Below are 57671 nucleotides of genomic sequence, written 5' to 3' on the forward strand. Positions count from 1 at the left end.
GACGACTTGCCGGTGCCGCGCGCGCCGGTCAGCAGCACGTTGTTGGCCGGCAGCTGGTTCACAAACTGGCGCGTGTTGGCGACGATGGCGTCCTTCTGGCGCTCGATATTCTTCAGGTCGTCCAGGTGGATCGGCGGCAGCTGGCGCACCGGCTGCAGGTAGCCGATATTGCCGAACAGGCTCTGGCGCTTGCGCCAGCGGAACGCTACCGCCTCCTGCCAGTCCGCATCGCTCAGTTGCGGCGGCAGCCATTGTTCGAGTCGGGCGAGGAAGTTGTCGAGGCGGGAGGTGAGGTCGGACATGGCGGCGTGACGGTGTCAGTAGTTGGGGAGAGGGGTGGATTTGCGGGGCATCGCGTATCCGGAAACGCCTGCCCTCTCCTCCGGCCCCTCTCCTGCATGCGGGAGAGGGGAGCAAACCCGGGGTGCTTAAGAGCGGTAGTCGGCGTTGATCGACACGTAATCGTGCGACAGGTCGCAGGTCCATACGGTGGCTTCGGCATTGCCGCGGCCGAGCGCAATGCGCACGGTGATCTCGGCCTGCTTCATCACGCGCTGGCCGTCTTCTTCGCGGTAGTCGGGGTTGCGGCCGCCGTTGCGGGCCACCCAGACATCGTCCAGCCACAGGTTGACGCGGCCGACATCGAGGTCATCGATGCCCGCATAGCCCACCGCGGCCAGGATGCGGCCCAGGTTGGGGTCCGACGCATAGAACGCGGTCTTGACCAGCGGCGAGTGCGCGACCGCGTAGGCGATCTGGCGGCACTCGGCAACGTCCTTGCCGCTTTCGACGCGGATGGTCATCAGCTTGGTCGCGCCTTCGCCGTCGCGCACGATCATCTGCGCCAGCTCCTGCGCCAGCGCGGTCACCGCGTCGCGCAGCGCCTCGAAGGCCGGGCCTTCGGCGCGGTCAACCACGGCACCGGACTTGCCGGTGGCGATCAGCACGAACGAGTCGTTGGTCGAGGTATCGCCGTCGATGGTGATGCTGTTGAACGAGTGGTCGGCGGCGTGCGACACCAGCGCCTGCAGCACCGGCTGGGCCACCGCGGCGTCCATGGCGATAAAGCCGAGCATGGTCGCCATGTTGGGGCGGATCATGCCGGCGCCCTTGCTGATGCCCGACAGCGTCACGGTCTTGCCGTCGATCTGCGCCGTGCGCGACGCGGCCTTGGGCTGCGTGTCGGTAGTCATGATCGACTCGGCGGCGGCCAGCCAGTTGTCGGCCTTGGCGTTGGCGATGGCGGCGGGCAGGCCGGCCACCAGGCGATCCACCGGCAGCGGTTCCAGGATCACGCCGGTCGAGAACGGCAGCACCTGCTCGGCGGCGATACCCAGTTGCGCGGCGAGTGCATCGCAGGTGGCGCGGGCATTGGCCAGGCCCGGCTCGCCGGTGCCGGCGTTGGCGTTGCCGGTGTTGACCACCAGCGCGCGGATGCCCTTGCCGGCAGCCAGGTGCTCACGGCACACCTGCACCGGTGCGGCGCAGAAGCGGTTGTTGGTGAAGACGCCAGCCACGGTGCTGCCCTCGGCCACGCGCACCACCAGCACGTCCTTGCGATTGGCCTTGCGGATGCCCGCCTCGGCCCAGCCGAGCTCCACGCCGGCGACGGATTTCAGGTTCTCTGCCTGGGGCAGCGGAAGATTGACGGGCATGTGGACTCCTCTATTCCTGCTTGCGCTTTCTGCTAGCGAATTGCTTGTCTCAGACAAACATGCCCGCGGAGGGCGGGCATGTCGTTTCCTATCGCGTCATTCCCCGAGCGGCGGGAACGACGTCATACCGGTGCGCGGCTCAGCTCAGCCTGCCGTGGCACTGCTTGAACTTCTTGCCCGAGCCGCACGGGCACGGATCGTTGCGGCCGACCTTGGGCATGCCCGCCAGCGCCAGTTCGGCAGCGGCCATGGCCGCGCCGGTGCGTGGCGACGGCACTTCCTCGACTGGCTCGCGCCCTTCGGCGAACTCGTCGTGCTTGTACTGCACGTTCTCCAGGTGCGACAGGCCTTCCTCGATCTGCTCAGAAGCTTGTTCCAGTTCTTCCGGCGACTGGATCTGCACGTTGAAGGTCACGCGCGTGACTTCGCTCTTGATCACGTCCAGCAGGCGCGCGAACAGTTCGAACGATTCGCGCTTGTATTCCTGCTTGGGATCCTTCTGCGCATAGCCGCGCAGGTGGATACCCTGGCGCAGGTGGTCCAGCGCCGCCAGGTGCTCGCGCCAGTGCGTGTCGATGCTCTGCAGCATGACCGAACGCTCGAAGCCGGCGAACGACTCGCGGCCGACCATCGCGACCTTGCTGTCGTAGCGCTCCTTGGCCGCCTGCATGATCAGGTTGAGCAGCTCTTCGTCCTCGATGCTCTGCGCGCCCTCGATAGTCTTCGCCAGCGGCACTTCCAGGCCCCAGTCTTCGCGCAGGCGCGTTTCCAGGCTGGCGATGTCCCACTGCTCTTCCATGGTGTCGGCCGGCACGTGGTCGCGGAACAGTTCCACCAGCACGCTCTGGCGCAGGTTGGCCACCATGTCGCCGACGTCCTGGGCTTCGAGCACGTCGTTGCGCAGCTTGTAGATTTCCTTGCGCTGGTCGTTGGCGACGTCGTCGTACTGCAGCAGTTGCTTGCGGATATCGAAGTTGCGGCCCTCGACCTTGCGCTGCGCCGATTCGATCGAGCGCGTGACGATGCCGGCTTCGATCGGCTCGCCCTCGGGCATCTTCAGGCGTTCCATGATGGCGCGCACGCGGTCGCCGGCGAAGATGCGCAGCAGCTGGTCGTCCAGCGACAGATAGAACCGCGACGAGCCCGGGTCGCCCTGGCGGCCGGCACGGCCTCGCAGCTGGTTGTCGATCCGGCGCGACTCATGGCGCTCGGTGCCGACGATATGCAGGCCGCCAGCGGCCTTGACCTGCTCGTGCAGTGAATGCCACTCGTCCTCGAGCTGCTTGATGCGCGCGGCCTTCTCGGCATCGGACAGGTTCGGATCCGCCTCGATAAAGCCCGACTGCTTCTCCACATTGCCGCCCAGCACGATATCGGTACCGCGACCGGCCATGTTGGTGGCGATGGTGATCATCTTGGGACGGCCCGCCTGCGCCACGATCTCGGCTTCGCGCGCGTGCTGCTTGGCGTTGAGCACCTGGTGCGGCAGCGTTTCCCGCTCGAGCAGGCCCGACAGGTATTCCGAGGTCTCGATCGAGGTGGTGCCGACCAGCACCGGCTGGCCACGCTCGTAGCAGTCGCGGATATCGCGCACCACGGCGTCGTAGCGCTCCTTGCCGGTCTTGTAGATCTGGTCCTGCTGGTCCTTGCGCTGGGCCGGGCGGTTGGTCGGGATCACCACCACTTCCAGGCCGTAGATCTCCTGGAATTCATACGCTTCAGTGTCGGCCGTGCCGGTCATGCCGGCCAGCTTGTTGTACATCCGGAAGTAGTTCTGGAAGGTAATGGTCGCCAGCGTCTGGTTTTCCTGCTGGACGGTGACGCCTTCCTTGGCTTCGACAGCCTGGTGCAGGCCGTCGGACCAGCGCCGTCCCGTCATCAGGCGGCCGGTGAATTCGTCGACGATCACGACTTCATCGTTCTGCACCACATAGTGCTGGTCGCGATGGAACAGGCTGTGCGCGCGCAGGGCGGCGTACAGGTGGTGCATCAGCGTGATGTTCTGCGGCGCGTACACCGACTCGCCTTCACCGATCAGGCCCTGCTGCGCCAGGATCTCTTCGGCCTTCTCGTGGCCGGCTTCGGTCAGGTAGACCTGGTGGCCCTTCTCGTCGACGTAGTAGTCGCCCGGCTTCTCGACGCCGGTGCCATCGGCCTTTTCCTCGCCGATCTGGCGCTCGAGCAGCTTGGGAATGCCGTTCATGCGCTGGTACAGGTCGGTCTGGTTCTCGGCCTGACCGGAGATGATCAGCGGCGTGCGGGCCTCGTCGATCAGGATCGAGTCCACTTCATCGACGATGGCGTAGTTCATTGGCCGCTGGACCCGCTGCGACGGGTCGTAGACCATGTTGTCGCGCAGGTAGTCGAAGCCGAACTCGTTGTTGGTGCCATAGGTGATGTCGGCGTTGTACGCGGCCTGCTTCTCGTCATGCGGCATCTGCGACAGGTTCACACCCACCGACAGGCCCAGGAAGTTGTACAGGCGGCCCATCCACTCAGCATCGCGCTGCGCCAGGTAGTCGTTGACGGTCACCACGTGCACGCCCTTGCCGGTGATGGCATTGAGGTACACGGCCAGCGTCGCGGTCAGCGTCTTGCCTTCGCCGGTGCGCATTTCGGCGATCTTGTTGTCGTTCAGCACCATGCCGCCGATCAGCTGCACGTCGAAGTGGCGCATCTTCATGACCCGCTTGCTCGCCTCGCGGCACACGGCGAAAGCCTCGGGCAGCAGCGCTTCGAGCGACTCGCCAGCGGCGTGGCGCTGCCGGAAGGTCTCGGTCATGCCGCGCAGCTCGTCGTCCGAGAGCTGCTCGTACTTCGGCTCCAGCGCATTGATCTGCACCACCGTGCGGAGATATTGTTTGATCAGCCGCTCGTTGCGGCTGCCGAAGACTTTCTTGAGAAGGCCGGTGATCATCGATTGCTTTCACCTGCGCGGAACCGGGTGGCACCCCAGGGATGCGGGCTGCTCCGGCGACCGGGCGAGGAATGGATAGATTGGCGCAAAACGCCGAGTTTATCATGTGCCGGGGTCACGGCCGGAACGCGCCGGGCCCCGTCCGGCAAGGGCGGGCAAGCCTGCCGAATGTCGACCACGCTTATCGCCCGCACGATTGCCCGCGCGCCCCACCAGCCGCAGTTTGGGGCGGCCGCCGCAGCTTCAATCCACAGTTGGGCAAGGCGGCCCCCGCGCCCCTTGCTAGAATGCATGCATGCGCCGCTTCACCCACCACGCCCTGCAGACCCCCGCCGCCAAGCCGCTCAACGACTGGCTGGCCAAGGCCGGCCCGGTTTCGACGCTGATGCAGACCGCGCGCCAGCTTTCGGTGCTGGAGGCCGAGGTGCTGGCGCTGCTGCCCGCCGGCATGCGCGACGGTTTGGCTGTGGCCGGGGTCAAGCGTGATGCAAGCGACCCCAACGCCCAGGTGCTGCTGTTGCTTGCCGCCCACGGCGCCGCCGCGGCCCGCGTGCGCCAGGTGGTACCCACGCTGCTCACGCGGCTGCAGCAGCGCGGCTCGCAGATCACCGCGATCCGGGTGCGGGTGCAGCCGGAGGTGTCGCGCCACGCGGACTGGGAGGTGGAGCCCGTGCAGCGCCAGCGCACCGGCGGCCGCATGACGCCCACGGGGCTCGCCAACCTGGACCAGCTGGCGCGCAGCCTGCCGGATTCGCCGCTGCGCGACGCGCTCAATACGCTGCTCGCCCACCATCGCCAGGCGCCGTCCCGGTAATTCGGAAAAAACAAGAAAGCCGACCCGAGGGTCGGCTTTTCGTTGTGCGGCCGGCAGGTTGCGTGACTCAGGCAAACGCTGGCTGTGCCTGCGGCAGGAAGGCCGCGGGAGCTTCCTCGACGCGGTCGAAGGTGACCAGCTCGTAGGCTTCCTGGTCGGCCAGCAGCGCGCGCAGCAGCTGGTTGTTCAGGCCGTGGCCCGACTTGTTTGCCACATAGGCGCCGATCAGCGGATGGCCCACCACATACAGGTCGCCGATCGCATCCAGGATCTTGTGGCGCACGAACTCGTCGCCGTAGCGCAGTTCCTCGTTGTTGAGCATGCGGTGCTCGTCCAGCACGATGGCGTTGTCCAGGCTGCCGCCACGGGCCAGGCCCATCTCGCGCAGCGCCTCCACCTCGTGGGCAAAGCCGAAGGTGCGGGCACGGGCGATTTCGCGCACGTAGCTGGTGTCGCCGAAGTCGATCTCGAAGGTCTGGCCGGTCTTATCGACCGCCGGGTGGCGGAAGTCGATGGTGAACGACAGCTTGAAGCCGAAATACGGCTCCAGGCGCGCGAGCTTGTCGCCCTCGCGCACTTCGACCGCCTTCTTCACGCGGATAAAGGTCTTCAGCGCGTTCTGCTCTTCGATGCCTGCCGACTGCAGCAGGAATACGAAGGACGCGGCGCTGCCGTCCATGATCGGGATTTCCTCGGCATCGACGTCGACATAGAGGTTGTCGATGCCCAGGCCCGCGCACGCCGACATCAGGTGCTCGACGGTCGAAACGCGCGCGCCATCCTTCTGCAGCACCGATGCCAGGCGCGTGTCGCCGATGGCCGATGCGGCCACGGGAATCTCGACGGCCTCGGGCAGGTCGACGCGGGTAAAGACGATGCCGGTATCGGCCGGCGCGGGACGCAGGGTCAGCGTGACCTTGCGACCCGAGTGCAGGCCGATGCCAACCGTCTTCACCAGGGATTTGATCGTGCGCTGTTTGAGCATGACAGCCTCAACTATTATAAAAATCTATCGGGCGGTTTTTTTGATTAAGGGATTTTACCACCACCTCAGGGGCGCTGCAGCCGGGTTTTGTTTCCGGCTGGTAACACTGCCTTAACAAGTTGCGCATTGTCCACGTTTACCCGGATGACTGTGTCAGCCGCGCAACGCTGCCAGCACAGCCTCGGCGCTGCTGACGCGGAATTCGCCGGGCGCCTCCACCTCGAGCCGGGTCACCACGCCATCGTCGATCACCATCGCGTAGCGTTTCGAGCGTAGACCCAGGCCACGGGCGCTCAGGTCCTGCTCCAGGCCGAGCGCGCGCGTCCATTCCGCACTGCCGTCTGCCATCATGCGCACCGTGCCGGCGACCTGTTGTTCGCGGCCCCACGCACCCATCACAAAAGCATCGTTGACCGACACGCACCAGACCTCGTCGATGCCGGCGTCGCGCAGCGCCGCGGCATGCTGCACATAGCCGGGCACATGCTTGGCCGAGCAGGTAGGGGTGAAAGCGCCGGGCAGGCCGAACACCACGATCTTGCGGCCGCGCACGAGGTCGGCCACCTTGAAAGCGTTGGGTCCCAGTACGCAACCTTCGCTTTCCGTTTCAATGAATTCCTGCAGCGTGGCGTCCGGGACGCGGGATCCGACAGTGATCATGGCTCGTGGTCTTCCTGGGTTTTCTGAAGAATAGGACGGATGGGCCGGATGCATGCGCACACCCTTGCGGCGGGGAACCTCAAGATCATAGGCGCCCTGGCAGCGATGCCAAAGCCGGATCACATCCGGTGACATTCGCCATGAATTCGATACAACTAGCGATACAGCTTGCTACAAAGACGTCCGCGCGACGCACCTTGTGGGTGCGCCGCGCGGACGTCGATACATCCCGACCGGGAAGGCGGGAAACCAGTCCGGGGAGGCGGCCAGCGGCACGCCTTGCCCGGCGACGGGATGTGGGTGAAGCTCGCGACCAGCAGGCGGCGCGGCGCCGCCGGCTGCCTGCCGGGTCACGTCAGTCCATGCTAGGCACGCGCGGATGGGGAGCGCACGTGCTTCGCGACAAGGCGACGCGATCCGTCAGGCGGCCGGTGGAAGCACCGATGCCGCGCCGGTCCGGGCTCAGTCTGCCTGCTTGCGCAGGAAGGCCGGGATGTCGTACGTATCCACACCCTTTTCCTGCAGCGCCGCCACGTGAGCCGACGCCGACTCGCGCGAGCTGCGCCACACCGCCGGCGTGTCCAGCCCGCTGTAGTCCGGCGAGTGGTGCGTGGCCGCGGCCGCGGTCATGCCGCTCATCATCTGTACCGGCATGTTGTCGGTACCGGTCTTGAGCAGCGTCATCGGCTGTTGCTTCTTGGCCGAGCGGCCCAGGCCCGTGGCGACCACGGTCACGCGCAGCGCATCGCTCATCGAATCGTCGTACACCGTACCGAAGATCACGGTCGCATCTTCCGCGGCATAGCTGCGGATGGTGTTCATGACTTCCTTGGTTTCCGACAGCTTCAGCGAACGGCTGGCGGTGATGTTGACCAGCACGCCGCGCGCGCCGGACAGGTCCACGCCTTCCAGCAGCGGGCTGGCCACGGCCTGTTCGGCCGCCAGGCGGGCGCGATCCACGCCCGACACGGTGGCCGTCCCCATCATGGCCTTGCCCTGCTCGCCCATCACCGTCTTCACGTCTTCGAAGTCGACGTTCACCAGGCCGTCAACATTGATGATCTCGGCAATGCCGGCCACCGCGTTGTGCAGCACGTCGTCGGCGCACTGGAAGCACGCGTCCATCTCGGCGTCGTCGCCCATCACTTCGAACAGCTTCTCGTTGAGCACAACGATCAGCGAATCGACCGACGATTCCAGCTCGCTCGAACCATGTTCGGCCACCTTGGCGCGGCGTGCGCCTTCGAACTCGAACGGCTTGCTGACCACCCCTACGGTCAGGATGCCCATTTCCTTGGCAACCTGCGCCACGATCGGCGCGGCACCGGTACCGGTACCGCCGCCCATGCCGGCAGTGATGAAGACCATGTGCGCGCCGCGCAGGGCGTCGGCGATCTGCTCCCGCGCCTGATCCGCGCAGTTGCGGCCGACTTCCGGCTTGGCGCCGGCGCCCAGACCCGTGTTGCCGAGTTGCAGCACGCGCGAAGCGCTCGAGCGCTTGAGCGCCTGAGCATCGGTGTTCATGCAGATGAATTCGACGCCTTGCACGCCGCGGCTGATCATGTGCTGCACGGCGTTACCGCCCGCACCGCCCACGCCAACCACCTTGATGATGGTGCCGTCCTGCACTTCCGTTTCGATCATGTCAAAGTCCATCACTGCCTCCGAGAAGAATCAGTCCCCAGACGATGCAGCCTCCCCGCCGCAACCCCTGGTTCCTGAACAAGAAACCATTAAAAAGAAAAGAACCAGAAACCTTCCGCTCAACGCGCCACGGCCTGTCCGGTAGACAAGACCACTGGCGCGCCGTTGCATCGACTGGCCGTCAATTTCCCTGATGCTTAGAAATTGCCGACAAACCATTCCTTCATGCGGGCCCACACCTGCTTGACCGACCCGCTCTGCACCGCGACCTTGCGTCCGCGCATGCGTTGCACGCGACCTTCCAGCAGCAGGCCCATCACCGTTGCATAGCGCGGGCTCTTCACTACCTCGTGCAGGTTGCCGCGGTACTCCGGCACGCCCACGCGCACGGGCTTGAGAAAGATGTCTTCGCCCAGCTCGACCATGCCCGGCATCATCGCGGTCCCACCGGTGATGACCACGCCGGACGACAACAGTTCTTCATAGCCGGACTCGCGCACCACCTGGTGCACCAGCGAGTACAGCTCTTCGATGCGCGGCTCGATCACCGCTGCCAGTGCCTGGCGGCTGAGCGTGCGCGTGCCGCGGTCGCCCACGCCGGGGACTTCGATCATGTCTTCCGGGTCGGCGATCGCCTGCTTGGCGATGCCGTACTGGATCTTGATGTCCTCGGCGTCGGGCGTCGGCGTGCGCAGCGCCATCGCAATATCGTTGGTGATCTGGTCGCCGGCGATGGGGATCACGGCCGTATGGCGGATCGCGCCTTCGCTGAAGATGGCGATGTCGGTGGTGCCGCCGCCGATGTCGACCAGCACCACGCCCAGTTCCTTCTCGTCCTCGGTCAGCACCGCCAGGCTCGAGGCCAGCGGCTGCAGGATCAGGTCGTGCACTTCCAGGCCACAGCGGCGCACGCACTTGACGATGTTCTGCGCGGCGCTCACCGCGCCGGTGACGATATGCACCTTCACTTCCAGGCGGATGCCGCTCATGCCGATGGGCTCGCGCACGTCCTCCTGGCCGTCGATGATGAATTCCTGCGTCAGGATGTGCAGGATCTGCTGGTCGGTCGGGATATTGACCGCCTTGGCGGTCTCGATCACGCGCGCCACGTCGGTCTGCGTGACCTCCTTGTCCTTGATCGCCACCATGCCGCTGGAGTTGAAGCTGCGGATATGGCTGCCTGCAATGCCGGTAAAGACCTCCGAAATCTTGCAGTCGGCCATCAGCTCGGCCTCTTCCAGCGCCTTCTGGATCGACTGCACGGTGGCCTCGATATTGACCACGACCCCTTTCTTCAGACCCTTGGACTCTGACTGGCCCATCCCGATCACCTCGTAGCTGCCGTCGGGGCGCAGTTCTGCCACCACCGCCGCCACCTTCGAGGTGCCGATGTCCAGACCAACCAACAGGTCCTTGTATTCCTTGCTCATCGGGTTTTCTCCGCGTTCTTACTCTTCAGTCGCGTCGGATTGTTGTTGGAAGTACCAGAAGCCGCTGCTGCCGCCTTCGCTTTCTCCGCTTTTTCCGCCCTGGCCGCCGCCGCAACCTGCGCGTCGGTCAGGAAGCGGGCATTGGCGGCACGGATGGCAAAGCCGTTGGGATAACGCAGGTCGGCGTAGTCGATCTGCTTGCCCCACTGCTCGGTGACCTGAGGCCATGCCGCCACGAAACGCCTGACCCGCTGCTCCATGGCCGCGCGCTCGTCTTCGTTCTGCTCGCGGCCAAGCTCAACCACCATGCCGTTGGACAGCTTTGCCCGCCAGGCGTAGCGGCCCGACAGCGCCACTGCCAGCGGCTCGGCCTTGAGCGGCCTGAACCACTGGCGCATGACCTCGAGCTTCTCGATCACGTCGCCTTCGCTGCCCGGCGGCCCGTCCAGCGCCAGCAGCTGTGCATCCTCTTCCGCCTCGGCGGTGTTGGCGACGAACACCTCGCCATAGGTATTGACCAGGCGCCCGCTTTCCGGCGAGCCCCAGGTGCCGAGCGCCTCGTGTTCCTCGACCTCGACCGCCAGGCCGTTGGGCCACTCGCGCCGCACGCTCGCGCGCCGCACCCAAGGCACCGACTCGAACGCCTGCCGCGCCGCGTTCAGGTCCAGCGTGAAGAAGTTGCCCGAGAGCTTGCCCAGCGCGCTGCCACGCACGCTGGGGGCGTTCACGTGGCGCAGCGCACCACCGTCCATCGGCGCGATCTCCACATGGGTGATGGCAAACACCGGTCGCTGCGCCAGCCACAGCAGGCCCGCCGCGAGCGCCATCAGCGCCACCACCGCGTACAGCGTGGAAGCGATCAGGTTGAGCAGGCGTGCGTTATGCCACATGGTCCGGGGCAGTCCTATCGGTTGCGGTGTTATTCGGGTTTCCAGTGCTCGTTCGGATGCAGGTCCAGTGCCGCGGCGGCCACCACCTGCAGCACGAAGTCCTCGTAGCTGATGCCGGCCGCGCGCGCCGCCATCGGCACCAGCGAATGGCCGGTCATCCCGGGCGAGGTATTCATCTCGAGCAGGAAAGGCTTGCCGTCGGCGCGCAGCATGACGTCGGCGCGCGCCCAGCCGCGGCAGCCCAGTACGCGGTAGGCCTGCACCGTCAGCGCCTGGACTTCCCGTTCGACCTCGGGATCCAGACCTGACGGACACAAGTATTGGGTATCGTCAGTAAAGTACTTATTTTGATAGTCGTAGTTGGCTTCGGGCGCGACGATGCGGATCACCGGCAGCGCTTCGGCGGTTTCGCCCTCGCCCACCAGCGGGCAGGTCAGCTCGGCGCCGTCGATGAAAACCTCGGCGATGACGTCGTTATCGAGCGCGGCCGCCTTCTCGAAAGCCGCGCGCATCTGGTCGGCGACGGTCACCTTGGTCAGGCCGATCGACGAGCCCTCGCGCGCCGGCTTGACGATCAGCGGCAGGCCCAGGTCGGCGGCCACGGCGTCAAAGTCGGTGTCCGCGTGCAGCATGGCAAAGCGCGGTGTGGCCAGGTCGTGGGTCATCCACAGGCGCTTGGTGGCCTGCTTGTCCATCGCCATGGCCGAGGCCAGCACGCCGCTGCCGGTATATGGCACGCCGAGCTGCTCGAGCAGGCCCTGCATGGTGCCGTCCTCGCCGTAGCGGCCGTGCAGCGCGATAAAGACGCGATCAAACTTGGCCGCGGCCAGTTCGGCCACACCCTGCAGGCCCGGGTCGAACGGGTGCGCATCGACGCCGCGCGAACGCAGCGCGGCCAGCACGCCGTTGCCCGACATCAGCGAGATCTCGCGCTCGGCCGAGCGGCCGCCCAGCAGCACGCCGACCTTGCCCAGCGACTTGGGATCGATAGTGGGATGGGCGACGAAGCTCATTGCTGGCCTCCCGCTTGCACCGATTGCTGGTGCGACACCAGTTGTCCCGGCACGGTCCCGATCGAGCCCGCGCCCATCGTCACGACCACATCGCCGGGCCGGACGGCATTCAGGATGGCCTGCGGCATTTCTTCCATCTGCTCCACGAAAACAGGTTCGACCTTGCCGGCCACGCGCAGCGCGCGGGTCAGCGCACGACCGTCGGCCGCCACGATCGGCGTCTCGCCGGCGGCGTAGACCTCGGACAGCAGCAGCGCATCGACAGTGCCCAGGACCTTGACGAAGTCCTCGAAACAATCCCGCGTACGGGTAAAGCGGTGCGGCTGGAACGCCAGCACCAGGCGGCGATCGGGGAACGCACCGCGCGCCGCGGCCAGCGTCGCGGCCATCTCCACCGGGTGGTGGCCGTAGTCGTCCACCAGCGTGAAGGTGCCGGCGCCGTCGGGCGTGGCGACCTCGCCGTAGCGCTGGAAGCGCCGGCCCACGCCGTGGAACTCGCGCAGCGCCTTGACGATGGCGGCGTCGGGCACTTCCAGCTCGGTGGCGATGGCGATCGCCGCCAGCGCGTTCTGCACGTTGTGCAGGCCGGGCAGGTTCAGCACGATCTCCAGCGGCGGCTCGGCATGGCCATTGAGCTGGCGCAGCACGGTGAAGTGCATCTGGCCGTCGACCGCGCGCGCCTCCACGGCACGGATCTGCGCGTCTTCGGCAAACCCGTAGCGCACCACCGGCTTGGACACGAACGGCAGGATCTCGCGCACGTTGGGATCGTCCACGCACAGCACGGCGATGCCGTAGAACGGCAGCCGCTGGGTGAATTCGATGAACGCCTGCTTGAGCCGGGCAAAGTCGTGCCCGTAGGTGTCCATATGGTCGGCATCGATATTGGTGATGACCTCGATGACCGGGAACAGGTTCAGGAACGACGCGTCGGACTCATCCGCCTCGGCCACGATGAAGTCGCCGGTGCCCAGGCGCGCATTAGCGCCGGCCGAGTTCAGGCGGCCGCCGATCACGAAGGTCGGATCGAGCCCGCCTTCGGCCAGCACCGATGCCACCAGGCTGGTGGTAGTGGTCTTGCCGTGCGTGCCGGCGATGGCCACGCCCTGCTTCAGGCGCATCAGTTCGGCCAGCATCACCGCGCGCGGCACCACCGGGATGCGCTTGCTTCGGGCAGCCAGCACTTCAGGGTTGTCGCCGCTGACCGCGGTCGATACCACCACGGCGTTTGCGCCGGTAACGTTGGCCGCGTCATGCCCGTGCATGACCGTGGCGCCCAGCGAGGCCAGGCGCCGCGTGGCGGCATTGCTGCCCACGTCCGAACCCGAGACCTTGTATCCCAGGTTCAGCAGGACCTCGGCGATGCCGCTCATGCCGGCCCCGCCGATGCCCACGAAGTGGATGTTCTTGACGATATGCTTCATTCGATTGCTGCTTAAATAGGCTTCAGTCCCTGGCCAGCTGACTGCAGATCTCGGCGACGCGCCGGGTTGCCTCAGGTTTGGCCAGTCCGCGCGCCAGGCGCGCCATGTCTTTCAGCTGCGGCCGGGTCAGGCTGGCGATGGTTTGCGCCAGCCCCTCGGCCGTCAGGTCTTTCTGCTGCACCAGCAGGGCCGCGCCCTGCTTCGACAAAAATTCCGCGTTGGTGGTCTGGTGGTCGTCCACCGCGTGCGGAAACGGCACGAACAGCGCCGCCACGCCCGCGGCGGCCACTTCCGACACCGTCATCGCGCCGGCGCGGCAGATCACCAGGTCCGCATCGGCATAGGCACGCGCCATGTCGTCGATAAACGGCAGGGTCTGCGCCGGCACCTGCGCGGCCGCGTAATTGGCGCGCAGCGTGTCGATCTGCTTCGCGCCCGCCTGGTGCGTGACCACCGGGCGCTCGCCCTCGGGCAGCAGCGCGACGGCCTTGGGTACCACCTCGTTCAGTGCCGCCGCGCCCAGGCTGCCGCCCACCACCAGGATGCGCAGCGGGCCGGGGCGCTGGTCGTAGCGCGCTTCCGGCGCATCGAGATGCGCCACTTCCTCGCGCACCGGGTTGCCGGTCCACTCGCCGCCGGGCAGCGTGTCCGGGAACGCGCACAGCACGCGGTCGGCCACCTTGGCCAGCACCTTGTTGGCCAGGCCGGCGATCGAGTTCTGCTCGTGCAGCACCAGCGGCCGCCCCAGCAGCGACGCCATCATGCCCGCCGGGAAGGTGATATAGCCGCCCATGCCCAGCACCACGCTCGGGCGCACCCGGCGCAGCGCGCCGATGCTTTGCCAGAACGCGCGCAGCAAGTTCAGCGGCAGCAGGAACTTGGTCACCAGGCCCTTGCCGCGCAGCCCGCCGAACTGGATGAACTCCATCGGGATGTCGTGCTTGGGCACCAGCGTGGCTTCCATGCCGGTGCGGTTGCCCAGCCAGACCACCTTCCAGCCTTGCTCGCGCAGCGCGTGCGCGACCGCCAGCCCCGGGAACACGTGTCCCCCGGTGCCGCCGGCCATCACGAGCAGGGTGCGCGGTGCGGTCATGCCCGGCCTCCGCGCGTCGGTACGCGATTGTGGCTGCGCGCGGCGCGCATGGCTTCACCCACACGCGGCATACCGGGCATCGAGGACTGACGCGTTGCCGTCATACCTTGCCTCCACGCATCAACACACGATTCTCGTAATCAATCCGCAGCAAGATCGCCAACGCCACGCAGTTCATCAAAATCCCCGAGCCGCCGTAGCTCACCAGCGGCAGCGTCAGCCCCTTGGTCGGCAGCAGGCCCAGGTTCACGCCCATATTGATAAAGGTCTGCCAGCCGATCCACACGCCGATGCCCTTGGCCACCAGGCCGGCAAAGGTGCGATCCAGCTGCAGCGCGGTGCGGCCGATATTGAAGGCGCGCCGTACCAGCCAGTAGAACAGCACGATCACCACCAGCACGCCGATAAAGCCGAATTCCTCGCCGATCACGGCGAGGATGAAGTCGGTATGCGCCTCGGGCAGGTAGTGAAGCTTTTCGATGCTGCCGCCCAGCCCCACCCCGGCCCACTCGCCGCGGCCGAAGGCGATCAGCGAGTGCGTGAGCTGGTAGGCCTTGCCCAGCGCATTGCTCTCTTCCCACGGGTTCAGGTAGGCGAAGATCCGCTCGCGCCGCCAGGGCGAGGCCGTGATCAGCAGCGCGAACGCGCCCACCGCCACGCCGACCAGCCCGGCGAACAGCTTGCCGTTGATGCCGCCCAGGAACAGGATGCCCATGGCCACCGCGGCGATCACCAGGAACGCACCCATGTCAGGCTCGAGCAGCAGCAGCATGCCCACCACCACCACCGCCACGCCCATCGGCAAAAAGCCCTTGGACAGGGTCTGCATCCACTCCTGCTTGCGCACCGTGTAGTTGGCCGCGTACAGCACCACCGCCAGCTTCATCAGTTCGGACGGCTGGAAGTTCATCACGCCCAGCGGGATCCAGCGGCGCGCGCCGTTCACGCCCTTGCCGACGAACGGGACCAGCACGATCACCAGCAGGATCAGCGCGAAGATAAAGAGCTTGGGCGCATAGCGGTCCCAGACCTTGACCGGAACCTGGAACGCCGCCAGCCCCACCGACAGCCCGATCAGCAGTGCGAACGCGTGGCGCAGCAGGAAGTGGCTCTCGCGGTAGTTGGCGTAGCGCGGCGAATCCGGCAGCGCGATCGAGGCCGAATAGACCATCACCAGGCCGAGCGCGAGCAGTACGATCGACACCCACAGCATGGGCTGGTCGTACTCCATCATGCGGGAGCGGGTCGGCTTGACGCCCGACACCGCATCGCGCAGGCCACCCCAGGCATTGCCGATGGTGGCGCCGATGAAACCGCTGCGCTTGACCTGCGTTTCGCTCATGGCAGGATCCCCCGGGACAGTGCCAGTTCTTCCACCGCGGCGCGGAACACTTCAGCGCGGTGCACGTAGTTGCGGAACATGTCGAGGCTAGCGCACGCCGGCGACAGCAGCACCACGTCGCCTGCTTCGGCCAGCTCGGTCGACTTGGCGACCGCCTCTTCCAGCGTCGGCGCGTCGACCAGGCTGGCGCCGCTGCCCTGCAGCGCGTCGCGCAGCTCAGCCGCGGCGCGTCCGATCAGCACCACCGCGCGCGCGTACTGCGCCACCGGCGCGGCCAGCGGCGAGAAGTCCTGGCCCTTGCCTTCGCCACCGGCAATCAGCACCACGCGCTTATCCAGCCCGGACAGCGCGGCCACGGTCGCGCCGACATTGGTGCCCTTGCTGTCGTCGAAATACTCGACGTCATCGATGGTGGCGACCCACTCCACGCGATGCGGCTCGCCGCGGTACTCGCGCAGGCCGTGCAGCAGCGCGTTCATCGGCAGGTCGATGGCACGGCACAGCGCCAGCGCGGCCATTGCGTTGGTCGCGTTGTGCATGCCGCGGATATGCAGCGCATCGGCCGGCATCAGGCGCTTGTGGCGCACCGGCACGGCTTCCCGGACCAGCTCCGCGGCCTTGCGGCGGCGCGGCTTGCCCTCCCCTTCCGCCTCCGCATCGGGTTCGGCCAGCACCAGCCAGGGCATGCCGCCCTCGCGCAGGATGCCGAAGCTGCCCGGCACTTCGGGCAGGTCGGTGCCAAAGGTCACCGGTGTGCGGCCCGGGCGCGCCATGTCCAGCGTCAAGCGGTCATTGCGGTTGAGCACCTGCACGCAGGCGCTGTCCGCCGGCCCGAAGATACGGGCCTTGGAGGCGGCATAGGCCTCCATCGAACCGTGCCAGTCCAGGTGGTCCTGCGTCACGTTGAGCACGGTGGCCGCATGCGGCGCCAGCGTGTGCGTGGTTTCGAGCTGGAAGCTCGACAGCTCCAGCACCCAGACCTCCGGCAGCGTCGCCGAGGCGATGCAGGCCGACAGCTTGTCCAGCGCCGACGGGCTGATATTGCCCGCCACTGCCACGCTCTTGCCGGTGCGCTCGACCAGCCGGCCGGTCAGCGCGGTGGTGGTGGTCTTGCCGTTGGTGCCGGTGATCGCCAGGATCTTCGGGGCGTAGCCCGACTCGGCTTCGAGATGCTTCAGCGCCCGCACGAACAGCTCGATCTCACCCCACACGGGGACACCGCGTGCCTGCGCGGCAGCCAACAGCGCACCAGTACCGGCTTCCAGCGGCGACAGGCCCGGGCTGATCGCCACCAGGCCGATGCCGTCGAGCAGGCTGTCGGCGAACGGGCCGCCGACGAATTCGGCCGAAGTCAGCTCGGCCTGCAGGAAGACAAGGTTGGCGGGGGCCTCGCGCGTGTCGGCCACGCGCACCGCGCAGCCGTTCAGGCCACACCAGCGCGCCATGGCCAGGCCCGATTCGCCAAGGCCCAGTACCAGCACATGAGGTTTTTGCAGCTCGCCAAACACTTCGATTTCCTGCCTTTGGTTTCCTGTATCTATATAGAGAGCGCCGTCAGTCCCTGATCAGCGCAACTTCAGTGTCGACAACCCGATCAGCACCAGCAGCATGGTGATGATCCAGAAGCGCACCGTGACCTGCGTTTCCTTCCAGCCGCTCAGCTCGAAATGGTGGTGCAGCGGCGCCATCCGAAACAGCCGCCGGCCCTCACCATAACGGCGCTTGGTGATCTTGAACCACGTCACCTGCAGCATCACCGACAGCGTTTCCACCACGAAGATGCCGCCCATCACGAACAGCACGATTTCCTGGCGCACGATCACCGCCACCGTGCCGAGCGCGCCGCCCAGCGCCAGCGCGCCCACGTCGCCCATGAACACCTGCGCCGGATGCGCGTTGAACCAGAGGAAGGCCAGCCCCGCCCCGCCCAGCGCCGAGCAGAAGATCAGCAGCTCGCCCGCGCCCGGGATATGCGGGAACAGCAGGTACTTGCTGTAGACCGAGCTGCCCATCACATAGGCAAACACGCCCAGCCCGCTGCCGACCAGCACCACCGGCATGATCACGAGCCCGTCCAGCCCGTCGGTCAGGTTGACCGCGTTGCTCGAGCCGACGATCACCAGGTAGGTCAGCACGATGAAGCCGGCCACGCCCAGCGGGTAGCTGATTTCCTTGAAGAAGGGCACGATCAGGTTGGACTTGTACGGCATGTCCAGCGACAGCCCGCCCTCGACCCAGCTCAGGAACAGGTCCCACACCTTCACGTTGCTGCTTTCCGACACCGAGAACGCCAGGTAGACCGCGGCCACCAGGCCGATCAGCGTCTGCCAGAAAAACTTCTCGCGGCTCGACATGCCGCGTGGGTCGCGATAGACCACCTTGCGGTAGTCGTCGACCCAGCCGATCGCGCCATAGCCGAAGGTAACCAGCATCACCACCCAGATAAAACGGTTGCCCCAGTCGCACCACAGCAGCGTCGACACCGCGATGGACACCAGCACCAGCACGCCGCCCATGGTCGGCGTGCCGGCCTTGACCAGGTGCGTCTGCGGGCCGATGGTGCGTACCGCCTGGCCGACCTTCAGCTCGGTCAGCTTGCGGATCACCCACGGACCGAACGCCAGGCCGATCAGGAGCGCGGTGAGGTTGGCCATCACCGCGCGAAAGGTCAGGTAGTTGACGACCCGGAGGAAGCTGTAGTCGTTTTGCAGCCACTGGGCCAGAGCCAATAACATCGTGTTGTCTTATTTAATATGCGGAAGTGTCTGCGACCAGCGCAGCGACCATCCGTTCCATGCGCATGAAGCGCGATCCCTTCACCAGCACGGCGCCCGCTTGCGCCACCATGCCCCTGCTGTCTTCCTCCAGCGCCTTGGCCAGTGCCTCGGCGGTGCCAAAATGGCGGGCGCCCGCGCCGAACGCCTGCACGGCGTGCACGGCCAACTCACCGGTCGCCCACAGCGTGTCGATGCCTCGCGCCCGCGCGTAGGCACCGATTTCTTCGTGGAAGGCCGGGCCCTGGTCGCCCACTTCGCCCATGTCGCCGAGCACCAGCACGCGCGGCGCGGCGAAGCCGGCCAGCACGTCGATGGCGGCGCGCATGGAGTCGGGGTTGGCGTTATATGTATCGTCGATCAGCACCGTGCCGCCCGGCGTGTACTTGACCTGCAGCCGGCCCTTGATCGCCTTGAAGCCGGCCAGGCCCGCCTGGATCACCGGCACGCGCACGCCCGCGGCCAGCGCGCAGGCGATCGCGGCCAGCGCGTTGCGCACGTTGTGCTCGCCCAGCAGCGCGAGCCTGACTTCAAATGCATGGCCCGGTGCGCGCACCTGCATCACCTGCACGCCGTCGATGAGCGCCACGGTGGCATGCACATCGGCCCGCTGCGAGGTGCCGAACGACAGCGCGCGGCGCGCGCCGGCGGCTTCGCGCCACACCGGCGCGTAGACGCCGCCGCTTTCCGCGTCGAGCGGGTACACCGCCACGCCGCCGGCGGGCAGCGCCGCGATCGCGGCCGCGTGCTCGTGCGCCACGGCTTCCACGCTGACCATGAATTCCTGGTGCTCGCGCTGCGCGTTGGTGATCACCGCCACGGTGGGCTGGGCGATGCCGGCCAGGTAGACCGTCTCGCCCGGATGGTTCATGCCGAGCTCCAGCACCGCCAGCTTGTGGGTGGCGCGCAGGCGCAGCACCGTCAGCGGCAGGCCGATATCGTTATTCAGGTTGCCGCCGGTGGCCAGGCGTTGGCCCTCGCCCACCGCCGCGGCGAAGATGGCCGCGATCATTTCCTTGACCGTGGTCTTGCCGTTGCTGCCGGTCACCGCCACCGCCGGCAGCGTGAACTGGCGGCGCCAGCCCGCGCCCAGCTCGCCCAGCGCGATGCGGGTGTCGGGTGCAACGATGGCCGGCACGCCGCCATCGACCTCGCGGCTGACCAGTACCGCGGCGGCGCCGCGCGCGACCACGTCGGCGATAAAGTCGTGCGCGTCGAAGCGCTCGCCCTTGAGCGCGACGAACAGGTCGCCGGGCTCGACGGTACGGCTGTCGGTATGCACGCGCGAGAATGCCACGGCGCCGTCGCCGGAAATGCGCGCGCCGGCGATCCAGCCGGCGGCTTGCTGCAAGGTGGTCATGTTGGACTGGCTCATGCCGATACCCCCCGTGTGCCGAGGGTCAGGCGTACGTGTTCGCGGTCGGAGAACGGCCGCTTGCGGCCCTGGATCTCCTGCGTGGCCTCATGGCCCTTGCCGGCCACCAGCACCACGTCGGCCGGGGCCGCGTGCTTGATGGCATAAAGGATTGCGGCGGCGCGGTCTTCGATCTGGCGCCCACGCGCGCGGTCCGCCATGCCGTCGGCGATGGCGTCGAGGATCTCCTGCGGATCTTCGCTGCGCGGGTTGTCGCTGGTCAGGATGACTTCGTCGGCCAGGCGCTCGGCCACCGCGCCCATCAGCGGGCGCTTGATCGGGTCGCGGTCGCCACCGCAGCCGAACACGCACCACAGGCGGCCGTTGCGCGCCTGCGCCACCGGGCGCAGCGCGGCCAGGGTCTGTTCCAGCGCGTCGGGCGTATGGGCGTAGTCGACCACGGCCAGCGGCGCCAGTGTGGCATCGTGGCCACCGCTGGCGCCAAACAGCTCCATGCGTCCTTCAACCGGCGTCAGCGCGCGCAGCGCGGCAATGGCCGCGCTCCACCCCACGCCGTTGGCGAGCGCCGCGCCCAGCACCGCGAGCAGGTTGCTGACGTTGAAGGCACCGATCATCGGCGTGGCCATCTCGGCGCTGCCGAAGCTGCCGTCGATATGGAAGGCGGTACCGGTGGGCGTGGCGCGCACGTTGGTGGCGCGCAGCCACTCGCCGCGCGGGCCACGCACCGTGGCCGCGCCGGGGCCGTCGATGCCGTATTCGATCACGTGCGGCGCGCCGATGGCGGCGGCGTCCGCCGCCATCAGGCGCTGGCCCATGACGTCGTCGCGGTTGATCACCGCGGTGCGCAGGCCGTCCCAGCAGAACAGCCGCTCCTTGGCGGCCTCGTACTCGGCCATCGAGCCGTGATAGTCGAGGTGGTCCTGGGTCAGGTTGGTCAGCACCGCCACCGAGAAATGCGTGCCCGCCACGCGCTCCTGCTCCAGGCCGTGCGAGGAAACTTCCATCGCCACCGCGCGCGCGCCGGCGTCGTGCAGCGCAGCCAGGCTTGCCTGCAACTGCACCGCGTCGGGCGTGGTGAAGCCGGTCACCTGCAGCGCGCCGGGGAAGCCGGTGCCGAGCGTGCCGATCGTCGCGCACGGCGTGCCCGTGGCCTGCAGCAATCGCGCCAGCCACTGGCTGCACGAGGTCTTGCCGTTGGTGCCGGTGATGCCGGTCACGGCCAGGCCGCGCACCGGGTTGCCGTGCCAGCCGGCCGCGATCGGGCCGGCAAGCTGGTGCAGGTTGCTGACGGCAAGGTGCGGCACGGTGTCGCCGAACGGCCAGTCAAAGCCCTCCACCTCATAAACGATGGCGCCGGCGCCGGCGGCAATCGCCTGCTGGATATAAGGCCTGCCGTCGGTGGCAAGGCGATCGTTGCCGAGCACGTAGGCGAAGAACACATCGCCGCGCGCCAGCCGCCGGGTATCGCCGGTCAGCTGCGCGGAGGCGGCCACGTTGGTACGCAGCCAGGCCAGCGCGTTGCTGGCCTGGGCGGTGACCTCGAGCGGGAGCAGGACCTTGGGCGTCATTGCGTCGCACTCCACGGTTCGCTCTCCTGCACCTTGTCGCTGACCACCAGCTGGCGGATCGGCGAATCGGGCTGGACGTTCAGCGCGCGCAACGTGCCGCCGGTGATGGCCGCGAACGCCGGGCCAGCCACCAGGCCGCCGTAGTGGCTGCCGGCGGTGGGCTCGTCCACGCTGACGGCCACAATAATGCGCGGATTCGACATCGGCGCCAGGCCGATGAAGGAGGCGCGGTACTTGCTGCGGTTATAGCCGCGGCCTTCATGCTTGTACGCAGTGCCGGTCTTGCCGCCGACGCGGTAGCCCATCACCTGCGCCTCGGGCGCGGTGCCGCCGGGCGCGGTCACGGTCTCCATCATGGCGCGCACGTCGCGCGCCACCTGCGGCGACAGGATGCGCTCGCCGGTGGCCGGGCCATTGGTGCGGAACATCGACACCGGGATCAACTCGCCGTCATGCGCGAAGATGGTGTAGGCGTGAGCCATCTGGAACAGCGACACCGACAGGCCGTAGCCGTAAGACATGGTGGCCTGCTCGATCGGGCGCCAGCTCTTGAACGGGCGCACGCGGCCGGCCACGGCGCCGGGGAAGCCGATCTTGGGCGCCTGGCCGAGGCCAATGCTGGTGAACATGTCCCACATCTCCTGCGGCTTCATCATCATCGCGATCTTGGTCGTGCCGATGTTGGACGACTTCTGGATCACGCCGCTGACGGTCAGCGCGCCGTAGTTGTGGGTATCGCTGATGGTGGCGCCTTCGAACTGGTATTTGCCGGTGGTGGCGATCACCGTTGACGGCGTCACGCGCTTGAGCTGCAGCGCCAGGCCCACCGTGATCGGCTTCATCATCGAGCCGGGCTCGAAGGTGTCGGTCAGCACGCGGTTGCGCAGCTGCTCGCCCGAGAGCCGGGTGCGGTCGTTGGGGTTGTAGGTGGGCCAGTTGGCCAGCGCCAGCACCTCGCCGGTCTGGGCGTCGAGCACCACCGCGCTGGCAGCCTTGGCCTTGTGGCGCTCGACCACCGCCTTGAGTTCGTTGTAGGCCAGGTACTGGATCTTGGCGTCGATCGAGAGCTGGATATCCTCGCCGTCGCGCGGGGTCTTCAGGATGCCGACGTCCTCGACCACGCGCCCCAGACGGTCCTTGATCACCTGGCGCGCGCCGGGACGGCCGGCCAGTCCGGGCTCGCGCGCCAGTTCCACGCCTTCCTGGCCGCGGTCTTCCACGTTGGTGAAGCCGACGATGTGCGCCATCGCCTCCCCTTCCGGGTAGAAGCGCTTGTATTCGCGGGTCTGGTGGATGCCTTCGATCTTCAGTGCGGCGATCTTGTCGGCGATGTCGGGCAGCACCTGGCGCTTCAGGTAGACGAAGCCCTTGTCCTCGGACAGCTTCTTGCCCAAGTCCTTCTCGGACATGCCGAGCAGCCTGGCGAGCTGGCGGATCTTGTCCGCCTCGACCTGGTTGGGCACGTCTTCGGGCACCGCCCAGATCGCTTTGACCGGCAGGCTGGTGGCCAGCACCAGACCGTTGCGGTCCAGAATCTTGCCGCGCGTGGCCGGCAGCTCCAGCGTGCGCTGGAAGCGCTTCTTGCCCTCGGCCTCGTAGAACTGGTTGCCCGGCCCCTGGATCCAGGCGGCGCGCACCGCCAGCGCGGCGAAGGCCGCGAACATCAGGAACACCACCAGCTTGGAGCGCCACATCGGCAGGCGCAGGCCCAGCACCGGGCTGGCCGAGAACTGGCCGCTGCGCGGGCGCGAGGCGGTGCCGTTGCGGTCGCGGCGGGGCGGATTGGGACGGGCCATGCTCATCGCCGCGCCTCCGCGTCGCTGGCCGGCGCCGGCTGCGCGGGAGGCAGCACGATGCCGGACAGGTACTGGGTCCTGCCGGGGTTGACCGGCGACATCTTCAGTTGGGCGCGCGCCGCATCGGCGATGCGCGCGCTCTTGCCGAGCGCGCTCTGCTGGTACTGCAGGCGCGACCAGTCGATATCGAGCTGCCTTTCTTCCGCCTGGGCGCGCTCCAGCGCGACGAACAGCGTGCGCGCCTGGTGCTGCGCGCTCACCAGCGACAGCGCGCACAGGATCAGCGCGGCCAGCAGGAAGAAGGTCAGGCGGTTCATGCGCGCGCGCCTCCGCCGGCGGCAGGTGCCAGCTTTTCGGCCACGCGCATCACGGCCGAGCGCGCGCGCGGGTTGGCGGCCACCTCTTCGGCGCCGGGCTTGTAGCGGCCGAGCAGGCGCAGCGTCGGTTGCGGCAGGTCAGCCGCGCGCAGCGGCGCGCGGCGCAGGGCCGGGTCGGCATCCTGCTGGGGACGGGCGTGCGCCGCCATGAACCGCTTGACGATGCGGTCCTCCAGCGAGTGGAAGCTGATCACCACCAGGCGCCCTCCGACCTGCAGCAGTTCATACGCCGCCTTCAGCCCTCTTTCGAGGTCCTCAAGCTCTTGATTGACGTGAATCCGTAGAGCCTGAAAGGTGCGGGTCGCAGGGTCCTGACCCTTCTCGCGTGTTTTGACGGCTTTCGCCACGAGCGCGGCAAGGTCGGCAGTAGTGGCGATGGGTCCGCCATCGCCGGGTTCGCTCCGGCGAGCAACAATCGCCTTTGCAATCTGTACAGCAAACCGTTCTTCCCCATAGTCTCGTATCACCCTGGCAATGTCCTGCTCATCCGCCTGCGCCAGCCACTGGGCGGCGGTGAGGCCGCGCGTGGTGTCCATGCGCATGTCCAGCGGGCCCTCGAAACGAAAGGAAAACCCCCTCGCCGCCTCGTCGATCTGGGGCGAGCTGATCCCCAGGTCGAGCAGCACGCCAGCCACGTGGCCGCGCCCGGCCAGGCGCTCGGCCATGTCCGCAAAGCTCGCGTGCTCAATGGAGAAGCGGGCATCCCCGATGGTGCCCGCTTCTGCGATTGCTGCTGGGTCCTTGTCGAACGCGACGAGGGCCCCGTCTGGCCCTAGCCGGGCCAACACCGCCCGGCTGTGCCCTCCCCTGCCGAAGGTGCCGTCCACATAGATGCCGTCCGGGCGCCAGACCAGCGCATCGACGGCTTCGTCCAGCAGCACGGTGCGATGGCGCAGGGCGGGGGTTGCCGGCGTTCCGGTAGGACTCATGACCTCGTCAGAAAGAGAAATTTTTCAATGCTTCGGGCATGCCCTGCGCCATCGCCTGCTGTTCCTTGGCGGCGTAGGTCGCGGCATCCCACACTTCGAAATGGCTGCCCATGCCAAGCAGCATGACTTCCTTGTCCAGCATGGCGGCACTGCGCAGCTCCGGGGCGATCAGCACCCGGCCTGCGCCGTCCATTTCCACGTCGGCGGCGTTGCCCAGGAAGATGCGCTTCCACCAGTGCGCATCCATCGGCAGCGCTGCAATGCGCGTGCGAAAGTTTTCCCACTCGGGCCGGGGAAACAGCAACAGGCAGCCATCCGGGTGCTTGGTAAGCGTCACCCGGCCCTCGGCCTGCTGTTGCAGCGCCTCGCGGTGCCGGGACGGAATGGACATCCGCCCCTTGGCATCCAGCGAAAGCGCCGATGCTCCCTGAAACAAGCTCGCTCCCGGTCCATGCAGGCCCGTTTCCGGCCGACATGTGCGTGAATCGTTCCGTTCCGACTATGGCGAGATGATCCCACGGTCGGTGCCCTATTTCACACAAAAATACACTTCCTCACACTATTTCCCACTTTAGAGGAAGCCATATGGGCGGTCAAGGCTGGTTGCAGAGCAGCAAACAGAGAATTTGTGAATAAGAACAATGACTTAGCGCGCACACTTCACGCACCGAAAAAGTGAATCCTTAATGAAATGAAGATCTTAGGGAGGAATGCAGAGAAACCACCTGAGAACCGCCGGGGGAGAACTGCCGTTGCGGCGCGGGAAAGACCTGTCCCGCCGCGCGAGGAAAGGATACAACAAATGCCCGCCAGCCCCGGTGAATCAAGGGCCGGCGGGCCTGACCACGAAGCGCGCATTGGGGGACGCGCGCACGCGTTCAGATCCGGTAGGCAGCGGTGGTCATCACGCGCGAGGCGCCGCGCATCAGCGCACGCACCGGCGCGGGCAGCGGGATGCCTCCGGCATCGCGCGCGGCATCGCCGTGCCGGATCTCGTCGTCGCGCATCTGTTCGAGGATGGCGCGCGAGCGGCCGTCGGCCTCGGGCAAGCGGTCCAGGTGTCCGCCCAGATGATGTTCGACCTGGCGCTCGGTCTCGGCGACGAAGCCCAGGCTGACGCGGTCGCCGGCGCGGCCGGCCACCCAGCCGATGGCGAAGGCGCCCGCGTACCACAGCGGGTTGAGCAGGCTCGGGCGCGAACCCAGTTCGCGCAGGCGCTCGGCGCACCAGGCGAGGTGGTCTTCCTCTTCGCGCGCGGCCGCATCCATCTGCGCGCGCACGGTCGGGTTGCGCGCGGTCAGTTTCTGCGCCTGGTACAGGGCCTGGGCGCACACCTCGCCGACATGGTTGATGCGCATCAGGCCGGCCACGTGGCGGCGTTCGTCGGCGCTCATCTGCTCGGTGTCCGGTGCCAGCCGATCGGCCGGGTTGTCGCGCGCGGATCGGGTTGCGCCGGCGATGGCGCGCAATGCCACGTCGAATTCTTTGATCAGGGTGTCCATGTCGCAGAAGCGGTTGGTCTTCGTTCCCCCGGGCGCCCTTCCATGGTGGGGTGCGCGGCCGCAGCGCGGCACGCGAGGCATCCATCGGGATTACCCGCATTGTAGCTTGCCTCTAATCGGCGCCAGCCCGCATCACGCCTTGCATTGATGCGCCTGGCTACTCAAAAACCCTGAGTTGTTAAAAGCAGACAAGGGGGTTGCGACCGACTGGTGAACGAAACGTTGTTTGTTACAGTACTTCGCAACTTCCGAGGAAGTTTGACGTACGGGGGATGGAGACCAAAAGGAGGTTCCCCCGCAGCGTCACCAATAATTCTTACAGTGGAGATCAACGAGCATGAAGAAATCGCTTCTGGCGCTGGCAGCGCTTGGCGCATTTGCTGGGGCGGCGCAGGCCCAATCGAGCGTGACGCTCTACGGTGTGGTGGATGCCAACATCGAGTACGTGAGCAATATGTCGAGCGTCACGCCGTCAGCGGCCAACGGCTTCGCAACGGGCCCGTCGGAGAACCTCTTCCGCATGTCGTCCGGCGGCCTGTCCGGTTCGCGTTGGGGTCTGCGCGGCGTGGAAGACCTGGGCAGCGGCCTGAAGGCGCTGTTCGTGCTGGAAAGCGGTTTCGGCCTCGACAATGGCGGCATGCAGCAAGGTGGCCGTCTCTTCGGTCGTCAGGCTTACGTCGGCCTGGAAAGCGCCCAGGCGGGCCGCGTGACCTTCGGTCGTCAGTACACCTCGCTGTTCGACATGATGGCCAACTTTTCGCCGGCCGGCTATGCCACCCAGTACGAGCCGGTGGTCGCTCAACTGGGCCTGAACTTCCGTTCGGACAACACCGCCAAGTACACCGGCAAGTTCGGCCCGGTGACCGCGGTCGCGCATTGGTCGTTCGGCAATGGCATCACCGCAGCGAACACTGGCGAAGTCCCCGGCCAGTTCCGCCGCGACACCGGCTACGGTGCCGGCGTGTCGTGGGCAGCCGGCCCGTTCGGCATCAGCGGCGCCTATGACCAGTACAACCCGACCCTGAACGCCGCCGGCGGCACCGGCGAAGTCAAGAAGGCCGCGGTCGCTGCCAGCTATGCCTTTGGCCCGGCCAAGCTGATGGCCGGCTATCGCTGGGGCATGAGCAAGGCGCCGAACGACAATACGATCCTGAAGGACAACTACTATTGGGTCGGCGGCAACTACCAGGTCACGCCGGCACTGGGCCTGACGCTCGCGTACTACTACGACGACGTCAAGAACTTCAACCCGGCCGCCACCGGCGCCACCAACAACATCAAGAACCCCTGGCAGATCTCGTTCATCGCCGACTACAACCTGTCCAAGCGCACCGACGTGTACCTGACCACGGCCTTCTCGAAGAACGCCGGCCTGAACTTCGACACCTCGGCGATCAGCTTCGCCAATGGTTACTTCCTGGGTACCGGCGAAGACAAGATGATTGGCGCCGCCATCGGCATCCGCCACAAGTTCTGATCGCCCGGTCGACGCAAGTCGCAAGGCTGATCCTGAAAGGCACCTCCGGGTGCCTTTTTTCATGGGCGCCGCATAGGGCATTACCTCATCGGCGCTCCCACGGCCGCCGACTAGAATGCACTGACCAAAACCGCCACCCGACACACGAACGGCCCCCACCAGGAGACCCCCCATGCAAGCCACTCGCCGTCGCGCCGTCGCGCTGCTGCTGTCCGCCAGCCTTGCCGCGCTCGCCAGCCCGTCGGCGCTGGCGGCCGATCCCTATCCGGCCAAGCCGATCCGGCTGGTGGTCCCGTTCGCCGCCGGCGGCACCACCGATATCCTGGCGCGGGCCGTGGCCGCGGAGCTGGCCAAGCTGCCGGGCTGGAACGTGGTGGTCGACAACAAGCCCGGCGCCGGCGGCAATATCGGCGCCGACATCGTCGCCAAGGCCGCGCCCGACGGCTACACGCTGCTGATGGGTACCGTCGGCACGCATGGCATCAACCAGTCCCTGTACGGCAAGCTGCCGTTCGACCCGATCAAGGACTTCGCGCCGATCACCGAAGTGGCGGCCGTGCCCAACGTGCTGGTGATCAACCCGGCGTTCGCGCAGCAGAACAAGATCGACAGCGTCAAGGACCTGATCAGCTACGCGCGCGCCAATCCCGGCAAGCTCAACATGGCTTCCAGCGGCAACGGCACCTCGATCCACCTGGCGGGCGAACTGTTCAAGACCCAGACCAAAACCTTTATGGTCCACTTCCCGTACAAGGGCAGCGGGCCGGCGCTGACGGACCTGACCGGCGGCACCGTGCAGGTGATGTTCGACAACCTGCCGTCGTCGATGGCACTGATCAAGGGCGGCAAGCTCAAGGCGCTGGCCGTGACCAGCGCCAAGCCGTCGCCGGCGCTGCCGGGCGTGCCGACCGTCGCGCAGGCAGCCAACCTGCCGCAATACGAGGCCAGCTCGTGGTTCGGCATGCTGGCGCCGGCCGGCACGCCGCCGGACGTCATCCACCGCATCCAGCAGGAAGTGGCGAAAGCGCTCAGCGCGCCCGCGGTGCGCGAACGCCTGCAGGCGCAGGGCGCAGAGCCCATCGGCAACACGCCGGAGCAGTTCGCCGCGTTGATCCGGTCCGAGACCGCCAAGTGGGCGAAGGTGGTCAAGGACTCGGGCGCCAAGGTCGACTAAGCGCGACTTGATCGCCCCTTCCGGCGATCAAGGCGGCGGCGCGCATCACGCATATACTTGAGGCATCAAATGTCGCCGCCGGCCCCGCAGCCTGGCGGCCCCGGCCGCACACCCGCGCACCGTCGCCCTGAAGATGCCAAACCTTTCCCCTGCCGCCGGCGCCGAGAACGCGCCGGTCGACCTTGAAACCCGTGCCGACCAGACCGAGCACGAAGCCCTGCGGCTGTGGCTGCGGCTGCTGACCTGCACCAACCTGATCGAGGCCGATATCCGTTCGCGGCTGCGCCAGGAATTTGCCTGCACTCTGCCCCGCTTCGACCTGCTGGCGCAGCTCGACCGCCATCCCGAAGGCCTGAAGATGGGCGAGTTGTCGCGCCGCATGATGGTGACCGGCGGCAACGTCACCGGCATCACTGACCAGCTGCAGCAGGAAGGGCTGGTCTCGCGCGAGGCCCTGCCCACCGACCGCCGCGCCTACCTGATCCGCCTGACGCCGGCCGGGCGCGCCGCGTTCTCGCGCATGGCGCGCGCGCACGAGGACTGGATCGAGCAACTGTTCTCCGGCCTGGCCGAAACCGACCGGCGTGCCCTGTTCCGACTGCTTGGCCGGCTCAAGTCCGGCCTGATCTCGCCATGAAAACCCTGCCCTTCCTCACCTTGTGCGGCCTGGTGCCGGTGCTGGCCGCCTGCAGCAGCACGCCGCAGCCACCGCAGGTCACGCCGGTGAATGCCACCGTCAAGCTGGGCCGCGTGACCGAGAAGACCTTCCTGACGCGCATGGACGTGGCGCAGGTGCCTTCCTACTATGGCGGCGGCACCAGCGTCGGCGTGGGCGCCGCGGGCGGCGGCGGGGGTGGCGGTGTGGGCGTCGGTTTCGCCTTCGACCTGACCCGGCTCTTCAGCCGTCCTGCGCCGGTGCAGCAGGTCGACCTGTTCCAGTACAAGGTGCGGATGATGGACGGCGCGATTGCGGCGGTCAATGCGCCGGCGGCGCCTGGGCTGGAGCCGGGGGCGTGCGTGCGGGTGATTTATGTGGATGGCAGTACGGACGCGCGGCTGGCGCCGTCGAATGAGTGCTGAGGCGCGAGCCTGTGCATGCTGCTGGTTTGCTCCCCTCTCCCGCTTGCGGGAGAGGGGCCGGGGGAGAGGGCAGGAGTGTCAACGGCTGGCGGCCGTGGGTTTAAACCGTGGGTCCCGCTTGATGTGGTTCCTTGCTAGTCCACCCCTCTCCCCAACCCTCTCCCCCTGAGGGGTCTGAGGGGAGAGGGAGAACACCTTGCCAAGGCTAGCTCAAGCGGCTTGGGTGCACGCAAAACCGTTGGCTCCGTCGGCGTGCCCGCCTCACGCCGCCTTGCGGCTGTCGCGCAATTCGCGGCGCAGGATCTTGCCCACGTTGGTCTTGGGCAGCTCGGTGCGGAACTCCACGTACTTGGGCCGCTTGTAGCCGGTGAGCCGTTCCTTGCAGAACTCGATCACGTCGGCCTCGGTCAGCGCCGGGTCCTTCCTGACCACGAACAGCTTGACCACCTCGCCCGAGTGCGTGTCGGGCACGCCCACCGCGGCCACTTCCAGCACGCCCGGGCACTCGGCGACCACGCCCTCGACCTCGTTCGGGTACACGTTGAAGCCCGATACCAGGATCATGTCCTTCTTGCGGTCGACGATCTTGGTGTAGCCGCGGTCGTCCATCACGCCGATATCGCCGGTCTTGAAGAAGCCGTCCGCGGTCATGACCTTGGCCGTCTCGTCCGGGCGGTTCCAGTAGCCTGCCATCACCTGCGGGCCGCGGATGCAGATCTCGCCCGGCTGGCCGAGCGGCACATCCTTGCCGTCGTCATCGCGGATCACCACTTCGGTCGACGGCAGCGGCATGCCGATGGTGCCGGAGAACGCGTCGGTGTCGGTCGGGTTGCAGGTAGCCGAGGGCGAGGTCTCGGACAGGCCGTAGCCTTCGATGATCGGGCAGCCGGTCTTGGCCAGCCATTTCCTGGCCACTGCCTCCTGCACCGCCATGCCGCCGCCATTGGCCACGCGCAGGCCGGAGAAATCGACCTTGCCGATTTCCGGGTTGTTGAGCAGCGCGTTGTACAGCGTGTTGACCGCCGGGAACATATTGAACTTGTACTTCTGCAGTTCCTTGATGAAGCCCGGGATATCGCGCGGATTGGGAATCAGCACGCTCATGCCGCCGCTGCGCATGCCCAGCAGGCAGCAAACCGTCAGCGCGAAGATGTGGTACAGCGGCAGCGCGGTGATGGTGATCGGCTGGTCGATATGGGCGCCCTTGGCCAGCGCCGGCTGCATCCACGCCTCGGACTGCAGCACGTTGGCGACGACATTACGGTGCAGCAGCACCGCGCCCTTGGACACGCCGGTAGTGCCGCCGGTGTACTGCAGGAAGGCGATATCGTCCGGCCCAGTGGTGGCCGGCTGCAGCGTCAGCTTGCGGCCCTCGGCCAGCGCGCTGTTGAAGCGCACGCAGTTGGGCAGCTCCCACGCCGGCACCATCTTCTTGACGTTGCGCACAACGAAATTGACGATCGCCCCCTTCAGGCCGCCGAGCATGTCGCCCATGCTGGCCACCACCACGTGCTTGACCGGGGTCTTGGCCAGCACCTGCTGCAGCGTCGCGGCAAAGTTCTCCAGGATCACGATGGCTTCGGCGCCGCTGTCCTTGAGCTGGTGCTCCAACTCGCGCGGGGTGTAGAGCGGGTTGACGTTGACCACCACGAAGCCGGCGCGCAGCACCGCGGCCAGCACCACCGGGTACTGCAGCACGTTGGGCATCATGATCGCCACGCGCGCGCCCGGACGCAGCCCGCGCGACTGCAACCACGCGGCGAAGTCGGTCGAGAGCTGGTCCAGCTCGCCGTAGGTGATCGCCTTGTCCATGCAGACGAAAGCCTTGCGGTCGGCATAGGTGCGGAAAGACGCCTCGAGCAACGCGGCGAGCGAGCGGAACTGGCTGGCATCGATCTCGGCGGAGACGCCGGCCGGGTAGTGTTTCAGCCAAATTCTTTCCATAGCACCGTCTCCTGATTTTCTGAATGGTCGTTCGATTTTTCCGAGATGCTAAACGTGCGCCCCGGTTAAAACAACAACTTAGACGAAGTCCTCGGGGCAATTGCGCGCGCATGTGGCGCCCCTGCGGGCATTATGCGCCACCGGTTGGGCACCGGCAGGGGGATAACCCTTAGCCGGACGTGCGATCACCCACCGCTGGGCAGCACCAGCTTCATCATGTTGGTCGCAAGCTCCTGCGCCAGCACCTCCGCATCCATGCGGCCGGGCTCGTGCCAGGTGTACATGAAGCCGACCACGCTGCCGATCGCGTGCGCGGTCACGCGCGCATCGCCGAAGGCGAACACGCCCTCGCGCTTGCCCTCCTCCAGCAGCGCGTACAGGTCGCGGTAGAAATCGCGCGCCATGCTGTCGAGCCAGGCCACGGTTTCCGGGCGCAGGTACTGGTTGTCGCGGAAGCTCAGCGTCGCCGGCACATGGCAGGCCACGCAGCGGCGCGCCATTTCGAGCAGGCAGGCATGCAGCCGCTCGCGCACCGGCAGCGCCGGGTCGGCGGTCTCGCGGATGACCGGCAGGCACGTCTGCGCCGACTCGCGGCACAGGATGTCGAAGATCTCGTACTTGTCGGTGAAGTAGTAGTAGACGGCCGGCTTGGTCACGCCCAGGGCGCGGCACAGGTCGTTCATGGTCATGCCGGGGTAGCCCTTGGTGTAGAAGAGCTGCGCGGCGGTGTCCAGGATCTGGCGGCGCCGCGCCTCCTGGCGCTCGGCGATATGCGGGCGCGCAGCCTGGCCTTGCGGGGCGGCGTTCTGCGAAGGGTTGGACGCGGTCGTCAGCGACGGGGTCTGCGGGGCGGATGGGATTGCGGGTCTTGGAGCGATCGACATGATGCAATTCTCGCATGACGGCATGGTTGCGCCATCCCGGTGGACCCTTGCAGACACCACGCGTGGGCCGCAGGGGCTCGGGCCGATTGACGCGAACGGCCGATCCGCCTAGGATCCTACCGCCCGGTATAAATATACCAACGAGTAGCGCCTTACGAGTACAGCCAGCCGCAATGCTGCCTGACGCGCGCCGCCGCGTCCGTGCCAGCGATTGCGCTGAACACCGCGAGGAGACCGCACGGATGGACCAGACCGCATCGCATGCCGCGCCCGCGGGCGCGCCGATCAACGAGGCGAACTATCTTGCCGACCTGCACCGGTGCTGGCAGGCGGCGTGGCCGCCCGGCGCACCGCGCGCGCCGCAATACCCGCTGGGACGCATCCCGTTGTCGGAGATGCTCTGTCACTGGGGCCGCGCGCGCCCCGGCCAGCCGGCCGTGATCTTCTACGGCCACCAGACTACCTACGCCGAACTCGATGCGCAGAGCGACCGCTGCGCGGCGCTGTTGGCCGCCAGCGGCATCGGTCCCGGCGACCGCGTCGCGGTGCTGCTGCCCAACTGCCCGCAGTTCCACGTGGTGTTCTTCGGCATCCTGAAGCTGGGCGCGGTGTACATGCCGGTGAGCCCGCTGTCGCAGCGCGCCGAACTGCTGCACGCGCTGCGCGACGCCACGCCGCGCGCGCTGGTGGCGCTGGACCAGTTGCTGCCACTGGTGGCCGATACCCGCGAAGCACTCGGCGACGCCGACCCGCTCGAACTGTTGTTCGTCACCAGCTTTGCCGACGTCGTCCCTGACGAACCCACGCTGCCGCTGCCGCCGATGGTGCAGGCACCGCGCCACGCGCCCGAGCCCGAAGACCGCGCCATCGACCTGCTGCCGGCCATGGCCGCCTGCACCGCACCCGCGCCCGCCACCGTTCCCGCCATCGACGCCCCCGCCGCGCTCAACTACACCGGCGGCACCACTGGCCTGCCCAAGGGCTGCATCCACACCCAGGGCGACATGGTCGACATGGCCGCCGCGTTCGGCGCCGTGGCGCTGCCGGTGCGGGACGACACCGTGATGCTGGGCTTCTTCCCCGAGTTCTGGATCGCCGGCGAGAACCTGTGCCTGATCTTCCCGGCGTTCTTCGGCATCCCGCTGGTGCTGCTGGCGCGCTGGGACGCGCAGACCTTCATGGGCGCGGTGCAGCGCTATCGCGTGACCAATGCGTCGATGCTGGTCGACAGCGCGGTCGAGGTGATGGAACACCCGCGCGTGGGCGAATACGACCTGCGCTCGCTGCGCCATGTCGGCGTGTCGTCCTTCGTCAAGAAGCTGAACCTGGACTACCGCCGCCGCTGGCAGGCGCTGACCGGCTCGACCATCGCCGAAAGCGCCTGGGGCATGACCGAGACCCAGACCTGCAACACCTTCACCTACGGCATGCAGGACGACGACATGGACCTGCGCGCGCAGCCGGTCTTCGTCGGCCTGCCGGTGCCGGGTACCGAGTTCAAGGTTTGCGACTTCGGCACCGGCGCGCTGCTGCCGCCGGGCAGCGAGGGCGAGCTGTGCGTGCGCACGCCGACCCTGCTCAAGGGCTACTGGAACAAACCCGATGCCACGCGCGAATCGATGCGCGACGGCTGGTTCCATACCGGCGATATCGGGCTGATCGACGAGCACGGCTACATCCACTACCTCGGGCGCCGCAAGGAGATGCTCAAGGTCAACGGCATGAGCGTATTCCCGGCCGAGATCGAGGCCATGTTCGGCCAGCATCCGGCGATCCTGGGCTCGGCCGTGGTCGGGCGCAGCGATGAGGACCGCGGGCAGGTGCCGGTGGCTTTCATCATGCTCAAACCCGAGGCCGCGGGCTCGGTCGACGAAGCCGGCCTTGCGGCGTGGTGCCGCGCCAGCATGGCGGTCTACAAGGTGCCGGAGGTGCGCATCGTCGAGGCGCTGCCGCTGACGGCTACGGGGAAGGTGCGCAAGCAGGATCTGGTGGCGTTGGCTGAGCAGGCTGACTGACGACGTCTGCCTGCGACTCGCCTGCCCTCTCCCCCGGCCCCTCTCCCGCAAGCGGGAGAGGGGAGCAAACCAAGCCTTCGGCCAACGCCTCTGCATCATGACGCTCGACAAACTCCTGATCGCCAATCGCGGCGAAATCGCCATTCGCATCGCCCGTGCCGCAGCTGCAATGGGCATGCCCACTGTTGCCGTCTACAGCGAGGACGACCGCGACGCGCTGCATGTGCGCAAGGCCGACGCAGCCATCGCGCTGCCCGGCACCGGCCCGCGCGCCTATCTCGACATCGATGCCATGGTCGACGCCGCGCGCCGCGCCGGCTGCGGCATGGTGCACCCGGGCTACGGCTTCTTGTCGGAGAACGCCGACTTCGCGCAGTCCTGCCTCGACGCCGGACTGGTCTTCGCCGGCCCGGCGCCCGACGTGCTGCGCCTGTTCGGCGACAAGGCGCGGGCCCGTGCGCTGGCGCGCGAGCATGGCGTGCCGGTCGTGCCCGGCAGCACCGGCCCGACCACGCTGGCGCAGGCGCATGCCTTCTTCAGCAGCCTGCAGGACCGCGCCGGCATGATGATCAAGGCGCTCGCCGGTGGCGGCGGGCGGGGCATGCGCGCGGTGCGCCACGCGAATGAGATCGACGAAGCCTATGCGCGCTGCGTTTCCGAGGCGAAGGCCGCATTCGGCAATGGGGCCATCTATGTAGAGCGCATCGTCAACGCGCCCCGCCATATCGAGATCCAGGTGATCGCCGACGCCGACGGGCGCGTGCTGACGCTGGGCGAGCGCGAATGCAGCCTGCAGCGGCGCCACCAGAAGCTGGTCGAGGTCGCGCCCAGCCCGTCGCTCAACCATGCGCTGCGTGCGCGCTTGGCCGAAGCCGCCGCCACGCTGGCGCGCGCCGCGGCCTATCGCGGCCTGGGTACGTTCGAGTTCCTGGTGGAGGACAGCGGCGGCGCCGAACCGTCGTGCTGGTTCATGGAAGCCAATCCGCGCTTGCAGGTCGAGCACACGGTGACCGAGATGGTGACCGGCGTCGACCTGGTCCAGACCCAGTTGGCGATCGCCGCCGGCGCCAGCCTGGCCGACCTGGGGCTGGAGCAGGCGCCCGCCCCGCGCGGCGTCGCCGTGCAACTGCGCATCAATGCCGAACACCTCGATGCGCACGGTCAGCTGCGCCCCGCCAGCGGTACGCTGACAGCGTTCGAGCCGCCCAACGGTCCTGGCGTGCGCGTGGACAGCGCCGGCTTTGCCGGCATGACGGCCAACCCGCGCTTCGACTCGCTGCTGGCCAAGCTGATCGTGCACGAGCCCGGCGGCGACTATGCGCGCGCGCTGGCGATCGCCTACCGCGCGCTGTGCGAGTTCCGCATCGAAGGCATCGACACCAACCGCCGCCTGCTGCAGGACCTGCTGCAGCTGGACGATGTGCGCCGCAACGCGGTGCATACGCAGTACCTCGACACAACGCTGGCCGCACTGGCCGGCGCCGACGGCGACCACCCGGCGCTGCACGCGCCCCCGACGCTCGCCGCCGATACGCAAATCGACGACGACAACGCGCTGGCCGACATCCCCGACGACGCCGTCGCCGTGGCCGCGCCAATGGACGGCGCACTCGCCGCCCTCCACGTGCGCGAAGGCGACGCGGTGCGGCGCGGCCAGCCGCTGGCCATCATCGAGGCGATGAAGATGGAGCATCCGCTGGAAGCGCCCGCCGCCGGCACGGTGCTGCGCGTGCTGGCCGCGGCCGGTACGACGCTGCGCGCCGGCGCTCCAGTGGTGGTGCTGGCCCCCGGCGGCGACGCCGGCCATGCCACGGAAGCCACCGCCGCGGCCGACCTCGACCATATCCGCGCCGACCTGCGCGAGACGCTGGAACGCCATGCGCTCGGCCATGACGCCGCGCGGGCGCAGGCGGTGGCCAAGCGGCGCGCCCAGGGCGGCCGCACCGCGCGCGAGAATATCGCGCAGCTGTGCGACGCCGGCTCCTTCATCGAATACGGCGCGCTCGCCATCGCCGCGCAACGGCAGCGCCGCAGCGTCGACGACCTGGTCCGCGCGACGCCCGCCGACGGCATCGTCACCGGCATCGGCACCGTCAACGCGGCGCGCTTCCCGGGCGAGGACACGCGCTGCATGGTGCTGGCCTACGATTACACCGTGCTGGCCGGCACGCAGGGCTTCTACGGCCACAAGAAGCTGGACCGCATGCTGGCGCTGGCGCGCCAGTGGCAGGTGCCGGTGGTGCTGTTTGCCGAAGGCGGCGGCGGCCGGCCCGGCGATACCGACATGCCGGTGGTGGCCGGGCTGGACTGCACCTCGTTTATCCAGTTCGCGCGGCTGTCGGGCCAGGTGCCGCTGGTGGGCATCGTGTCGGGCCGCTGCTTTGCCGGCAACGCTGCGCTGCTGGGCTGTGCCGATGTCATCATCGCCACGCGCAGCGCCACCATCGGCATGGGCGGCCCGGCGATGATCGAAGGCGGTGGGCTGGGCGCCTACGCGCCTGAGGAAGTGGGACCGGCCAGCGTGCAGGGACCCAACGGCGTGATCGACGTGCTGGTCGACGACGAACAGGCGGCGGTCGACGCCGCGCAGCGCTACCTCTCCTACTTCCAGGGCGATGCGAAGGACTGGCATTCGGAAGACCCGCGCCACCTGCGCCACGCCATTCCCGAGAACCGCCTGCGCAGCTACGACATGCGCGCAGTGATGGCGGCGCTGGCCGATACCGGATCGGTGCTGGAGCTGCGCGCGGCGTTCGGCACCGGCATCATCACCGCTCTGATCCGCATCGATGGCCGCGCCTTCGGCTGTATCGCCAACAACCCGCGCCACCTCGGCGGCGCCATCGACAGCGCCGCCGCCGACAAGGCCGCGCGCTTCATGCAGTTGTGCGATGCGCACGGGCTGCCGATCGTGTCTCTGTGCGACACCCCTGGCTTTATGGTCGGGCCGCAGGCGGAGAAGACCGCAACGGTGCGGCATGTGTCGCGCCTGTTCGTCACCGCCGGCGCGCTGCGCGTGCCGTTCTTCACGGTGGTACTGCGCAAGGGCTACGGGCTGGGCGCGCAGGCGATGGCCGGCGGCAGCTTCGCCGCGCCCTTCTTCACTGCGGCGTGGCCCAGCGGCGAGTTTGGCGCGATGGGCATCGAAGGCTCGATCCGGCTCGGCTTCCGCAAGGAACTCGAAGCGGTGGCCGATCCCGACGAGCGCGAGGCACTGTTCGCGCGCATGGTCGATGCCGCCTACCAGCGCGGTCGCGCGCTCAACATGGCGAGCCACCTGGAGATCGACGCCGTGATCGACCCGGCCGACACGCGCCGCTGGCTACTGCGCGGGCTGGCCTCGGTACCGCCCGGCAGCGTCGGCCGCCGGCAGGAATCGCAGCGACGCTTCATCGACACCTGGTAAGCGGCGCGCACGACGCCGCCCGGGCTTGACCATTCGACCCAGCATCCGACACAGGAGGAGACACCTGATGCACAGCACCGCCACTGCCCTGCCCGCACGCGCCAAACCCGGCAAGGCCCGCAAGGTTCGTCCGCTGGCCACGCTCGCGACTGCCGCACTGATTGCCCTCGCACCTGCCGCGGCATCGGCGCAGGCCACCAGCGCGCCGATCAAGGTCGCCTTTATCGACCAGCTCTCGGGGCCGCTGGCCAACGTCGGCGAGATCTTCCAGGCCAACCTGAAGTTCGCGCTCGACGACGCCAACGCGCAGGGCGGCGTGCTGGGGCGCAAGTACGAGCTGATCAGCTACGACAACAAGCTCTCGGCGCAGGACAGCCTGTCGGCGCTGCAAAGCGCGATCGATGCCGGCGCGAAGATCGTGTTCACCGGCGGCTCGGGCTCATCGGTGGTGACGGCACTGGTCGAGGCCGCTACCCGTCACAACGAGCGCAACCCCGACAAGCGCATCCTGATCGTCAATTACGCCTCGATCGACCCGGACCTGACCGGCGCGCGCTGCAGCTTCTGGCACTTCGCCACCGAGGCCAATACCACGATGAAGATGCGCGCGCTGGCGGACTTCGCGCGCGAGCAAAAGGACATCCACAAGCTCTACCTGCTGAACCAGGATTATGCGCACGGCCGCGTGTGGGCGGCGCTCGGCCAGCAGATGATCACCAACGCGCGCCCCGACACCAGGATCGTCGGCGAGACGCTGCATCCGCTGGGCAAGGTGAAGGACTTCGCGCCCTATATCGGCAAGGTCAAGGCGAGCGGTGCCGATACCGTGGTCACCGGCAACTGGGGTCAGGACCTGAGCCTGCTGATCAAGGCTGCCGGCGATATGGGCTATGACGTGCGCTACCTGAACCACAGCGGCGGCGGCGCGCCGGGCACGGTACTGGCGGTGTCGCAGGCGAAGACCGGGCGGCTTACCTGGGTCTCGGAATGGCTGCCCAATGGCGATGACGCGGTGCTGGCGCCACTGGCCGCGCGCGTGAAGCAGACCGCCGCGGGCGAGTACTTTGCGCCGCGCGTGCTGGTGTCGGTGCAGATGGTCAGCGAGGCGATGCGCCGCGCCGGCACGGACGATCCCACCAAGGTCGCGCTGGCGCTGGAGGGCCTGCAGACCCGCACCGCGCTGGGCGAGGTGGTGATGCGCAAGAGCGATCACCAGTTGCTGCTGCCGCAGGTGGTGTCGACGGTGGCGCCGGTTGATGGCAAGACGGTGAAGGTGGGCGCGGAAGGCACGCAGTACGGCTTCCGCCTCGACAGCACCACGCCGGCCAAGGCGCTGGACCTGCCGTCGGCATGCCGGATGAAGCGACCGGTCGGCGCCTGAGCCAGGCGGCTAGTCGGCTTCAGCCGCCTTGCCGCTAGCGGTCAGCGTATCGACGCGCGTGGCCGGCGGGGCCAGCCGCTGCAGCGCGGCCTCGCGCTCGGCGGCGGGCAGCGCGCCGATGCGCCCCGCCTCCATATAGAAGCGGCGCCAGTCGCCGTCGCACTGCGCCAGCAGCGCCGTAAAGGCCGGCACCCACTGCTGGTATGTCGCCACCGCCGCCAGGTGCGCGTTGGTCAGCGGCTGGTCGAACCAGCGGTCGTAGCCGGTGTAGCCGCCCCACTCCGTCTTCAGCCGCGCGTACTGCGCGCGCAGGTCGGCAAAGATCGCCGCCTTGCCCTCGCGCTTGGCGTTCTCGTCCAGCGGTGTCAGGTAAAGCGCCGCCAACCGGTCGCGGGTGGCCAGCAGCAGCGCACGGAACTGCTGGCGCCGGGCGTCGTACTGGCGATAGCTGGCGCGCGCGTCCTCGGAGGCATCCTCGGCCAGCCAGCGCTCCACGCCGGCGCCTTCCACCGCGGTGGCAAAGGACTCGTTGAAGGCGGTGTCGTTGCGCACGTAGACCACCTGGTGCGCCAGCTCATGGAAGATCAGCCGCGCCAGTTCGCCTTCGGGCAGGTAGACGAAGGTATTGAGCAGCGGGTCGTCGAAATAGCCGAGCGTCGAATACGCGGGGATGCCGGCCACATAGGCCTCATACCCGTCGCGGCGCAGGCTTTGTGCGTACTGCTCGGCATCGGACTGCGCGTAGTAGCCGCGGTAGCTGATGCAGCCGACGATGGGGAAACACCACTTGTGCAGGTCCATCGACAGCTCGGGCGTGGCGAATACGCTCCACACCACATACGGCCGATGCAGGTTGGCGTAGCGGCGGTAGCTGCCGTTGTCGGGCAGCTTCAGTTCGCGCGAGGCATAGTCGCGGATGCGGCCCGCCAGGGCCAGCCGCTGCGCCAGGCGCGCGTCGTTGGCGTCGCGCGCGCTGGCGATGGCGTCGGTCAGCGGCTGCGCCTGCGCCATCACGCCCAGATGGCCGCCGATCGACTGCGCGTAATAGCCCACGGTCTCGCACCCGGCCGTCAGCAGGGCCAGTGCCACCAGGCCCGTCGCCGCCAGGAGTACCGCCCCGCGCCGGCGGCCGGGCCGCTGCTTCATGCCTGGATTGGGGTCGGTTCCGGGCAGGCCTCCACCTGCACCAGGCAGTCATAGAACACCGGCGCGCGGCCCAGGTCGGTCAGGCGCTGGCTGGTCAGCTCGTTGGCGTTCTTGCCGTCCGAGGCGAGCTTCTTCCACCAGATCGACAGCCCCACCACCAGCCCGCGCCGGGCGCGGTCGGTGACGCGGGCGCGCGCCACCATGCTGCCGCGGTCATTGAATGCGCGCACCATGGCGCCGTGCACGATGCCGCGCTCGGCGGCGTCGGCCGGGTGGATGTCCAGGTGCGGCTCGCCTTCGGTGGCGCGCAGACTGTCGACGTTGACGAAGGAGCTGTTGAGGAAGTTGCGCGCCGGCGGCGAGATCATCGCCAGCGGGTAGCGCGCGGCCAGGTCGGGCGCGGTCGACGGCGCTTCGTACTGCGGCACGTAGTCGGGCAGCGGGTCGAGACCGTCGTCCAGCATCGGCTCCGAATAGAACTGGCACTTGCCCGACGCCGTGGGAAAGCCGCCCTCGGCGAACGGCGCCGCCGGCAGCGCCAGCTTCTGCCAGCCCTGCGCCTTCAGCGATTCCCACGTTATGCCGGCGGCACGCGCATCGCCCGGGATGATCGCTTGCGCGGCGATGTCCTCGTCGCTGTCGGCGAAGCACGGGTCATTGAAGCCCATGCGCTGCGCCAGGCGGCGGAAGATCTCGGTGTTGGGGAGCGCCTCGCCCACCGGCGAGATCGCGGCATTGTTGGCCAGGAAATAGGTGTGGCCGTAGGCCTTGTGCACGTCGGTATGCTCGAGCTGCGTGGTGGCCGGGAGCAGGATGTCGGCGTAGTCGGCGGTGTCGGTGCGGAAGTGCTCCAGCACCACCGTGAACAGGTCTTCGCGGGCGAAGCCTTCGGCCACCTTGCCGGATTCGGGCGCGACGGCGACCGGGTTGCTGTTGTAGACCACCACCGCCTCGATGCGCGGCGCGCCGTCGGTGCCCGGGTCGAGCAGCGCATCGCCGATGGTGCTCATGTTGACGATGCGCGGCAGCGTCTTGGGCCACCCCGGCAACAGGTCCGGGCGTTGCAGTGCCGCTTCGTTGACCGGGAAGAAACCCGAGGTCGACAACTGCAGCCCGCCCGCGGCCTGGCGCCATGCACCCACCAGCGACGGCAGGCACGCCACCGCGCGCACCGCCTGCCCGCCGCCGTGCACGCGCTGCATGCCGTAGTTCAGGCGGATCGCCACCGGCTGGCGCTCGCGCACGGCCAGTTGGCCGTAGAGGCCTGCGAGCCACTCGATATCCTCCACGGGAATGCCGCAGATCTCGGCCGCACGCGCCGGGGTGAAGGCCTGCGCGCGCTCGCGCAGCGCCTCGAAGCCCACGGTGTGGCGTTCGATGTAGTTATGGTCGAGCAGGTCATCGCGGATCAGCACGTGGATCATCGCCAGCGCCAGCGCGCCGTCGGTGCCTGGCATCAGCGCGATATGGCGGTGGCACTTCTCGGCGGTCAGCGAGCGGTACGGGTCGATCGCCACCAGCGTGGCGCCGCGCCGCTTGGCCTCTTGCGCGCGTGTCCAGAAGTGCAGGTTGGAGGCGATCGGGTTGCCGCCCCAGATGATCACCAGCTTCGCATCGACCACATGCTCCATGTCCATGCCAACGCTGGCGCCGTAGGTATAGCGCAACGCGGTGGCGCCGGCGTTGGCGCAGATAGTGCGATCCAGCCGCGACGCGCCCAGCTTGTGGAAGAAGCGCGCGGCCATGCTTTCGCCCTGCACCAGTCCCATGGTGCCGGCGTAGCTGTATGGCACGATGGCCTGCGGATCACGCGTGGCGATACCCTGCAGGCGGTTGGCGATGGTGTCGAGCGCCTCGTCCCAGGAGATCGGGGCGAATTTCCCCTCACCCTTCTTGCCGACGCGCTTCATCGGCGTCAGCAGGCGGTCCGGGTGGTAGGTGCGCTCGGCATAGCGCGACACCTTGGTGCACAGCACGCCCTGGGTGCCGGGATGGTCGGGATCGCCCGCCACCTTGGTGGCGCGGCCGTCCTCGACGGTGACGAGCAAGGCACAGGTGTCGGGGCAGTCATGCGGGCAGGCGGCGCGGACGATGCGGGAAGCCATGGGGTCTCCGGGCGGGCGGTCGGTGATTTTTGTTCGATTGTACGGAACAGGTGGGACTGGCGCAGGCCCGCCTGGCAGGGGGGGCTTGCGCCGCGCCGGCGGGGCGGCGCGTCCCCGTCCGTGCGGGGCGATGGCGGGGAGTATCTCGGTCCGATTGTATTCGATTATGATGTGCCGGCGCGCCCTGCCGCACCACGCCGGCGCAGACCGGCCAACGGCGGCGAACGGGTAACACGGGTAACCGAACCACAATTTCGCGGGGGTTTATGTCTTTCCGATCCGGGGTCAACGGCCGGCTTGCCGGCCTGCTGGTGGCGTGCGCCATCGGCGCGGGCGGCATGGTGGGCGCTAGCGGCGCTGCCATCGCATCCAATGCGGCCGGCGCTGCCGCCACTTCTGAAATCGGCGTCACCGCCGACACCATCCTGCTGGGACAATCCGCCGCGCTGACCGGGCCCGCTGCCTCGCTCGGCAAGCAGATGAACGCGGGCGCGCGGCTGTATTTCGATCACATCAACCAGCAGGGCGGCATCTACGGCCGCAAGATCCGCATCGAGGCGCTGGACGACTACTATGAGCCCGAGCCGGCCGCCAAGAACACCAGGAAACTGATCGAGGAAGACCGCGTCTTCGCCCTGTTCGGCTACGTCGGCACGCCCACCAGCCAGGCCGCGCTGCCGCTGGCGATCCAGGCGAAGGTGCCGTTCTTTGGCCCGTACACCGGCGCACGCTCGGTGCGCGAGCCGCGCAACCGCTACGTCTTCCACGTCCGCGCCGGCTACAACGACGAGGCCACGGCGATCCTGCGCCAGATCCAGACCACCGGCCTGAAACGCGTGGCCGTGGTCTACAACGATGATGCCTATGGCAAGGCCGAGCTCGAGGAGCTCGAGCGCGCGCTAAAGCCAGCGGCCGACAGCGGCGTGCAGCTGGTTGCGCGCGAGGCCGTGGTGCGCAATACGATGGAGATCGGCGACGCCATGCAGGGCGTGATCAAGGCGACGCCGGACGCCATCGTGATGATCAGCGCGTATCGCACGGCGGGCTCTTTCGTCAAGGAAGCGCTGCGCCGCGGCTACAACGGCCAGTTTTACAACGTCTCGTTCGTTGGCACGCAGGCGCTGGCCAACGAGGTCGGCGCCAAGGGCAGCGGCGTGATCATCTCGCAGGTGATGCCGCATCCGGGCAACGCCACGCTGCCGGTGGTGCGCGAATACCTGCGGCTGCTGCAGGCCGCCGGCCGGCCCAATGAGTTCGACTACGCCAGTATCGAGGGCTTCGTCGCCGCCAAGGCTTTTACCGAAGGCTTGCGCCGCGCTGGGAAGGACCTGACGCGCGAAAAGCTGGTGACGGCGCTGGAATCGATGCGCAGCCATGACCTGGGCGGGTTTATCGTCAACTTCACGCCGGAGAACCACGTGGGGTCGAAGTTCGTGGAGATGACGATTATTAATTCGAAGGGGCAGGTGATCCGCTGAGGCGCAGCTGCATCGCCAACGCAAAGGGGGCCCGAGGGCCCCCTTACCGTTTTGGGATCGCTGACCACCGCCCCTACTTCATGTCATTCAGGTGACACGCCGAAAACCGCAACGGCGCAATCTCCTTCAACATCGGCTGCTCCTCCCGGCAACGCGGCATCGCATAAGGGCAACGCGGGTGGAAGTGGCACCCCGGCGGCGGATTCAGCGGCGACGGGATCTCGCCGCGGATCGCCACGTAGGTTTTCTTGGCGACCTCCAGCTTGGGCGCCTCGGCCAGCAGTGCCTGCGTATACGGATGGTTTGGCGCGGCAAAGACATCCTCGGTCGGCGCCGACTCCACCACCCGCCCCAGGTACATGATCACCACGCGGTCGCTGATGTGCTTGACCACGCCCAGGTCATGGCTGATGAACAGGTAGGTCAGGTTCAGCTCTTCACGCAGCCGCATGAACAGGTTCAGTACCTGGGCCTGGATCGACACATCCAGCGCCGCCACCGACTCATCGCATACCAGGAATTCCGGCTTTACCGCCAGCGCCCGCGCAATGCCGATGCGCGCGCGCTGCCCGCCGGAGAACTGGTGCGGGAAGCGCCGCAGCACGGTCGGGTCCATGCCCACGCGAACCAGCATGTCTTCGACATAGGCCTTCTGCCCGCCGCGCTCGACCATGCCATGCACCACCGGCGCCTCGCCGACGATATCGAGCACGCGCAGCCGCGGATTGAGCGAGGCGTACGGATCCTGGAAGATCATCTGGATCGCGAGTTGCTTCTCGCGGCGCTTGTCCGGCGGCAGGTGGTCAAGGTTGGTGCCCCGCCAGAAGCGCTCGCCTTCGGTCAGCGTGTGCAGGCCCACGGCCATGCGGCCCAGCGTGGACTTGCCGCAGCCGGACTCGCCAACCAAGCCGACCACCTCGCCGGCACGGATGCTCAGGTCGACGCGGTCGACCGCATGCACCACCTCTTCGTGCGCATGGGCGCCGAACAGGTTGGCGATGCGCGCCGCGACATCGAGAGACTTGACGAAGCGCTTGGACACGCCGCGCAACTCCAGGATCGGCGCAGCTGGCGTGCCCCCATCGTCAGCGACCGTGTTCGTCATCGGTCGGGATTGCAGTTCGGTTGCGCTCATGCCGCCTCCTGGTTGGCCAGCACCGGATGGAAGCAGCGCAGGCGGCGGCCGTCGGCAGCGTTTTCCAGCGGCGGCTCGATCTTGCAGGCGGCAGTCGCGTACGGGCAGCGCTCGCGGAACGAACAGCCACCGGGCAGGTTAAGCAGCGACGGCGTCATGCCCGGGATCTGCCGCAGCGGAGTGCCGCGCGGATTGCGCGAGGGCGCCGAGCCGATCAGGCCGTGCGTGTACGGGTGCTCGGGATGCTCCAGCACCTGGCGCACGTCGCCCGCCTCGACGATCTTGCCGGCGTACATCACGCAGACCGTATCGGCCAGCCCCGCCACCACCGACAAGTCGTGGGTGATCCAGATCAGCGCGGTACCCGACTCGCGGCACAGTGTCTGCATCTCGTACAGGATCTGGCCCTGGATGGTGACATCCAGCGCGGTGGTGGGCTCGTCGGCAATGATCAGGTCGGGCTTGTTCAACAGCGCGATGGCGATCGCCACGCGCTGGCGCATGCCGCCCGAGAACTGGTGTGGGTAGGCCTGCAGGCGCTCGTCCGGCGACGGGATACCGACCCGCGCCAGCGCGTTGCGCGCGCGCTCGCGCGCCACCGCCTTGCCCACGTTCTCGTGCGCCAGCACCGCCTCGATCATCTGCGTGTCGATGCGCAGGACCGGGTTCAGCGTCATCATCGGGTCCTGGAAGATCATCGCGATGCGGTTGCCGCGCACGTCGCGCTGCTGCGCGGGCGTCAGCGCGCGCAGGTCGCGCGTGACGCCGTCGCGGCTGGTCAGTGCGATGCGGCCGTCGACGATCTTGCCGGGCGGGTCGATCAGTCCCATGATTGAATAGCCGGTCATGGACTTACCCGAGCCGGACTCGCCCACCAGCCCCATGATCTCGCCGCGGCCCACGGAGAAGGAAACGTCGTCGACGGCCTTGGCAATGCCGCCGCGCGTGTAGAAATGCGTTTTCAGGTGTTCGACCACCAGCGTCGGTTGTGCCATGTTCCGCTCCCCGTGTTTGCGTCCGTTATTGCGTCTGCAGACGCGGGTTGAGGACATCGCGCAACTGGTCGGCCACCAGGTTCATCGCCACGATGGTGACCACCAGCGCGATGCCCGGGAAGAAGCTGATCCAGTATTTGCCCGACAGCATGTACTGCTGGCCGTTGGAGATCAGCGAGCCCAGCGAGGGCTCGGTGACCGGCACGCCCAGCCCGAGGAAGGACAGCGTCGCCTCCAGCGTGATCGCCGAGGCCACCTGCAGCGCCGCGATCACGATCAGCGGCGGCAGGCAGTTGGGCAGCAGGTGGCGGAACATGATGCGCATCGGCGGCAGGCCCAGGCAGGTGGCCGCCTCGATATATTCCTTGCGCCGCTCCACCAGCGCCGCGCTGCGCGTGGTGCGCGCGTAGTAGGCCCACTGCACCGCCACCAGCGCGATCACGATATTGCCCAGCCCCGGGCGCAGGAACGCCAGCAGGATCAGCGCCAGCAGGATCGGCGGGAACGACAGCTGCAGGTCGGCCACGCGCATGATGAAGGCCTCGGTGCGCCCGCCCAGGAAACCGGCCAGCAGGCCGAGCGTGGCGCCCAGCAGCAGCGCGATCACGGTGCTGACCACGCCCACGCCGATGCTGATGCGCAGGCCGTACATCACCGCCGACAGGATGTCGCGGCCCTGCTCGTCCGAGCCCAGCAGGAAGGTCATGCCATCGCCGGCTTTCTCGCCCGGTGCCAGGCGCGCGTCGAGCACGTCCAGCGTGGCCAGGTCATATGGGTTTTGCGGTGCCAGCCACGGGGCCAGGATCGCGATCAGGATGATCGTGATCAGCGTCACCAGCCCGGCCACGGCGATCTTGCTGGAGAAGAACTCCGCCGCAAAGCGCCGCCACGGCGTTTGCTCACGCGCCGCGGCGGGTGCGCCGGGCAGCCCCGGCGCGTCCTTCGGCGTTTTGCCCTCTTGTTCCACGGATACGGCAGTCATGGCTCAGCCCTTGTTGTCGGCAATGCGCACGCGCGGATCGAGCATGCTGTAGACGATGTCCACCGCCAGGTTGATCAGGATAAACAGCGTTACGATCACCATCAGGTAGGCGACGATCACCGGCCGGTCGAGCAACTGGATCGAGTCGATGATCAGCTTGCCCATGCCGGGCCAGGCAAAGATCGATTCGGTCACGATCGCAAAGGCGATGATCGAGCCGAACTGCAGCGCGATCACGGTGACGATCGGGATCAGGATGTTCTTCAGCACGTGCACGCCGACGATGCGGGTGTTCGACAAGCCCTTGGCGCGCGCGAACTTGACGTAGTCCTGCAGCATCGCCTCCTGCGTGCCGGCGCGCGTGAGCCGGATCACCATGGCGATATTCAGCAGCGACAGCGTCACTGCCGGCAGGATCAGGTGGCGGATGCCGTCGACGGTCAGGAAGCTGAGCGGGATGCCGAGCACGCGCACGGTCTCGCCGCGCCCGTTGGACGGCAGCCAGCCGAGCTGCACCGCGAACACCATGATCAGCATCAGCCCGACCCAGAAGGTGGGCAGCGAGAAGCCCAGGATCGACACCGTCATGATCGACTTGCCGGCCACGCCGTTGGGCCGCAGCCCCGCCCACAGGCCGAGCGGGATGCCCAGCACGATGGCCAGCGTGATGGCGCAGATGGCCAGTTCCATGGTGGCAGGCATGCGCTCGAAGATGAGCTTGAGCGCCGGCGTGCCGTGCGCGAACGAGGTCCCCAAGTTGCCTTGCAGCGCGTTTTGCAGGAACACCCAGTATTGCTCCCACAGCGGCTTGTCCAGGCCCAGCGCCGCGATGGTGCGCTTGATGTCCTCCTGGTCGGCCTGCGGGTTGATCAGGATGTCGACGGGATTGCCGATGGCAAAGACGCCGAGGAAAACCAGCAGCGACATGACGAAGAGCACGACCACGCTCTGCATCAGGCGCCGGATGATAAAGACCAGCATGTTGGAACCACTATCCTTTCGCGCGCAAATGCGCGCCACCGCCGGGAAGCGCAAAAACGCTCCCGGGGGGCGGCGCGGCAGCCGTACGCGGCACCGCTAACTCGGCCAGCAGGCAATCCGCAGGCCGCGGTTCATGTAAGCGCTTCTTGGTGGCGCTTACTGGGGCTTGAAGTTATGCGCGTAGGTGCGCTCGTCGGTACGCGGCACGTAGACGATGCCCTTCTGCGTGGCCCAGGTGGTCACCTGCTGGTGGATCGGGATGATACCGCCATCGTTGATCGCGATCGCGGTGGCTTCTTGCAGCAGCTTGGAGCGCTCGCCATCGTCCACGGTGGACAGCGCCTTCTCCAGCACCACATCCATCTTGGGATTGCAGTACTCGCCCCAGTTGGTGGTGCCGAAGCCCTTCTTGCTGTCCTCGCACGCCAGCAGCGCGCGCAGCGGCGAGCTGACCTCGCCGGTCTGCGCGCCCCAGCCGAGCAGGCCGAACGACCATTCATGCTTGATGCCCTTGGACGAGTACGTCGCCATCGGCATGCCTTCCACCTTGGTGGCGATGCCGATGCGGGTCAGGTTCTGGGCGATGGTCTGCGCGATCTTCTCGTCGTTGACGTAGCGATTGTTGGGCGTATGCAGCGTCACGCCGAAGCCGTTGGGGTAGCCCGCCTCGGCCAGCAGCTTCTTGGCGCCCTCGGGGTCGTACTTTACGGTCTTCAGGTTGGGGTTGTAGCCGAACAGCGTGGGCGGCACCAGGTTGTTGGTCGGCTCGGACAGGCCTTCCATCAGCCGGTCCTTGATGCCCTGCCGGTTGATGGCCATGCTGATGGCGTTGCGCACGCGCGCGTCCTTCAGCGGGTTCTTGTCCATCGGCGCGCCTTCCTTGGTGGTGACGTAAGGCGACTTGTCGCGCTTGGCATCGAAGAACACGTAGATCACGCGGTGCGAGATCTTGGAGAAGAACGACAGCTTGGGATCCTGCCGCACCTTAGGCAGGTCAGGCGTGGGCACGTTCTCGATCGCCTGCACGTCGCCCGACAGCAGCGCCGCCAGGCGCGTGGCCGGGTTGGGGATAAAGCGCAGCGTCGCCTTGTCCCAGGCGGGCTTGGCGCCCCAGTAGTCGTTGTTGCGCACCAGTTCGACCCGGTCGTCGCGCGCATAGCTGACGAACTTGAAGGGGCCGGTGCCGATCATGCCCTTGCCCTGCGCGAAATCGTCGGAACTGAGCCCCTGCGTGGCCTTCTTCTGCACGATGAAGATCGACGTCAGGTCGTTCAGCATCAGCGGGTAAGGCTGGTTGGTAGTCAGCTGGATGGTGTACTTGTCGATCACCTTCTTGTTGACGATCGCCTTGGTGTAGACGTCGAACTTGCCCGGGCTGTTCTGGATGGTGGCCGGGCGGTCCAGCGACCAGACCACGTCCTCGGTAGTCAGCTCGGAGCCGTCGTGGAACTTCACGCCCTTGCGGATCTTGAATTCCCAGGTGAGGTTGTTGACCAGTTTCCAGGACTCGGCCAGGCCCGGGATGATGCGGCTGTCCGGGTCCATCTTGACCAGCGAGTCGAACACGTGCTCCGACACGTTGATATTGGAGAACAGGTTGTAGAAGTGCGGATCCATCGAGGTCGGCGGCGAACTCATGGCCAGTTTGAGGTCCGCGGCCTGGGCGTTGCCGGCGAATGCCAGGCCAAGGGCCCCGGTCACCGCGACCACACCAATTGCCTTCTTGAAAGTGCGAAGGGACATCGCGCAATTCTCCCTGTAGGAAGTGAAGCAGACGTAAGGATCGGCAATGCGCGCACACCACGGGTCACGCGGTGGCGCTGCGTTTTGGTGCGATAGCGCAACGCAAAGCAACGGATTTGCCGGCCGGGCACTTCAAGCATGAACTGTTCCAGCAGTGCACATGCCGCGGCAATGCGGGGAAACCCACCCGCGTGGCATATTGCACCGCGCCAAAACGGCGGCGGCGCATGTTTCGCCGCATTTTGGCGCTTTGCGGGCAGGCATCGTATGATCGGGGTATCCAACGCCTTGCGCTCCATGGCACAGGCCCCTTCCGCCCCAGACTCCGGCATCATGAAGCTCATACCCGAAATCCTGCAGGCGCAAGCCGAAATCCAGGCAATCCGACGCGACATCCACGCCCACCCGGAACTCTGCTTCGAGGAACAGCGCACCGCCGACGTGGTCGCGCGCAACCTGGAATCGTGGGGCATCGAAGTCCATCGTGGCCTGGGCACCACCGGCCTGGTCGGCGTGATCCGCAACGGCAGCAGCGGGCGCACCATCGGCCTGCGCGCCGACATGGACGCGCTGCCGCTGCAGGAAGCCAATACCTTCGGCCACCGCTCGCAGCACGCCGGCAAGATGCACGCCTGCGGCCACGATGGCCACACCGCGATGCTGCTCGGCGCGGCGCGCTACCTGGCGCAGCACAAGCCCTTTGATGGCACCGTGCACCTGATCTTCCAGCCGGCCGAGGAAGGCGGCGGCGGTGCGCGCGAGATGATCAACGACGGGCTGTTCGAACGCTTTCCGTGCGACGCGGTGTTCGGCCTGCACAACTGGCCGGGCATGCCGGTCGGTGCCTTCGGCACCCGCGCGGGCCCGCTGATGGCATCGAGCAACGAGTTCCGCATCGTCGTGCGCGGCAAGGGCGCGCATGCCGCGATGCCGCACAACGGCAACGACCCGGTCTTTACCGCCGCGCAGATCGTGTCGGCGCTGCAAGGCATCATCACCCGCAACAAGCGTCCGATCGACACCGCGGTGATCTCGGTCACGCAGTTCCATGCCGGCGACGCGACCAATATCGTGCCGGACCAGGCCTGGATCGGCGGCACGGTGCGCACGTTCACGGTGCCGGTGCTCGACCTGATCGAGCGGCGCATGGAAGAGGTCGCGCGCGCGGTGGCGACGGCGTTCGATTGCACCATCGAATACGAATTCCACCGCAACTATCCGCCGACGATCAACAGCGAAGCCGAGTCTGGCTTTGCCGCCACGGTGGCGGCCGAACTGGTCGGCGCGGCCAACGTGGACAGCGACGTCGAGCCCACCATGGGCGCCGAGGACTTCTCCTTCATGCTGCAGCACAAGCCCGGCTGCTACCTGTTCCTGGGCAACGGCGACGGCGCGCACCGCGAGTCCGGGCACGGCATCGGGCCCTGCATGCTGCACAACCCGAGCTACGACTTCAACGACGAACTGCTGCCGGTCGGCGCGACCTTCTTCGTGCGGCTGGTGGAGAAATGGCTGGCACCTGCGTGACGGCAGCACATCGACAATAACAGGGGGAGCTTCAGCGATGGGCCGCTCGGCGCTGGATCGCGAGACGGCGCGCAGCTTTGCGCGCGTGGCCATGGACAATGTCCTGCGCCGCTATCCGTACAAGGTGGATCACATGATGGCCGGCGCCGGCGACGTGGCGGAGCCGGCGACCTGGCATCCTGTGTTCTGCGGCAGCTATGACTGGCACTCCAGCGTGCACATGCACTGGCTGCTGGCGCGGATGCTGGCGCTGTTCCCTGACCTCGAGGACGCGCCGCGCATCCGCGAAACGCTGGACGCGCAGTTGCGGCCGCAGGGCATCGCGGTCGAACTGGACTATTTCCATCGGCCTGGTTCGCGGAACTTCGAACGCCCTTACGGTTGGGGCTGGATGCTGAAGCTGCAGGCGGAGTTGCTTGCCTTGTCGCAACAGGACGCGCAGGCGGCCGCCTGGGCTGCGGCGTGCGCGCCGCTGGCCTCCCATCTGGCGCGGCAACTGGCGGATTTCCTGGATGCGGCGGATTTCCCGGTGCGCACCGGTACTCACTACAACAGTGCTTTCGCACTGGTGATGGCGCTGTCCTATGCACGGACTCACCAGGATCTCGCCCTGCGCCGCGCCATCGTGCGGCGCGCGCACCGCTGGTTCGCGCATGATCGGAAATATCCGGCGCGCTATGAACCCGGCGGCGACGAGTTCCTGTCGGGCGGCATGACAGAGGCCGTGTTGATGCACGCCGTGATGGACGGCAGCGCTTTCGCGGAATGGTGGGAACTGTTCGTGCCGCCACAGGCGGAACTGGCCAACTGGCTGACGCCGGTCGAGGTCGGCAATCGCAGCGATCCCAAGACCTCGCACCTGGACGGGCTCAATCTGTCGCGCGCCTGGTGCTGGCGCTTGCTGGAACCGGCGCTGCCCGAGCCACTGCGGCCCCTGGCTATCCGTGCCTGGTCAGACCATATCGACGCTTCGCTGCCCCAGGCCGTCGAGGGCCAGTATGTGTCCACGCACTGGCTGGCGTCCTTTGCGGTGCTCGCCATGGCCGAGCCGATCGGCGGTTGAGCTTGCTTGCGTCAGCGCGCCGGCCATCAGTCCAGTGCGATATCCCCGTACCAGGATTCCGCCTTGCTCTTGGTGTTGTCGGTATCGGTCATGATGCCGACCGCAATGACGCGGCCCGGGTCCGTCCCGAACGCCTTGCGGTAGTCGGCGCGCAGGTCGCGTTCATGGCATCGCCACTCATTGGTGTGCTTCATACCGCTATCTACCACGATCATGCGCACACGGTCGGTATGGGGATTTGACAGCACGGTACCTTCCACACGCCTGCCGCCCCAGATGTACATCAGCGTGGCGTAAGGCATTTCGCGGCCGGTGGTAAGCCGGGCCATCTCGTACATCAACTGGTCTTTCAGCGGCAGGCCGCCCTTGTCGCCATCGAAGGCGACGAAAAGGCGCAGCGGCGAATCCTCGCGCGGGCCATGGCTGTTGTCGGCGTTGCGGATGATGCCGCTGGTCTTCCAGGTCCAGCGCAGCATGCCGGCATCGCGGTCGCGCAGCGGCACGTAGAGGCCGGAGGCCGAGCTTTCGGCCTGCGCATGAACGACCACGCGCTGGTCGACCTCGGCCATCGAATAGCGGGTGGGGACCTTGTTGCGGTTGATGGTCCAGGGCTGCCAGCCGATCGGCAGCTGATCGCGGCGCTCTGCGGCGGAGAACAACGGCAGCGTGGCGAGGATCGGGGGCGGTGCGGCGTCGTCGGGCTCACCGTCTTCACCGGATTCCGCCTCGACCGCGCGGGTATTGGCGGCGCTCAGCGGATTGTGCGACGACACGGCGCGCGCTTCGGCTACCGCCTGCGCCGCCGCGTGTGCGGACATGCGCCTGGCGAAAGCCTGGCAATCGATCGCGGAACTGGCGGCCGTGGGGGCCTTATCGCCTGAGGGAACCGCGGAAGTTGGAGGAGTGGAAGCGCATCCTGCCAGCAGCAGCGCGCCGGCGGCGCCGGTGAAAACCAGCCGAAACACCTTGGCCGTCATGTAACCCCTCGAATCCCGAAACCGGCCTTGCTTCCTGGGCGAAGGCCTGGCTATTGCTCACTGCTTGCTGCAAAACGCTGTTGCAAACGACTTCGTGCCGAGCGTGGGCACTTGGGTGTCGAACATAGCAGAAGGTCGGCGCCGCCGGAATGCTGGACGACCCGGCATGCAGCACGAAAACAACGACCGGCAACGGCCAGAGGGTCACATGGAAGGAGCATGAGATGCGCACGCCCCCAAAGCAAAAACCCCAGCCTGTTAGGGCTGGGGTTCTGCGGTATAAGAGCCTGGCGATGACCTACTTTCACACGGGTAATCCGCACTATCATCGGCGCGGAGTCGTTTCACGGACCTGTTCGGGATGGGAAGGGGTGGTTCCAACTCGCTATGGTCACCAGGCATAAGGGGTTGCAACGCTGGGGTTGAGGCCAACGCTGCGAATAGGGATGTAGTTGGGGTTGTGCGTCTTGTGTCAACTGTTTCGGCACAGTCGCGATCACACACACCAGGTAAAACACACTGGTTATAGGATCAAGCCTTACGGGCAATTAGTACTGGTTAGCTTAACGCATTACTGCGCTTCCACACCCAGCCTATCAACGTCCTGGTCTCGAACGACCCTTCAAGGAGGTCAAGCCTCCAGGGAATCCTCATCTTCAGGCGAGTTTCCCGCTTAGATGCTTTCAGCGGTTATCTCTTCCGTACATAGCTACCCTGCGATGCCTCTGGCGAGACAACAGGTACACCAGCGGTACGTCCACTCCGGTCCTCTCGTACTAGGAGCAGCCCCCGTCAAGATTCCAACGCCCACGGCAGATAGGGACCAAACTGTCTCACGACGTTTTAAACCCAGCTCACGTACCTCTTTAAATGGCGAACAGCCATACCCTTGGGACCGGCTACAGCCCCAGGATGAGATGAGCCGACATCGAGGTGCCAAACACCGCCGTCGATATGAACTCTTGGGCGGTATCAGCCTGTTATCCCCAGAGTACCTTTTATCCGTTGAGCGATGGCCCTTCCATTCAGAACCACCGGATCACTATGTCCTGCTTTCGCACCTGCTCGACTTGTCGGTCTCGCAGTTAAGCACGCTTTTGCCATTGCACTTTAGGTACGATGTCCGACCGTACCAAGCGTACCTTCGAACTCCTCCGTTACACTTTGGGAGGAGACCGCCCCAGTCAAACTGCCTACCATGCACTGTCCCCGACCCGGATTCACGGGCCAAGGTTAGAACCTCAAACAAACCAGGGTGGTATTTCAAGGACGGCTCCACGTGAACTAGCGTCCACGCTTCAAAGCCTCCCACCTATCCTACACAGATCGGTTCAAAGTCCAATGCAAAGCTACAGTAAAGGTTCATGGGGTCTTTCCGTCTAGCCGCGGGGAGATTGCATCATCACAAACACTTCAACTTCGCTGAGTCTCGGGAGGAGACAGTGTGGCCATCGTTACGCCATTCGTGCAGGTCGGAACTTACCCGACAAGGAATTTCGCTACCTTAGGACCGTTATAGTTACGGCCGCCGTTTACCGGGACTTCAATCAAGAGCTTGCACCCCATCATTTAATCTTCCGGCACCGGGCAGGCGTCACACCCTATACGTCCACTTTCGTGTTTGCAGAGTGCTGTGTTTTTATTAAACAGTCGCAGCCACCATTTTATTGCAACCCCGTCACCCTTCTGGCGCAGGCCAGTCAAGCTACCAGGGCGTACCTTATCCCGAAGTTACGGTACCAATTTGCCGAGTTCCTTCTCCCGAGTTCTCTCAAGCGCCTTAGAATACTCATCTCGCCCACCTGTGTCGGTTTGCGGTACGGTCTCGTATGACTGAAGCTTAGAGGCTTTTCTTGGAACCACTTCCAATTGCTTCGCAGCACTAGGCCGCTCGCCCCGCATCCTTGAATTCCGCGCCCGGATTTGCCTGAGCGCCTTCTCCAATGCAGGGACCGGGACTTCCAACACCCGGACAACCTTCCGCGATCCGTCCCCCCATCGCATCATACGACGGTGCAGGAATATTAACCTGCTTCCCATCAGCTACGCATCTCTGCCTCGCCTTAGGGGCCGACTCACCCTACGCCGATGAACGTTGCGTAGGAAACCTTGGGCTTACGGCGAGGGGGCCTTTCACCCCCTTTATCGCTACTCATGTCAGCATTCGCACTTCTGATACCTCCAGCATCCTTTACAAGACACCTTCACAGGCTTACAGAACGCTCTCCTACCACGCACTTGCGTGCGTCCGCAGCTTCGGTGACTGGCTTAGCCCCGTTACATCTTCCGCGCAGGACGACTCGATCAGTGAGCTATTACGCTTTCTTTAAAGGGTGGCTGCTTCTAAGCCAACCTCCTGACTGTTTTAGCCTTCCCACTTCGTTTCCCACTTAGCCAATCTTGGGGACCTTAGCTGGCGGTCTGGGTTGTTTCCCTCTTGACACCGGACGTTAGCACCCGATGTCTGTCTCCCGTGATTGCACTCTTCGGTATTCGGAGTTTGCTATGGCGGGGTAATCAGCAATAGACCCCCCAACCATGACAGTGCTCTACCCCCGAAGGTGACACACGAGGCACTACCTAAATAGTTTTCGGAGAGAACCAGCTATTTCCAGATTTGTTTAGCCTTTCACCCCTATCCACAGCTCATCCCCTAACTTTTCAACGTTAGTGGGTTCGGTCCTCCAGTACGTGTTACCGCACCTTCAACCTGGCCATGGATAGATCATCTGGTTTCGGGTCTACACCCAGCGACTCAACGCCCTGTTCGGACTCGCTTTCGCTACGCCTTCCCTAATCGGTTAAGCTTGCCACTGAATGTAAGTCGCTGACCCATTATACAAAAGGTACGCCGTCACCCCCGAAAGGGCTCCGACTGTTTGTATGCATGCGGTTTCAGGATCTATTTCACTCCCCTCCCGGGGTTCTTTTCGCCTTTCCCTCACGGTACTGGTTCACTATCGGTCGATCACGAGTATTTAGCCTTGGAGGATGGTCCCCCCATCTTCAGACAGGATTTCACGTGTCCCGCCCTACTTGTCGTACACCTAGTTCCACAACGCTGTTTTCGCATACAGGGCTATCACCTGCTATGGCCGGGCTTTCCATCCCGTTCTGCTAACAATGCTGCTAAAGAGTACAAGGCTCTTCCCATTTCGTTCGCCACTACTCTGGGAATCTCGGTTGATTTCTGTTCCTGCAGCTACTTAGATGTTTCAGTTCGCCGCGTTCGCTTCCCACACCTATGAATTCAGTGTGGGATGACCCATACGGGCCGGGTTTCCCCATTCGGACATCTCCGGATCAAAGCTTGTTTGCCAGCTCCCCGAAGCTTTTCGCAGGCTACCGCGTCCTTCATCGCCTGTGATCGCCAAGGCATCCACCACATGCACTTGTTCGCTTGACCCTATAACGAGTGTGTCTCGATCGCTCGAAGACCTCGCTACAGGATGAGTTCTCGCATTTGTGCCGTATTCCAAGTCATCTTTCGATCACTTAAATACATTTTGGTTGATACAATCACAACCCGGTATCGCGTTGGTACTGCAGCGTCTCATCAACGCTCGCGCGACACCTTTACTACATCCCATATTGTTAAAGAACAGCCGATCGTTAGATCGCTTGGCAATGCCAAATGCAAACGCTCAATGCTAAGCGCTTGCATTTGACCACCAATCCAAGGTACCAGGCCCATCGAAGCGATGGTGGAGGATGACGGGATCGAACCGACGACCCCCTGCTTGCAAAGCAGGTGCTCTCCCAGCTGAGCTAATCCCCCGCATGGATAACTTGGTGGGTCTGGTAGGACTTGAACCTACGACCCCCGCCTTATCAAGACGGTGCTCTAACCACCTGAGCTACAGACCCTTGGCTGTAACAGCAAACAAACCGATAAGTGTGAACGCTAGGCTTGAGACACAAGCCTCTGGAAAGGAGGTGATCCAGCCGCACCTTCCGATACGGCTACCTTGTTACGACTTCACCCCAGTC

The 57671-nt window shown here is 66.4% G+C and carries 42 protein-coding genes, 2 tRNA genes and 3 rRNA genes (2 of these 47 only partly in view); 11 read left to right on the forward strand and 36 right to left on the reverse strand.

The features are described from left to right. The 3 genes from AC10V3_RS18055 to secA form a co-directional block, all read right to left on the reverse strand. Positions 1-302 carry the beginning of an ATP-binding protein gene (locus AC10V3_RS18055; RefSeq protein WP_022536671.1) on the reverse strand. It extends 604 nt beyond the left edge of the window, so 302 of the gene's 906 nt are visible here — the first part of the coding sequence; the start codon lies at positions 300-302; the stop codon falls past the left edge of the window. 126 nt (positions 303-428) lie between these two features. Beyond that, positions 429-1655, reverse strand: a complete 1227-nt coding sequence (argJ, locus tag AC10V3_RS18060) for a bifunctional glutamate N-acetyltransferase/amino-acid acetyltransferase ArgJ (protein ID WP_022536672.1) — start codon at positions 1653-1655, stop codon at positions 429-431. A 139-nt stretch (positions 1656-1794) separates the two neighbouring features. Continuing rightward, entirely contained in the window at positions 1795-4572 is a 2778-nt protein-coding gene (gene secA, locus AC10V3_RS18065) for a preprotein translocase subunit SecA (RefSeq protein ID WP_022536673.1), read from the reverse strand. Positions 4573-4867: 295 nt separating this feature from the next. On the opposite strand from secA, the gene AC10V3_RS18070 reads away from it, so the two are divergent. Further along, on the forward strand, positions 4868-5386 hold the full coding sequence (locus AC10V3_RS18070) for a hypothetical protein (protein ID WP_022536674.1): 519 nt from the start codon (positions 4868-4870) through the stop codon (positions 5384-5386). A 67-nt stretch (positions 5387-5453) separates the two neighbouring features. Here AC10V3_RS18070 and lpxC read toward each other — a convergent pair whose 3' ends face one another. From lpxC to coq7, 18 genes are all read right to left on the reverse strand, one after another. Beyond that, the gene (lpxC, locus tag AC10V3_RS18075) at positions 5454-6371 is read right to left on the reverse strand and encodes a UDP-3-O-acyl-N-acetylglucosamine deacetylase (RefSeq protein WP_022536675.1); all 918 of its coding nucleotides are present in this window, start codon (positions 6369-6371) and stop codon (positions 5454-5456) included. A gap of 153 nt (positions 6372-6524) precedes the next feature. Then, positions 6525-7031, reverse strand: coding sequence for a peroxiredoxin (locus tag AC10V3_RS18080; protein WP_022536676.1), 507 nt, complete (start codon positions 7029-7031; stop codon positions 6525-6527). Between the two features lie 462 nt (positions 7032-7493). Next, positions 7494-8687, reverse strand: coding sequence for a cell division protein FtsZ (gene ftsZ / locus AC10V3_RS18085; protein WP_022536677.1), 1194 nt, complete (start codon positions 8685-8687; stop codon positions 7494-7496). Between the two features lie 185 nt (positions 8688-8872). After that, positions 8873-10105 (reverse strand): cell division protein FtsA, encoded by a 1233-nt coding sequence (gene ftsA / locus AC10V3_RS18090; protein WP_022536678.1) that lies wholly within the window; start codon positions 10103-10105, stop codon positions 8873-8875. Continuing rightward, the gene (locus tag AC10V3_RS18095) at positions 10102-10995 is read right to left on the reverse strand and encodes a cell division protein FtsQ/DivIB (RefSeq protein ID WP_022536679.1); all 894 of its coding nucleotides are present in this window, start codon (positions 10993-10995) and stop codon (positions 10102-10104) included. Before AC10V3_RS18095 ends, ftsA begins: the two co-directional genes overlap by 4 nt. A gap of 29 nt (positions 10996-11024) precedes the next feature. Next, positions 11025-12008, reverse strand: a complete 984-nt coding sequence (locus tag AC10V3_RS18100; protein ID WP_022536680.1) for a D-alanine--D-alanine ligase — start codon at positions 12006-12008, stop codon at positions 11025-11027. Then, positions 12005-13432, reverse strand: a complete 1428-nt coding sequence (gene murC, locus AC10V3_RS18105) for a UDP-N-acetylmuramate--L-alanine ligase (protein WP_022536681.1) — start codon at positions 13430-13432, stop codon at positions 12005-12007. Before murC ends, AC10V3_RS18100 begins: the two co-directional genes overlap by 4 nt. A 22-nt stretch (positions 13433-13454) precedes the next feature. Next, a complete protein-coding gene (gene murG / locus AC10V3_RS18110; RefSeq protein ID WP_022536682.1) occupies positions 13455-14525 on the reverse strand; it encodes an undecaprenyldiphospho-muramoylpentapeptide beta-N-acetylglucosaminyltransferase in 1071 nt (356 codons plus the stop codon). Positions 14526-14625: 100 nt separating this feature from the next. Next, positions 14626-15867: a putative lipid II flippase FtsW gene (gene ftsW, locus AC10V3_RS18115; protein WP_022536683.1), complete on the reverse strand. Its 1242-nt coding sequence runs from the start codon at positions 15865-15867 to the stop codon at positions 14626-14628. Then, positions 15864-17375 carry a UDP-N-acetylmuramoyl-L-alanine--D-glutamate ligase gene (gene murD, locus AC10V3_RS18120; RefSeq protein ID WP_022536684.1) on the reverse strand — a complete coding sequence of 504 codons (1512 nt, stop codon included), beginning with the start codon at positions 17373-17375 and terminating at the stop codon, positions 15864-15866. The genes ftsW and murD overlap by 4 nt, the downstream gene beginning before the upstream one ends. A gap of 57 nt (positions 17376-17432) precedes the next feature. Next, positions 17433-18602, reverse strand: a complete 1170-nt coding sequence (mraY, locus tag AC10V3_RS18125; RefSeq protein WP_022536685.1) for a phospho-N-acetylmuramoyl-pentapeptide-transferase — start codon at positions 18600-18602, stop codon at positions 17433-17435. Positions 18603-18615: 13 nt separating this feature from the next. Further along, complete coding sequence (locus AC10V3_RS18130) at positions 18616-20016, reverse strand: UDP-N-acetylmuramoyl-tripeptide--D-alanyl-D-alanine ligase (protein WP_022536686.1); 1401 nt, start codon at positions 20014-20016, stop codon at positions 18616-18618. Next, positions 20013-21584: a UDP-N-acetylmuramoyl-L-alanyl-D-glutamate--2,6-diaminopimelate ligase gene (locus AC10V3_RS18135; protein WP_022536687.1), complete on the reverse strand. Its 1572-nt coding sequence runs from the start codon at positions 21582-21584 to the stop codon at positions 20013-20015. Before AC10V3_RS18135 ends, AC10V3_RS18130 begins: the two co-directional genes overlap by 4 nt. Beyond that, positions 21581-23386, reverse strand: a complete 1806-nt coding sequence (locus AC10V3_RS18140; protein WP_022536688.1) for a peptidoglycan D,D-transpeptidase FtsI family protein — start codon at positions 23384-23386, stop codon at positions 21581-21583. Before AC10V3_RS18140 ends, AC10V3_RS18135 begins: the two co-directional genes overlap by 4 nt. Continuing rightward, the gene (gene ftsL / locus AC10V3_RS18145) at positions 23383-23697 is read right to left on the reverse strand and encodes a cell division protein FtsL (protein ID WP_022536689.1); all 315 of its coding nucleotides are present in this window, start codon (positions 23695-23697) and stop codon (positions 23383-23385) included. Before ftsL ends, AC10V3_RS18140 begins: the two co-directional genes overlap by 4 nt. Continuing rightward, complete coding sequence (gene rsmH, locus AC10V3_RS18150) at positions 23694-24686, reverse strand: 16S rRNA (cytosine(1402)-N(4))-methyltransferase RsmH (protein ID WP_022536690.1); 993 nt, start codon at positions 24684-24686, stop codon at positions 23694-23696. Before rsmH ends, ftsL begins: the two co-directional genes overlap by 4 nt. A gap of 7 nt (positions 24687-24693) precedes the next feature. Continuing rightward, positions 24694-25122, reverse strand: coding sequence for a division/cell wall cluster transcriptional repressor MraZ (mraZ, locus tag AC10V3_RS18155; RefSeq protein ID WP_018006227.1), 429 nt, complete (start codon positions 25120-25122; stop codon positions 24694-24696). A 442-nt stretch (positions 25123-25564) separates the two neighbouring features. After that, the gene (gene coq7, locus AC10V3_RS18160) at positions 25565-26188 is read right to left on the reverse strand and encodes a 2-polyprenyl-3-methyl-6-methoxy-1,4-benzoquinone monooxygenase (protein ID WP_022536691.1); all 624 of its coding nucleotides are present in this window, start codon (positions 26186-26188) and stop codon (positions 25565-25567) included. 337 nt (positions 26189-26525) lie between these two features. On the opposite strand from coq7, the gene AC10V3_RS18165 reads away from it, so the two are divergent. The 4 genes from AC10V3_RS18165 (at position 26526) to AC10V3_RS18180 (ending at position 29919) form a co-directional block, all read left to right on the forward strand. Next, a complete protein-coding gene (locus AC10V3_RS18165; protein ID WP_022536692.1) occupies positions 26526-27665 on the forward strand; it encodes a porin in 1140 nt (379 codons plus the stop codon). Positions 27666-27837: 172 nt separating this feature from the next. Further along, positions 27838-28839 carry a tripartite tricarboxylate transporter substrate binding protein gene (locus AC10V3_RS18170; RefSeq protein WP_022536693.1) on the forward strand — a complete coding sequence of 334 codons (1002 nt, stop codon included), beginning with the start codon at positions 27838-27840 and terminating at the stop codon, positions 28837-28839. Positions 28840-28972: 133 nt separating this feature from the next. Then, positions 28973-29476, forward strand: coding sequence for a MarR family winged helix-turn-helix transcriptional regulator (locus tag AC10V3_RS18175; protein ID WP_022536694.1), 504 nt, complete (start codon positions 28973-28975; stop codon positions 29474-29476). Then, positions 29473-29919 carry a hypothetical protein gene (locus AC10V3_RS18180; protein WP_022536695.1) on the forward strand — a complete coding sequence of 149 codons (447 nt, stop codon included), beginning with the start codon at positions 29473-29475 and terminating at the stop codon, positions 29917-29919. The genes AC10V3_RS18175 and AC10V3_RS18180 overlap by 4 nt, the downstream gene beginning before the upstream one ends. A 261-nt stretch (positions 29920-30180) precedes the next feature. On the opposite strand, the gene AC10V3_RS18185 is transcribed toward AC10V3_RS18180, so the two are convergent. Beyond that, on the reverse strand, positions 30181-31863 hold the full coding sequence (locus AC10V3_RS18185) for a long-chain fatty acid--CoA ligase (RefSeq protein WP_349607175.1): 1683 nt from the start codon (positions 31861-31863) through the stop codon (positions 30181-30183). A 185-nt stretch (positions 31864-32048) separates the two neighbouring features. After that, positions 32049-32747, reverse strand: a complete 699-nt coding sequence (locus AC10V3_RS18190) for a TetR/AcrR family transcriptional regulator (RefSeq protein WP_022536697.1) — start codon at positions 32745-32747, stop codon at positions 32049-32051. A 242-nt stretch (positions 32748-32989) separates the two neighbouring features. On the opposite strand from AC10V3_RS18190, the gene AC10V3_RS18195 reads away from it, so the two are divergent. From AC10V3_RS18195 to AC10V3_RS18205, 3 genes are all read left to right on the forward strand, one after another. Further along, positions 32990-34762 carry an AMP-binding protein gene (locus tag AC10V3_RS18195; protein WP_022536698.1) on the forward strand — a complete coding sequence of 591 codons (1773 nt, stop codon included), beginning with the start codon at positions 32990-32992 and terminating at the stop codon, positions 34760-34762. A gap of 97 nt (positions 34763-34859) precedes the next feature. Next, a complete protein-coding gene (locus AC10V3_RS18200) occupies positions 34860-38168 on the forward strand; it encodes an acetyl-CoA carboxylase family protein (RefSeq protein ID WP_022536699.1) in 3309 nt (1102 codons plus the stop codon). Positions 38169-38235: 67 nt separating this feature from the next. Beyond that, entirely contained in the window at positions 38236-39549 is a 1314-nt protein-coding gene (locus AC10V3_RS18205; RefSeq protein WP_022536700.1) for a branched-chain amino acid ABC transporter substrate-binding protein, read from the forward strand. A 9-nt stretch (positions 39550-39558) separates the two neighbouring features. On the opposite strand, the gene AC10V3_RS18210 is transcribed toward AC10V3_RS18205, so the two are convergent. Beyond that, on the reverse strand, positions 39559-40695 hold the full coding sequence (locus tag AC10V3_RS18210; RefSeq protein ID WP_022536701.1) for an aminopeptidase: 1137 nt from the start codon (positions 40693-40695) through the stop codon (positions 39559-39561). Continuing rightward, positions 40692-42800: a molybdopterin-containing oxidoreductase family protein gene (locus tag AC10V3_RS18215; protein ID WP_022536702.1), complete on the reverse strand. Its 2109-nt coding sequence runs from the start codon at positions 42798-42800 to the stop codon at positions 40692-40694. The genes AC10V3_RS18210 and AC10V3_RS18215 overlap by 4 nt, the downstream gene beginning before the upstream one ends. 266 nt (positions 42801-43066) lie before the next feature. On the opposite strand from AC10V3_RS18215, the gene AC10V3_RS18220 reads away from it, so the two are divergent. After that, positions 43067-44278 (forward strand): ABC transporter substrate-binding protein, encoded by a 1212-nt coding sequence (locus AC10V3_RS18220; protein WP_022536703.1) that lies wholly within the window; start codon positions 43067-43069, stop codon positions 44276-44278. A 73-nt stretch (positions 44279-44351) separates the two neighbouring features. Here the strand turns inward: AC10V3_RS18220 and AC10V3_RS18225 are convergent, their stop codons facing one another. The 5 genes from AC10V3_RS18225 to AC10V3_RS18245 form a co-directional block, all read right to left on the reverse strand. Next, the gene (locus tag AC10V3_RS18225) at positions 44352-45383 is read right to left on the reverse strand and encodes an ABC transporter ATP-binding protein (protein ID WP_041681614.1); all 1032 of its coding nucleotides are present in this window, start codon (positions 45381-45383) and stop codon (positions 44352-44354) included. Positions 45384-45409: 26 nt separating this feature from the next. Then, positions 45410-46408, reverse strand: a complete 999-nt coding sequence (locus AC10V3_RS18230) for an ABC transporter ATP-binding protein (RefSeq protein ID WP_022536705.1) — start codon at positions 46406-46408, stop codon at positions 45410-45412. Positions 46409-46433: 25 nt separating this feature from the next. After that, on the reverse strand, positions 46434-47390 hold the full coding sequence (locus tag AC10V3_RS18235) for an ABC transporter permease (RefSeq protein WP_022536706.1): 957 nt from the start codon (positions 47388-47390) through the stop codon (positions 46434-46436). A gap of 3 nt (positions 47391-47393) precedes the next feature. Beyond that, positions 47394-48371 (reverse strand): ABC transporter permease, encoded by a 978-nt coding sequence (locus AC10V3_RS18240; protein ID WP_022536707.1) that lies wholly within the window; start codon positions 48369-48371, stop codon positions 47394-47396. Positions 48372-48527: 156 nt separating this feature from the next. Then, the gene (locus AC10V3_RS18245; RefSeq protein WP_022536708.1) at positions 48528-50114 is read right to left on the reverse strand and encodes an ABC transporter substrate-binding protein; all 1587 of its coding nucleotides are present in this window, start codon (positions 50112-50114) and stop codon (positions 48528-48530) included. A gap of 333 nt (positions 50115-50447) precedes the next feature. On the opposite strand from AC10V3_RS18245, the gene AC10V3_RS18250 reads away from it, so the two are divergent. Both AC10V3_RS18250 and AC10V3_RS18255 read left to right on the forward strand, forming a co-directional pair. Continuing rightward, positions 50448-51641: a M20 aminoacylase family protein gene (locus tag AC10V3_RS18250; RefSeq protein WP_022536709.1), complete on the forward strand. Its 1194-nt coding sequence runs from the start codon at positions 50448-50450 to the stop codon at positions 51639-51641. A gap of 37 nt (positions 51642-51678) precedes the next feature. Further along, positions 51679-52704 (forward strand): DUF2891 domain-containing protein, encoded by a 1026-nt coding sequence (locus tag AC10V3_RS18255; RefSeq protein WP_022536710.1) that lies wholly within the window; start codon positions 51679-51681, stop codon positions 52702-52704. A gap of 26 nt (positions 52705-52730) precedes the next feature. Here AC10V3_RS18255 and AC10V3_RS18260 read toward each other — a convergent pair whose 3' ends face one another. The 6 genes from AC10V3_RS18260 to AC10V3_RS18285 form a co-directional block, all read right to left on the reverse strand. Beyond that, positions 52731-53681: a DUF3047 domain-containing protein gene (locus AC10V3_RS18260; RefSeq protein ID WP_022536711.1), complete on the reverse strand. Its 951-nt coding sequence runs from the start codon at positions 53679-53681 to the stop codon at positions 52731-52733. A 285-nt stretch (positions 53682-53966) separates the two neighbouring features. Next, positions 53967-54080 (reverse strand): 5S ribosomal RNA (gene rrf, locus AC10V3_RS18265). A gap of 128 nt (positions 54081-54208) precedes the next feature. Beyond that, positions 54209-57087, reverse strand: a 23S ribosomal RNA gene (locus AC10V3_RS18270). Between the two features lie 296 nt (positions 57088-57383). Beyond that, positions 57384-57459, reverse strand: a tRNA-Ala gene (locus AC10V3_RS18275). Between the two features lie 12 nt (positions 57460-57471). Further along, a tRNA-Ile gene (locus tag AC10V3_RS18280) sits at positions 57472-57548 on the reverse strand. A gap of 62 nt (positions 57549-57610) precedes the next feature. Then, positions 57611-57671, reverse strand: a 16S ribosomal RNA gene (locus AC10V3_RS18285); it runs 1471 nt beyond the window's last position. The 16S, 23S and 5S rRNA genes sit together here with 2 tRNA genes alongside, the layout of an rRNA operon.

The organism is Cupriavidus sp. PB-02 (assembly GCF_058252315.1).

Bases quoted from the DNA above. Each gene is read 5' to 3' on its own strand.
- AC10V3_RS18165 (WP_022536692.1), top strand. From the start codon at position 26,526: ATGAAGAAATCGCTTCTGGCGCTGGCAGCGCTTGGCGCATTTGCTGGG.
- AC10V3_RS18210 (WP_022536701.1), bottom strand. From the start codon at position 40,695: ATGAAGCAGCGGCCCGGCCGCCGGCGCGGGGCGGTACTCCTGGCGGCG.
- ftsW (WP_022536683.1), bottom strand. From the start codon at position 15,867: ATGAGCGAAACGCAGGTCAAGCGCAGCGGTTTCATCGGCGCCACCATC.
- AC10V3_RS18205 (WP_022536700.1), top strand. From the start codon at position 38,236: ATGCACAGCACCGCCACTGCCCTGCCCGCACGCGCCAAACCCGGCAAG.
- AC10V3_RS18170 (WP_022536693.1), top strand. From the start codon at position 27,838: ATGCAAGCCACTCGCCGTCGCGCCGTCGCGCTGCTGCTGTCCGCCAGC.
- AC10V3_RS18220 (WP_022536703.1), top strand. From the start codon at position 43,067: ATGTCTTTCCGATCCGGGGTCAACGGCCGGCTTGCCGGCCTGCTGGTG.
- secA (WP_022536673.1), bottom strand. From the start codon at position 4,572: ATGATCACCGGCCTTCTCAAGAAAGTCTTCGGCAGCCGCAACGAGCGG.
- AC10V3_RS18250 (WP_022536709.1), top strand. From the start codon at position 50,448: ATGAAGCTCATACCCGAAATCCTGCAGGCGCAAGCCGAAATCCAGGCA.
- ftsA (WP_022536678.1), bottom strand. From the start codon at position 10,105: ATGAGCAAGGAATACAAGGACCTGTTGGTTGGTCTGGACATCGGCACC.
- AC10V3_RS18175 (WP_022536694.1), top strand. From the start codon at position 28,973: ATGCCAAACCTTTCCCCTGCCGCCGGCGCCGAGAACGCGCCGGTCGAC.
- AC10V3_RS18235 (WP_022536706.1), bottom strand. From the start codon at position 47,390: ATGACTGCCGTATCCGTGGAACAAGAGGGCAAAACGCCGAAGGACGCG.
- ftsZ (WP_022536677.1), bottom strand. From the start codon at position 8,687: ATGGACTTTGACATGATCGAAACGGAAGTGCAGGACGGCACCATCATC.
- AC10V3_RS18095 (WP_022536679.1), bottom strand. From the start codon at position 10,995: ATGTGGCATAACGCACGCCTGCTCAACCTGATCGCTTCCACGCTGTAC.
- AC10V3_RS18260 (WP_022536711.1), bottom strand. From the start codon at position 53,681: ATGACGGCCAAGGTGTTTCGGCTGGTTTTCACCGGCGCCGCCGGCGCG.
- AC10V3_RS18180 (WP_022536695.1), top strand. From the start codon at position 29,473: ATGAAAACCCTGCCCTTCCTCACCTTGTGCGGCCTGGTGCCGGTGCTG.
- AC10V3_RS18140 (WP_022536688.1), bottom strand. From the start codon at position 23,386: ATGAGCATGGCCCGTCCCAATCCGCCCCGCCGCGACCGCAACGGCACC.
- AC10V3_RS18185 (WP_349607175.1), bottom strand. From the start codon at position 31,863: ATGGAAAGAATTTGGCTGAAACACTACCCGGCCGGCGTCTCCGCCGAG.
- AC10V3_RS18135 (WP_022536687.1), bottom strand. From the start codon at position 21,584: ATGACGCCCAAGGTCCTGCTCCCGCTCGAGGTCACCGCCCAGGCCAGC.
- murC (WP_022536681.1), bottom strand. From the start codon at position 13,432: ATGAAGCATATCGTCAAGAACATCCACTTCGTGGGCATCGGCGGGGCC.
- AC10V3_RS18100 (WP_022536680.1), bottom strand. From the start codon at position 12,008: ATGAGCTTCGTCGCCCATCCCACTATCGATCCCAAGTCGCTGGGCAAG.
- AC10V3_RS18255 (WP_022536710.1), top strand. From the start codon at position 51,679: ATGGGCCGCTCGGCGCTGGATCGCGAGACGGCGCGCAGCTTTGCGCGC.
- AC10V3_RS18130 (WP_022536686.1), bottom strand. From the start codon at position 20,016: ATGAGCCAGTCCAACATGACCACCTTGCAGCAAGCCGCCGGCTGGATC.
- mraY (WP_022536685.1), bottom strand. From the start codon at position 18,602: ATGTTATTGGCTCTGGCCCAGTGGCTGCAAAACGACTACAGCTTCCTC.
- AC10V3_RS18200 (WP_022536699.1), top strand. From the start codon at position 34,860: ATGACGCTCGACAAACTCCTGATCGCCAATCGCGGCGAAATCGCCATT.
- AC10V3_RS18195 (WP_022536698.1), top strand. From the start codon at position 32,990: ATGGACCAGACCGCATCGCATGCCGCGCCCGCGGGCGCGCCGATCAAC.
- ftsL (WP_022536689.1), bottom strand. From the start codon at position 23,697: ATGAACCGCCTGACCTTCTTCCTGCTGGCCGCGCTGATCCTGTGCGCG.
- lpxC (WP_022536675.1), bottom strand. From the start codon at position 6,371: ATGCTCAAACAGCGCACGATCAAATCCCTGGTGAAGACGGTTGGCATC.
- AC10V3_RS18245 (WP_022536708.1), bottom strand. From the start codon at position 50,114: ATGTCCCTTCGCACTTTCAAGAAGGCAATTGGTGTGGTCGCGGTGACC.
- AC10V3_RS18190 (WP_022536697.1), bottom strand. From the start codon at position 32,747: ATGTCGATCGCTCCAAGACCCGCAATCCCATCCGCCCCGCAGACCCCG.
- AC10V3_RS18215 (WP_022536702.1), bottom strand. From the start codon at position 42,800: ATGGCTTCCCGCATCGTCCGCGCCGCCTGCCCGCATGACTGCCCCGAC.
- AC10V3_RS18080 (WP_022536676.1), bottom strand. From the start codon at position 7,031: ATGATCACTGTCGGATCCCGCGTCCCGGACGCCACGCTGCAGGAATTC.
- rsmH (WP_022536690.1), bottom strand. From the start codon at position 24,686: ATGAGTCCTACCGGAACGCCGGCAACCCCCGCCCTGCGCCATCGCACC.
- AC10V3_RS18230 (WP_022536705.1), bottom strand. From the start codon at position 46,408: ATGGCACAACCGACGCTGGTGGTCGAACACCTGAAAACGCATTTCTAC.
- AC10V3_RS18070 (WP_022536674.1), top strand. From the start codon at position 4,868: ATGCGCCGCTTCACCCACCACGCCCTGCAGACCCCCGCCGCCAAGCCG.
- AC10V3_RS18225 (WP_041681614.1), bottom strand. From the start codon at position 45,383: ATGACGAACACGGTCGCTGACGATGGGGGCACGCCAGCTGCGCCGATC.
- argJ (WP_022536672.1), bottom strand. From the start codon at position 1,655: ATGCCCGTCAATCTTCCGCTGCCCCAGGCAGAGAACCTGAAATCCGTC.
- murG (WP_022536682.1), bottom strand. From the start codon at position 14,525: ATGACCGCACCGCGCACCCTGCTCGTGATGGCCGGCGGCACCGGGGGA.
- AC10V3_RS18240 (WP_022536707.1), bottom strand. From the start codon at position 48,371: ATGCTGGTCTTTATCATCCGGCGCCTGATGCAGAGCGTGGTCGTGCTC.
- coq7 (WP_022536691.1), bottom strand. From the start codon at position 26,188: ATGGACACCCTGATCAAAGAATTCGACGTGGCATTGCGCGCCATCGCC.